Annotated in this window: 49 protein-coding genes, 1 pseudogene and 1 other annotated feature (1 of these 51 running past the window's edge); of the genes and pseudogenes, 17 read left to right on the top strand and 33 right to left on the bottom strand. The window is 67.3% G+C overall.

Translation table 11 applies throughout. The annotated features are described in order from the left end of the window. A protein-coding gene (locus tag JOE48_RS00250; protein ID WP_210025804.1) for an amidohydrolase family protein crosses the window boundary here: on the top strand, positions 1-948 show its 3' portion. 495 nt of this gene lie to the left of the window's left edge; 948 of the gene's 1443 nt are visible here — the last part of the coding sequence; its start codon lies beyond the left edge, outside the window; its stop codon occupies positions 946-948. A 111-nt stretch (positions 949-1059) separates the two neighbouring features. On the opposite strand, the gene JOE48_RS00245 is transcribed toward JOE48_RS00250, so the two are convergent. The 3 genes from JOE48_RS00245 to JOE48_RS00235 are packed head-to-tail and all read right to left on the bottom strand — an operon-like array spanning position 1060 to position 5517. Beyond that, positions 1060-2448, bottom strand: a complete 1389-nt coding sequence (locus JOE48_RS00245) for an amidase (protein WP_210025801.1) — start codon at positions 2446-2448, stop codon at positions 1060-1062. Between the two features lie 14 nt (positions 2449-2462). Beyond that, positions 2463-3911, bottom strand: coding sequence for an amidase (locus JOE48_RS00240; protein ID WP_210025799.1), 1449 nt, complete (start codon positions 3909-3911; stop codon positions 2463-2465). Positions 3912-3924: 13 nt separating this feature from the next. Next, positions 3925-5517 carry an ABC transporter substrate-binding protein gene (locus JOE48_RS00235; RefSeq protein ID WP_210025797.1) on the bottom strand — a complete coding sequence of 531 codons (1593 nt, stop codon included), beginning with the start codon at positions 5515-5517 and terminating at the stop codon, positions 3925-3927. A gap of 214 nt (positions 5518-5731) precedes the next feature. Between JOE48_RS00235 and JOE48_RS00230 the strand changes: the two genes are divergently transcribed. The 3 genes from JOE48_RS00230 (at position 5732) to JOE48_RS00220 (ending at position 9101) form a co-directional block, all read left to right on the top strand. Further along, positions 5732-6577 carry an aspartate dehydrogenase gene (locus JOE48_RS00230; RefSeq protein ID WP_210025795.1) on the top strand — a complete coding sequence of 282 codons (846 nt, stop codon included), beginning with the start codon at positions 5732-5734 and terminating at the stop codon, positions 6575-6577. A 94-nt stretch (positions 6578-6671) separates the two neighbouring features. Beyond that, positions 6672-7991, top strand: a complete 1320-nt coding sequence (locus JOE48_RS00225) for an MFS transporter (RefSeq protein WP_210025793.1) — start codon at positions 6672-6674, stop codon at positions 7989-7991. Between the two features lie 339 nt (positions 7992-8330). Then, positions 8331-9101: a molybdate ABC transporter substrate-binding protein gene (locus JOE48_RS00220; protein ID WP_210025790.1), complete on the top strand. Its 771-nt coding sequence runs from the start codon at positions 8331-8333 to the stop codon at positions 9099-9101. 48 nt (positions 9102-9149) lie between these two features. On the opposite strand, the gene JOE48_RS00215 is transcribed toward JOE48_RS00220, so the two are convergent. From JOE48_RS00215 to JOE48_RS00195, 5 genes are all read right to left on the bottom strand, one after another. Continuing rightward, positions 9150-9947, bottom strand: a complete 798-nt coding sequence (locus JOE48_RS00215; RefSeq protein WP_210025788.1) for an alpha/beta fold hydrolase — start codon at positions 9945-9947, stop codon at positions 9150-9152. A gap of 4 nt (positions 9948-9951) precedes the next feature. Continuing rightward, the gene (locus JOE48_RS00210) at positions 9952-11310 is read right to left on the bottom strand and encodes an MFS transporter (RefSeq protein ID WP_210025786.1); all 1359 of its coding nucleotides are present in this window, start codon (positions 11308-11310) and stop codon (positions 9952-9954) included. 319 nt (positions 11311-11629) lie between these two features. Then, positions 11630-12685, bottom strand: coding sequence for an Ldh family oxidoreductase (locus JOE48_RS00205; RefSeq protein WP_210025784.1), 1056 nt, complete (start codon positions 12683-12685; stop codon positions 11630-11632). A gap of 139 nt (positions 12686-12824) precedes the next feature. Beyond that, positions 12825-13880: a lactonase family protein gene (locus tag JOE48_RS00200; protein WP_210025782.1), complete on the bottom strand. Its 1056-nt coding sequence runs from the start codon at positions 13878-13880 to the stop codon at positions 12825-12827. Between the two features lie 7 nt (positions 13881-13887). Continuing rightward, a complete protein-coding gene (locus tag JOE48_RS00195) occupies positions 13888-15183 on the bottom strand; it encodes an MFS transporter (RefSeq protein WP_210025780.1) in 1296 nt (431 codons plus the stop codon). A 278-nt stretch (positions 15184-15461) separates the two neighbouring features. Here JOE48_RS00195 and JOE48_RS00190 point away from each other — a divergent pair, with 278 nt between their 5' ends. Further along, positions 15462-16154 (top strand): GntR family transcriptional regulator, encoded by a 693-nt coding sequence (locus JOE48_RS00190; protein ID WP_210025778.1) that lies wholly within the window; start codon positions 15462-15464, stop codon positions 16152-16154. Between the two features lie 198 nt (positions 16155-16352). Here the strand turns inward: JOE48_RS00190 and JOE48_RS00185 are convergent, their stop codons facing one another. The 18 genes from JOE48_RS00185 to JOE48_RS00100 all read right to left on the bottom strand — a co-directional run bounded on the left by JOE48_RS00185 (position 16353) and on the right by JOE48_RS00100 (position 35916). After that, on the bottom strand, positions 16353-17216 hold the full coding sequence (locus tag JOE48_RS00185) for an amidohydrolase family protein (RefSeq protein ID WP_210025776.1): 864 nt from the start codon (positions 17214-17216) through the stop codon (positions 16353-16355). Between the two features lie 5 nt (positions 17217-17221). Then, positions 17222-19150 (bottom strand): TRAP transporter large permease subunit, encoded by a 1929-nt coding sequence (locus JOE48_RS00180; RefSeq protein WP_210025774.1) that lies wholly within the window; start codon positions 19148-19150, stop codon positions 17222-17224. A gap of 5 nt (positions 19151-19155) precedes the next feature. Continuing rightward, on the bottom strand, positions 19156-20157 hold the full coding sequence (locus JOE48_RS00175; protein ID WP_210025772.1) for a TRAP transporter substrate-binding protein: 1002 nt from the start codon (positions 20155-20157) through the stop codon (positions 19156-19158). A 564-nt stretch (positions 20158-20721) separates the two neighbouring features. Then, on the bottom strand, positions 20722-21306 hold the full coding sequence (locus tag JOE48_RS00170; protein WP_245252663.1) for a c-type cytochrome: 585 nt from the start codon (positions 21304-21306) through the stop codon (positions 20722-20724). Beyond that, positions 21293-22564, bottom strand: a complete 1272-nt coding sequence (soxC, locus tag JOE48_RS00165; RefSeq protein ID WP_210025769.1) for a sulfite dehydrogenase — start codon at positions 22562-22564, stop codon at positions 21293-21295. Before soxC ends, JOE48_RS00170 begins: the two co-directional genes overlap by 14 nt. Positions 22565-22645: 81 nt before the next feature. Continuing rightward, a complete protein-coding gene (locus JOE48_RS00160) occupies positions 22646-24094 on the bottom strand; it encodes a class I adenylate-forming enzyme family protein (protein ID WP_245252662.1) in 1449 nt (482 codons plus the stop codon). Next, a complete protein-coding gene (locus JOE48_RS00155; protein ID WP_210025767.1) occupies positions 24091-24912 on the bottom strand; it encodes an enoyl-CoA hydratase-related protein in 822 nt (273 codons plus the stop codon). Before JOE48_RS00155 ends, JOE48_RS00160 begins: the two co-directional genes overlap by 4 nt. Positions 24913-24932: 20 nt before the next feature. Then, a complete protein-coding gene (locus JOE48_RS00150) occupies positions 24933-26174 on the bottom strand; it encodes an MFS transporter (protein WP_210025765.1) in 1242 nt (413 codons plus the stop codon). A 6-nt stretch (positions 26175-26180) separates the two neighbouring features. Further along, positions 26181-27401, bottom strand: a complete 1221-nt coding sequence (locus JOE48_RS00145; RefSeq protein WP_210025763.1) for an ABC transporter substrate-binding protein — start codon at positions 27399-27401, stop codon at positions 26181-26183. A 153-nt stretch (positions 27402-27554) separates the two neighbouring features. Further along, positions 27555-28538: an MDR family oxidoreductase gene (locus tag JOE48_RS00140; RefSeq protein WP_210025760.1), complete on the bottom strand. Its 984-nt coding sequence runs from the start codon at positions 28536-28538 to the stop codon at positions 27555-27557. Between the two features lie 21 nt (positions 28539-28559). Next, positions 28560-29105, bottom strand: coding sequence for a TetR/AcrR family transcriptional regulator (locus tag JOE48_RS00135; protein WP_312893401.1), 546 nt, complete (start codon positions 29103-29105; stop codon positions 28560-28562). Between the two features lie 259 nt (positions 29106-29364). After that, on the bottom strand, positions 29365-29829 hold the full coding sequence (locus JOE48_RS00130; RefSeq protein ID WP_210025756.1) for a flavin reductase family protein: 465 nt from the start codon (positions 29827-29829) through the stop codon (positions 29365-29367). A 44-nt stretch (positions 29830-29873) separates the two neighbouring features. Next, a complete protein-coding gene (locus tag JOE48_RS00125) occupies positions 29874-31199 on the bottom strand; it encodes an LLM class flavin-dependent oxidoreductase (protein WP_210025754.1) in 1326 nt (441 codons plus the stop codon). Between the two features lie 108 nt (positions 31200-31307). Further along, positions 31308-32531 (bottom strand): ABC transporter substrate-binding protein, encoded by a 1224-nt coding sequence (locus tag JOE48_RS00120; protein ID WP_210025752.1) that lies wholly within the window; start codon positions 32529-32531, stop codon positions 31308-31310. A 4-nt stretch (positions 32532-32535) separates the two neighbouring features. Next, on the bottom strand, positions 32536-33498 hold the full coding sequence (locus tag JOE48_RS00115) for a branched-chain amino acid ABC transporter permease (protein WP_210025750.1): 963 nt from the start codon (positions 33496-33498) through the stop codon (positions 32536-32538). Then, complete coding sequence (locus JOE48_RS00110; RefSeq protein ID WP_210025748.1) at positions 33495-34358, bottom strand: branched-chain amino acid ABC transporter permease; 864 nt, start codon at positions 34356-34358, stop codon at positions 33495-33497. Before JOE48_RS00110 ends, JOE48_RS00115 begins: the two co-directional genes overlap by 4 nt. After that, positions 34355-35092, bottom strand: a complete 738-nt coding sequence (locus tag JOE48_RS00105) for an ABC transporter ATP-binding protein (protein WP_210025746.1) — start codon at positions 35090-35092, stop codon at positions 34355-34357. The genes JOE48_RS00110 and JOE48_RS00105 overlap by 4 nt, the downstream gene beginning before the upstream one ends. Continuing rightward, the gene (locus JOE48_RS00100; RefSeq protein WP_210035480.1) at positions 35089-35916 is read right to left on the bottom strand and encodes an ABC transporter ATP-binding protein; all 828 of its coding nucleotides are present in this window, start codon (positions 35914-35916) and stop codon (positions 35089-35091) included. Before JOE48_RS00100 ends, JOE48_RS00105 begins: the two co-directional genes overlap by 4 nt. 144 nt (positions 35917-36060) lie before the next feature. On the opposite strand from JOE48_RS00100, the gene JOE48_RS00095 reads away from it, so the two are divergent. Continuing rightward, positions 36061-36969: a LysR substrate-binding domain-containing protein gene (locus tag JOE48_RS00095; RefSeq protein WP_210025744.1), complete on the top strand. Its 909-nt coding sequence runs from the start codon at positions 36061-36063 to the stop codon at positions 36967-36969. Positions 36970-37052: 83 nt separating this feature from the next. Further along, entirely contained in the window at positions 37053-37940 is an 888-nt protein-coding gene (locus tag JOE48_RS00090; protein WP_210025742.1) for an MBL fold metallo-hydrolase, read from the top strand. 205 nt (positions 37941-38145) lie between these two features. Here JOE48_RS00090 and JOE48_RS00085 read toward each other — a convergent pair whose 3' ends face one another. Continuing rightward, a complete protein-coding gene (locus tag JOE48_RS00085) occupies positions 38146-39492 on the bottom strand; it encodes a peptidoglycan-binding protein (RefSeq protein WP_210025740.1) in 1347 nt (448 codons plus the stop codon). 829 nt (positions 39493-40321) lie between these two features. On the opposite strand from JOE48_RS00085, the gene JOE48_RS00080 reads away from it, so the two are divergent. After that, complete coding sequence (locus JOE48_RS00080; RefSeq protein WP_210025738.1) at positions 40322-43090, top strand: hypothetical protein; 2769 nt, start codon at positions 40322-40324, stop codon at positions 43088-43090. A 713-nt stretch (positions 43091-43803) separates the two neighbouring features. Here JOE48_RS00080 and JOE48_RS00075 read toward each other — a convergent pair. Together JOE48_RS00075 and JOE48_RS00070 are read right to left on the bottom strand one after the other, a co-directional pair. Further along, a protein-coding gene (locus JOE48_RS00075) for an IS3 family transposase (RefSeq protein WP_210025736.1) occupies positions 43804-45032 on the bottom strand; the annotation gives its coding sequence in 2 pieces (ribosomal slippage) (positions 43804-44744 and positions 44744-45032; 1230 coding nt in all). Next, positions 44635-44751 (bottom strand) — a sequence feature (AL1L pseudoknot). Its footprint overlaps the gene before it by 117 nt. A gap of 201 nt (positions 45033-45233) precedes the next feature. After that, the gene (locus JOE48_RS00070) at positions 45234-45977 is read right to left on the bottom strand and encodes a Crp/Fnr family transcriptional regulator (RefSeq protein ID WP_210025733.1); all 744 of its coding nucleotides are present in this window, start codon (positions 45975-45977) and stop codon (positions 45234-45236) included. Between the two features lie 166 nt (positions 45978-46143). Between JOE48_RS00070 and istA the strand changes: the two genes are divergently transcribed. From istA to JOE48_RS00050, 4 genes are all read left to right on the top strand, one after another. After that, entirely contained in the window at positions 46144-47643 is a 1500-nt protein-coding gene (gene istA / locus JOE48_RS00065; protein WP_210025731.1) for an IS21 family transposase, read from the top strand. Further along, positions 47640-48482, top strand: coding sequence for an IS21-like element helper ATPase IstB (gene istB, locus JOE48_RS00060; RefSeq protein ID WP_210025729.1), 843 nt, complete (start codon positions 47640-47642; stop codon positions 48480-48482). The genes istA and istB overlap by 4 nt, the downstream gene beginning before the upstream one ends. A gap of 381 nt (positions 48483-48863) precedes the next feature. Next, entirely contained in the window at positions 48864-49577 is a 714-nt protein-coding gene (locus JOE48_RS00055) for a Crp/Fnr family transcriptional regulator (RefSeq protein WP_210025727.1), read from the top strand. Further along, on the top strand, positions 49577-49834 hold the full coding sequence (locus JOE48_RS00050) for a DUF6894 family protein (protein WP_210025724.1): 258 nt from the start codon (positions 49577-49579) through the stop codon (positions 49832-49834). Before JOE48_RS00055 ends, JOE48_RS00050 begins: the two co-directional genes overlap by 1 nt. 53 nt (positions 49835-49887) lie before the next feature. Here the strand turns inward: JOE48_RS00050 and JOE48_RS00045 are convergent, their stop codons facing one another. Both JOE48_RS00045 and JOE48_RS00040 read right to left on the bottom strand, forming a co-directional pair. Then, complete coding sequence (locus JOE48_RS00045; protein WP_210025723.1) at positions 49888-50163, bottom strand: DUF6894 family protein; 276 nt, start codon at positions 50161-50163, stop codon at positions 49888-49890. Positions 50164-50424: 261 nt separating this feature from the next. After that, positions 50425-51653, bottom strand: a protein-coding gene (locus tag JOE48_RS00040; RefSeq protein ID WP_245252660.1) for an IS3 family transposase whose coding sequence is annotated in 2 segments (ribosomal slippage) — positions 50425-51317 and positions 51317-51653 — 1230 coding nt in all. Because the reading frame shifts where the segments join, the coding sequence is not laid out codon by codon here. Between the two features lie 873 nt (positions 51654-52526). On the opposite strand from JOE48_RS00040, the gene JOE48_RS00035 reads away from it, so the two are divergent. The 4 genes and pseudogenes from JOE48_RS00035 to JOE48_RS00020 form a co-directional block, all read left to right on the top strand. Beyond that, a complete protein-coding gene (locus tag JOE48_RS00035) occupies positions 52527-53300 on the top strand; it encodes an alpha/beta fold hydrolase (protein WP_312893400.1) in 774 nt (257 codons plus the stop codon). Between the two features lie 111 nt (positions 53301-53411). Next, positions 53412-53669 carry a DUF6894 family protein gene (locus tag JOE48_RS00030; protein ID WP_210025721.1) on the top strand — a complete coding sequence of 86 codons (258 nt, stop codon included), beginning with the start codon at positions 53412-53414 and terminating at the stop codon, positions 53667-53669. Between the two features lie 194 nt (positions 53670-53863). Then, complete coding sequence (locus JOE48_RS00025) at positions 53864-54061, top strand: hypothetical protein (RefSeq protein WP_210025719.1); 198 nt, start codon at positions 53864-53866, stop codon at positions 54059-54061. Between the two features lie 848 nt (positions 54062-54909). Then, positions 54910-55008 (top strand): annotated as a pseudogene (locus JOE48_RS00020) (IS630 family transposase); the annotation flags it as partial. 57 nt (positions 55009-55065) lie between these two features. On the opposite strand, the gene JOE48_RS00015 reads toward JOE48_RS00020, so the two are convergent. Continuing rightward, positions 55066-56265 carry an IS256 family transposase gene (locus JOE48_RS00015; protein WP_210025717.1) on the bottom strand — a complete coding sequence of 400 codons (1200 nt, stop codon included), beginning with the start codon at positions 56263-56265 and terminating at the stop codon, positions 55066-55068. A gap of 59 nt (positions 56266-56324) precedes the next feature. Between JOE48_RS00015 and JOE48_RS00010 the strand changes: the two genes are divergently transcribed. Further along, a protein-coding gene (locus JOE48_RS00010) for an IS630 family transposase (protein WP_409518543.1) occupies positions 56325-57307 on the top strand; the annotation gives its coding sequence in 2 pieces (ribosomal slippage) (positions 56325-56682 and positions 56682-57307; 984 coding nt in all). A gap of 87 nt (positions 57308-57394) precedes the next feature. Here JOE48_RS00010 and JOE48_RS00005 read toward each other — a convergent pair. Then, the coding region (locus tag JOE48_RS00005) for a DUF6894 family protein (protein WP_245252658.1) at positions 57395-57671 on the bottom strand (277 nt) is incomplete at its 5' end.

Below are 57671 nucleotides of genomic sequence, written 5' to 3'. Positions count from 1 at the left end.
CACAGCCTCGGCTTCGCCTGGGACGAGGCAGGGGGCCGGCGCGGCCTCGACACGGCCCTCGCCCTCATCGACAGCCTGCCCGCGCACCCGTCAGGCCGGCTCTCCGGCGTGGTGTCGCCGATGCAGATCGAGAACTGTACCGACGATCTCCTGCGCGACAGCCGGGCCGCCGCGCTCGAGCGTGGCATCCCTTTTACCCTGCACCTCTCCCAGGGCGTGCTCGAACTGCAGGAGATGACGCGCCGACACGGGGTCACCTCGATCCGCCACGCGACCGATCTCGGGATCCTCGGGCCAGGGACCATCCTCGGCCACGCGATCTTCCTGGACACCCATTCCTGGATCCGAGGCTGGACCCGCGATGACCTGCGCCTCTTGGCCGAGAGCGGCTGCGCGGTCGCGCACTGCCCGACGCCGTTCGCCCGCTATGGCCAGATCCTCGAGAGCTTCGGCGCCTACATGCGCGCCGGTATCACGATGGCGCTCGGCACCGACACGAGCCCGCACAACATGCTGGAGGAGATCCGCAAGGCCGGCACCTTCAGCCGGATCGCCGCCCGCGACATCACCGATGTCTCGACCGGCATGCTGTTCCACGCCGCCACTGTGGGCGGCGCGAGCGCGCTGCTGCGCGACGATCTCGGCCGACTGGCTGTCGGTGCGCGTGCCGATATCGTGCTGGTGGATCTGAAGCAGCCCGACATGATGCCGGCCCGCGATCCGCTGCGCTCGCTCGTCTTCCATGCGGCCGACCGAGCCGTGCGGGATGTGTTCGTGGCGGGCCGTCAGGTGGTGGCAAACGGGCACGTGACAGATCTCGATCACCGTGCCGCGGCCGAGCGCCTTACCGAAGCCCAGGCGAGGATGATGGCCCTGTGCCCGAGCCGCGACTACCGCGGTCGGACTGTCGACGTGCTCACCCCGTTGAGTCTGCCTTTGCGCGGCTGAGGTCCGAGGGCCCGGCGTGAGCTGTCGTCCTAAACCCGCTGTCTAACCCCAAGAAGATGTCGTCTATCGCAAGACGAAGGATCGCATGACCGACGGGCGGCGCATCCTCGGTCAGACGACGACCGGCCGCAGCGCCTCGCCCATCCAGCGCGCGATCGCCGTCATCCGCGCGTCCGTGCCGGGCTGCCCCACGACCTGAATGCCCATCGGCAGGCCGCCCACGGCCGTGAGGGGGACCGTCACAACGGGCGCGCCGAGGAGCGAGCTCGGCGTGTTGAACACGGAATCCCCCGTCGGGCGCGGCGCGAGCGGCGCGCCGGGACGATCGCCTGACCAGGGCGGCGCCGGTCCGGGCGAGGCCGGCGCGATCAGCGCGTCGAGCGTGGGGGCGAGCGTCGCGTACACGGAGCGCACCGCCTCCCGCCGCCGCAGCAGATCTTGGTAGCCCTCGATCCCTAGGCGCTCCGCGGTCGCGACCGTGGCCTTGGCCCGCGCGCTGACGCCGTCCGGGTGCTGAGCCACGAGGTTGCGGATCGCCCAGTGGTTCTCCCAGGCGGTGATCGTGTTGGCCATCTCGCGCACGCCGACGAGGGCGCGCTCGAGGCGCTCGATCGCGGGGTCGTCCCGGCGGCGCAGCACCGTGACGCCGGCAGCGGCGATCTGCGCCACCACCGCCTCGAAGGCCGCCCGCGACGCATCGTCGAGCGCCTCCCACCCTTCCGTCTCCATCACCGACACGGTGAGCGGCCGATGCGAGGCGGGCGGGTCCGCGGGGCCGGCGAGCGGGGCGCGGCCCGGATCTCCGCCGGCCCGGCGGGCGATCTCGATCGACACGCGCCACATGTCGTTCGCGCAGGTCGCGTGCACGCCGTGCGTGCTCATGCTGGTCGCCTGTCGCTCGCCGCGGTTGATCGCGCCCTGGGACGGCTTCAGGGCCCAGTTGCCGCAGTAACTCGCCGGCCGGATGATCGAGCCGCCGACCTGACTGCCGATCGCGGCCGGCACCATCCCGGCCGCGACCGCGGCGGCTGAGCCCGAGGACGACCCCCCCGGCGTGCGCGCCGGATCGAACGGGTTCGTCGTCGCCGGCGGGTGCGTGCCGCCGAGTTCGGCCGTGGTGGTCTTGCCGAGGACCACCGCCCCGGCCTCGCGCAGCGCCCAGACCGCGGCGTTGTCGCGTCGGGGAAAGTTGCCCGCGTAGGCCGCGCAGCCCATCTGGGTCGGCATGTCGCGCGTCTCGAGGAGGTCCTTGATCCCCACCGGCATGCCGTCGATCGGCGAGAGCGGCTGCCCCGCCCGCCAGCGCGCGCCGCTGGCGTCCGCGGCTTCCCGCGCCCCGGCCTCGTTCACGACCACGAAGGCCCGCACCACGGGCTCGCGCTCGGCGATCACCGCGAGGCAGCGCTCCAGATAGGCTCGCGGGGAATCGGCGCCCGAGCGGAACGCCTCCGCGGCGGCGTCGAAGCCCGAGGTCCGGCGGCTCGGATCGTAGGGGGCCATCTCTGCTCCTCGGGTCAGTCGAATTCCGGCAGCGACGGATGCCGGTCCGCCCAGGGCATCGCCCGCTCAAAGGCGGCCGCGACCTGCAGCAGGCGGGCATCTTCGCCGACGGGTCCGACGAGCTGGATCGCGACCGGCAGTCCCGCTTCGTCGAACCCGCAGGGCAGGCTTACCGCCGGGTTGCCGGTGAGGTTGAACGGCATCGTGTACGGGTACCAAGCCGCGCGCAGGTTCGGCACGGCTCTCCCGTCGATCGTGATCGGCCCGAAGAAGTCCTGGTCGATCGGCAGGGCCGTGCGCGACAGGGTCGGCATCGCCAGGACGTCGATGTCGCTGAACCACGATTGCACCTGCCGGAAGAGGCCGGTGCGCGCGAAGATCGCCGCGTAGAGCTCGGCCGCCGAGACGTCGCACACCCGGTCCATCTGGCGCACGAAGGTCGGGCACAGGATCTCCCGGTGGTGCGCGAGGTGGTGGCCGAACTGCGCCCTGCGATAGGCGCCGTTGCTGACGAACCAGAGGGCCTCCGGGTTCTCGAACGGCGCCTCGTGGACGCGCGTCTCGGCGCCGAGATCCGCCAGGGCGGCGACCGCCCGCTCGCAGGCAGCCAGCACGTCGGCCGCCACGTGAGCATTGCCGAGCAGCGGCCGCCAGCCGACGCGCAGCCCGGCGAGGGGCTTCGTGCCCGGACGGAGCGTGTCCAGGGCCGCAACGAAGCCCGGCTGGGGCCGGCCCGCGCTGAGCGGGTCCCGAGGGTCGGGTCCGGCCATTGCGTCGAGCATCAGCGCCGTGTCGCGGACGGTGCGGGTCATCGGCGTCACGTAGGAGATGTTGCCGAACCCGTCCTGGGCGTATTCCTGCGGCACGACGCCGAGCCCCTGCTTGAAGCCGACGACGCCGTTGCAGGCGGCGGGGATCCGGGTCGAGCCGCCGCCGTCGGTGGCGACTGCGAGCGCTGTCAGTCCCGCAGCCGCGGCCACGGCCGCCCCGCCGCTGGAGCCGCCCGACGTGCGGCCCGCGTCCCAGGCGTTGCGCGTGCGTCCGAACAGGGGCGCTTGGGTCAGGCATTGCTGCCCGAATTCCGGCGTGGTGGTCTTACCCACGACGATCGCGCCGGAAGCCTTTAGGCGGGTCACGACCTCCGCGTCGGCCTCCGGCACGTGCTCGGCGAAGACGCGCGAGCCCCAGGTGGTGCGGATCCCGGCGGTCGGAACGAGATCCTTGATCGAGACCGGCAGACCGTGCAGCGGCTCCAGCGGCTCTCCGCGCATCACCGCGGCCTCCGCTGCCCGGGCGCCGGCGAGCGCCTGCTCCTCCGCGACGGTGATGAAGGCGTTCAGCACCGGTTGGGCCCTGACGATACGCGCGAGCGTCGCCGTCATGAGCTCCACCGGTGACAGCCGCCGCGTTCGGATCAGGGTCGCGAGTTCCGCCGCGGGCATGTAGGCGAGGTCATCCGCCATGATCCCGATCTCCTCAAGCCCGCCGCACGTTCCAGAAGGTGCTGAAGCCCTTCAGGATGCCGGTGAGGTCGCGCTTGGCCGCCGTGGCGTAGAAGGCTTGCCCCAGCGGCATGAAAGGCACCTCGGCCATCGCCCGTGCCTGAATATCCCTGCAGATCGCCCGCTGCTGCGCGGGATCGCCGCTCGCCAGCCACTGGGCGCGCAGATCCTCCACCCGCGCGTCGGTCGGCCAGCCGAACCACGCGCGCTCGCCGGTGCCGCGCAGTGCCAGGTAGCCCGCGGGGTCGAGGAGGTCCTGGCCGGAGAAGGTCGTGAAGAACGCGCTCCACCCGCCCTGCGCGACCGGCTCCTTCTTAGCGCGGCGCTGCACCACAGTGCCCCAGTCGGTGACCTGCGGGTCGACGTTCATGCCGATGCGACGCATCAGGTCGGCCGCCACCTCGCCGAGCGCCCGGAGCTTGGGGCTGTCGGTCGAGATCAGCACCACCGCGCGCTCGCCCCGATAGCCCGCCGCCTCCAGCGCGCGCTTGGCCTCCTCGACCGGCCGCGGGCTCGCCAGGACGTCGAGGCCGGCCTCGCTCGCCATCGGCGTGCCGGGCGGGAAGACGCCGACCCCGTCGCGCCACAGGGCGCGGTCCTCGCCCATCATCGCCAGCATGAAGTCCTCCTGGCGCACGGCCGAGAGGACGGCGCGGCGCACGCCCGGATTGTCGAAGGGCGGGTGCAGGTGATTCACCCGCATCAGGGCGACGTTGCCGAGGGGATCGCCCTGGAAGACCTGCAGGTCGCGGCTGCGGCGCAGGACCGGCAACAGGTCGGTGGGTGGATTGTAGAACATGTCGACCTCCCCCGCGACGAGGGCGTTGACGGCGGTGGCCGCGTCCGGCTGGACGAGCCACTCGACCCGATCGAAATGCACGATCTTCGGCCCAGCGGTGCCGCTCGGCGTCCCGGTCTCGCGCGGGCGATAGCCCTCGAACCGGGTGTACACGGCGCGCGCGCCGACGACGCGCTCGTCCGCTTTGAAGCGGAACGGGCCGCTCCCGACGATCTCGGTGAGCTGGGTGAAGGCGTCGGTCCGCGCCAGCCGCTCGGGCATGATCGCGGGGTAGGGGGCGCCGTTACGGGCCAGGGCGTAGGGCAAGAGCGGGAAGGGCCGCTTGAGGCGGAAGCGGATGGTGCCGTCGTCGGGAGCCGTGAGTTCGTCGGTCACGGCCATCAGCGCCCCGCCGAAGGCGTCACGGCGCGCCCAGCGCACGAGGCTCGCGACGCAATCCCGGGCGAGTACGGCCGAGCCGTCGTGGAAGTTCAGTCCCGGCCGCAGGGTAAGTTCCCAGGTGAGGCCATCGTCCGAGACCGAGTGGCCGGCCAGCATCTGGGGCTGGGGCATCAGCCGTTCGTCGAGGGCGAACAGCGTGTCGTAGACCATCGCCGCGTGGTCGCGGGTGACGTAGGCGGTGCTCCAGGTGGGGTCGAGGACCGTGACGTCGGTGTAGGGCACGTAGCGCAGGACGCGCGTGCCCTGCGCGGCGACGCGGCTCGGCCGTGCGATGCCCGCGGTGAGGGCCGGGGCCGCTGCGAGCTGGAGGAAACGACGGCGATCCATCCCGCACCTCATCGAGCACGCACGCGCCCGGCGCGCCGGTCAGGGTCCCATCCCCGGGGGAACATGGCAAGCCGCATGCCGGCGGCGCGCTCGGGCCTAGCCGCCGGTTGATCGGCGGTCCAGGATGGAAGCGATCCGCGTCATCCTTCGGCACAGCCGATGCAAAGGGTGGCGGTGGCCGGCCGTTCCGGCCTCGATAAAACGGGACCCCAGCATGCCGCCGCAGGAAGCATCCAGATCGCCGGTCCGCGGCGGACGCGTCGCGATCGCCGGCCTCGGCACCGTCGGGCGCGCCGTGGGGCGCGCTCTCGACGGGGGAGCCATCCCCGGACTGAGCCTGACCGCCGTCGCGGTCCGCGATGCCGGCAAAGCCCGCGCCGCGCTCGCGGCGCTCGCTGCGCCGCCCGAGGTCGTCACCGCGTTCGACGCTCTGGAGCCGCGGGCCGACATCGTGCTGGAATGCGCGCCGTCCCAGCACCTCCCCGCGATCGTGCGGCCGTTCGTGACGGCGGGCAAGACGGCCGTCGTGCTGAGCTGTGGGGCGCTGCTCGACCACGAGGACCTCGTGGCGACCGCCCGCGCCCACGGCGGGCAGATCGTCGTGCCGACCGGCGCCTTGCTCGGCCTCGACGCCGTGACGGCCGCCGCGGAGGGGACGATCCACACCGTGCGGATGATCACCCGCAAGCCCGTGCGCGGCCTCGTCGGCGCGCCCTACCTCTTGGAAAACGGGATCGAGATCGCCAGCATCACCGAGCCGATGCGGGTCTTCTCCGGCAGCCCGCGCGAGGCGGCCCGCGGGTTTCCGGCCAACCTCAATGTCGCGGTCGCGCTCTCACTCGCCGGCATCGGCCCGGACCGGACCGAGCTCGAGATCTGGGCCGATCCTGTCCTCGACCGCAACACCCACCGCATCGAGGTCGAGGCCGACGCGGCGCGGTTCTCCATGACGATCGAGAATGTGCCGACCGACGAGAACCCCCGGACGGGCCGCATCACGGCCCTGTCGGTCATCGCCTACCTGCGCAAGCTCGCCGCCCCCCTCCGGGTCGGCACCTGACGGGCCGGGCCGGGCTGGCACATACCGTGCTGCCGGTCGCCTGCGCCCGGGCCAGCATCCGCGCGCGGATGCCCCCTCAGACCCGGAGCGGCCCGTGACACCGACGAGCGACGAGACCCGGTCCGAGATCGAGCGGGCGACGATGCGGCGCGTCACGCTCCGGATCATGCCGCTGCTGATGCTGGGCTTCCTCGTCGCCTTCATCGACCGGGTGAACGTCGGCTTCGCGGCGTTGCAGATGAATGCCGATGCCGGACTCTCGGCCTCGGTCTTCGGCCTGGGCGCGGGCCTGTTCTTCGTCGCCTACTTCCTGTTCGAGGTGCCCTCGAACCTGATGCTCGAGCGGTTCGGCGCCCGGCTGTGGCTGGCCCGGATCATGATCACCTGGGGGGTGATCTCCGCGGCCACCGCGCTCGTCGTCGGACCGGTCTCATTCTGCGCGGTGCGCTTCCTGCTCGGTGCGGCGGAGGCCGGCTTCTATCCCGGCGTGATCTTCTACCTGACGCACTGGTTCCCGAAGGCCTATCGCGCCCGGGTGATCGCCCTCTTCGCGGTGGCCGTGCCCCTGTCGAACTTCGTCGGCTCGCCGCTCTCGGCGGCGCTGCTCGGGCTCGACGGCTGGCTCGGTCTGCGCGGCTGGCAGCTGATGTCGATCGTCGAGGCGATGCCGGCCGCGGTGCTGGGCTTGCTCGTCCTCCGGTTCCTCCCGGAGGGCCCGGACCGGGCGCCCTGGCTCGACGCGGCGCAGCGCGGCTGGCTCACCGGACGTTTGGACGCCGAGCGCGCGGAGCAGCCGCTGGTCCGGCCGTCCGTCTGGCGGGTGATCCTCGATCGGCGCGTGCTGGCGGCCGGCCTGATCTTCGCCGGCAGCGTCGGCGCGAGCGCGTGCCTGTCAATCTGGCAGCCGCAGATCTTCAAGTCCTACGGCCTTTCGACCATGCAGATCGGCCTGCTCAACTCGGTACCCTTTGGAGTCGCGGCCGGGCTGATGGTGCTCTGGGCCCGACGCTCGGACCGCACGGGGGAGCGGGCCTGGCACGTCGCCGGGCCGCAGGCGCTCACCGCGCTCTGCCTCGCGGCGGCGCTGGCCGCCCAGGGGTTCGGGCCGACGGTCGCGATCCTGTTCCTGGCGATCCTGGGGACCTACGCCGTCAAGGGCCCGTTCTGGGCCATGGTCACGGAATGGCTGCCGCCGGGTGCGTCTGCGGCGGGAATCGCGCAGATCAACGCCATCGGCAATCTCGGTGCCTTCGTCGGGACGTACCTGATGGGCGTGATCAAGGACGCGAGCGGCAGCTACGCGCTGGGCCTGCTGCCGCTCGCCCTGGTCACGGCCACGGGCGCCGCGCTCGCGCTGGGTTTGGGCCGCACGCGCGCGCCGCTGAGCCCCGTTCTACCGGGTGAGCGGGCGTAGACCGCGACGCTCGCCCCGCGGGCGAAGACCCGCGAGGCAGGATGAGGGGCAACTCCCAGCTTCGAGCACCGCCCGCTCCGCGCTCTATGGCCGACAGCCCGCCCTCGCTGTCCGGGATCACTTCCCCGGGCGACCGTGCGGCGATGCCGCGAAGCGACGCGTCCCGGTGCGGTCGTATCCGGCGTCTCCGGGGCCGCGCTCGGACGGGGAAGGGCGCGACAGGCGGGGCGGCGGACGGCGGCCGGACGCGGCCCATCGTGTGTAGAGTGCGGCGCTCCACAATCCGACGCATCCCGTCGGTTCGCGCGATCGCGGGCGTCGCGCCCGAGGAGAAATGCCATGTGCCGAGCTCAGCTGCTGTCGATCGCCTGCTGCATGGCTGCGCTAAGCCCGCCCGCGGCGGCGGCGGCCGACATCCGTGTGCTCGCAACGGGCGTCTACGCGTCCAGCCTGCGCGACCTCGCCGGGCCGTTCGAGGCAATGACCGGCGATCACCTCGTCCTGACGATCACCAATGCGGGCGGCGTCCTCGCCAAGCTTGCTGCGCACGAAGATGCCGACGTGGTCATGACCGCCTCGGCCGGCATCGACGCGCTGGTCGCGCGCGGCGACGTCCGGCCGGAGACCAAGTTCGATGTCGCACGCATGCGGCTCGGCGCCGCCGTCAAATCCGGGGCCGCGCTCCCCGACCTGACGGGCGAGGCGGGTTTCCGCACCGCGCTCCTCGCGGCGCCCACCGTGGCCTACATCGATCCCAAGGGCGGCGGCTCGGCGGGCGCCTTCTTCGACGGGATGCTGACCCGGCTCGGCCTCGCTGAGGCCGTGCAGGCCAAAGTGGTGCTCTGCGCCACCGGCGCCGAAGTGGCATCGGCCGTCGCCTCGGGCCGGGCAGCGATCGGGCTGACACAGGCCAGCGAGCTCATCGACGCACCGGGTGTGGCGTTCGCGGGGTTCCTGCCCGAGGCCGTCAACACGTGGACGCCCTACGCCGCCGCCGTCACGACGACGACGCAGGACCCGAGCGCGGCACGCGCCTTCATCGCCTTCGTGACCGGACCGAACGGGAGCGCCCGGCTGAAGCAGGCGGGTTGGGACGTCCCGCCACGCTGAGGGAAGGACCCGTACCAGCGGGACATCCGAGGGGTTCAGCGGTCTCGATCAACCGGCGAGGAAGGCGAGCAGGCGCGCGTTGAACGCCTCCGCGCTATCCAGAGACGAGATGTGCGCGGCCCCAGGGATGATCGTGAATTGTGCATCGGCCATGCCGTCGCTGACCTCGCGCGCGACGGCGGGCGGGAACAGCCTGTCCTCTTCGCCGGCGATCACCAGGGTGGGATGCCCGATACCCTGGAGGCGGCCCGCGACGTCGAACGCGCGCATGCCGAGGGCGACGTTCGCGAGCGAGGACCCGCTGTGTCGCTCGGCCAAGCGGCACCACGTCGCGTAAGTCGCGCGTCCGGCCGAGCTCTCCCGGTACTGCGCGTTGAGCATCACGGGCCACGTCGCTTGGAAGCGTTGGAGCGGCCCGCCCGGCTGATGAAACATCTCGACCCAGCCGGCGACGAGATCCGCGGTCGCCGGGTCGTTGAACACGGCCCGCGAATTGGCCACGACCAGCCGGTCGACCCGCTGCGGCTGCGCGAGCGCAAGCGTCAGCGCGACCATGCCGCCGAGGGACAAGCCGCAGACCGAGATGCGCGCGATCGCGAGATGGTCGAGCAACCCGATCACATCCCGGGTCAGATCGTCCACGGTGGTGACGTCGGTGGCGGGATCCGACAGCCCGTGCCCGCGAAGATCGGGCAGGATCACGCTGTAGCCGGCGAACACCAGGGCGGCGACCTGGTTCATCCAGGACCAGCCGGCGTTCGTGAACCCGTGAATCAGCATCACGGGATCGCCCCGGCCGAGCAGCTCATAGTGCAGCCGGCGTCCGTCGCGTTCGAAATGCGGCATCGTCTCAGACCTGACCTGTCGTCCCGGCGAGTTCCGCCGTGACCGCTTCCAACGATTTGCCGCGCGTCTCGTAGCCGAGGAGGTAGCCCCCGACACCCCCGATCAGCAGCAGCACGCTCAAGGCGGTGAAGAAGGCGTAGTTGGGGGCGCCGCTGCCCAGCATCCATCCGAGCATCGGCGCCGCGACGATCCCGCCGATCCGCTGCCAGGCCGCAGCCCAGCCCGTCCCGACCGCGCGGTACCGCGTCGGGTAGACCTCGCTCGTGTAGGCGAAGAGCGGACCGCCCGCACCGCCCGAAGCGAAGAATGCCGTCAGCGCGCCGAGCCCGAGGATGGACCAGGACTCGGTGGCCTGCCCCCACGCGAACATGAGGAGACCCCCGACGCAGAGGAACACCGGGACGGTTGTGCGCCGCCCCCAGCGATCCAGCAGCAGGCCGCCCGCGACGTTGCCCAGCGCGCCCGTCCCGGCGATCAGTCCGGTGAACGCGAAGCTTTTGACGACCGGAAAGCCCATCCGCGCGAAGATCGACGGCAGCCAGATCGCCACGGCGAAGAACACCGCCCCGCCGGTGAGCTGCATCAGCCAGATGCTCGCGGTCGGCCGCAGATAGCCGCCGCGCAGAATTGCACTCAGGTGCGCCGGCTCGGCCGGCGGTCGATGTCGGGGCGGCGGCAGCGTCCGTGGGTCGATGGTGCTGAGACCATCGACGATGCGGCCGGCCTGTTCGAGACGGCCGCGGGCGATGAGGAAGCGGACCGACTCGGGTAGCATCACCCAGAGCACGATCAGAACGAGGCCTGGAACGGCTCCCGCGATGAACATCCCCCGCCACGTGAACGCCGGGATGATGAAGAGGGCGACCATCGCCGCGAGGAAGCTCGAGCCTTGCCAGAACGCCACGGTCGAGGCGAGCATGAGGCCGCGCCGGCGCGTCGGGATGAACTCGGAGAGGTACGTGAAGACGAGCGGCACCTCCGCCCCCAAACCGATACCCTGGAGGATCCGCAGCACCAGGAGTGCGTCGTGGCTCCAGGCGAAGGCGACGGCGCAGCTGAGGGCGCAATAGGCGGTGATCGCGCCGACCATCGTCCACTTGCGTCCGAACCGGTCGGCGAGGAAGCCGACACAGGTCGAGCCGATCAGCATGCCGATGAAGACGCTCGAGGCGAGGATGCCGGCCTGAGCCGGGCTGAGCGCGAAGGCCGCGACGATGCCGGGCAGCGCGAAGCCCATCATGTTGATGTCGAAGCCGTCGAACAGATGGCCGAGCGCGGCCGTCACGTACATGCGCCAGTGTTTGGGTGTGAGCGCTGATCGATCGAGGCTTTCGAGCAGCTGACCCGGGTTTATCTGTGGCATCGTATTCAGCAACTCGACTGTCTTAATTGTTTCATCTCTTCGCTCGAATATCGCTGCAAATTCGGGTCCATCACCCATCGACTTGTCGCCCCGGTGATTCAGGCCGCTCGGCGCTGAGCGTTCGGCAGAGTGCGCCGCGCGCGTTATCGGGCGCGCGGGTGACGAGCGGCGCAGGAGGCTCCCCGCGCCGCTTCGCGGACTGATCGGGCAGAATCCGGGGCCGTGTCGTCGCGCCAGCAGACTTTGCCCGATCCCGAGACGTCGCGACGCTCCACGCGGGCCTGAGCGCTCCCGTGCCAGGCCCCGGACGCCGCGCCGCTCAGGAGAACGGAAGCCGGTCCGCGAGCCCGATCTCGCCCGCGAGTGTTCGCAAGTCGTCCAACGTGTCGTCAGGCAGCAGCAACCCGGCGCGCCGATGATCGGCGTCGTTTCGAGCCTCGATCTCGCCGGGATAGAAGACCTCGTCGTATCCCTGTGCCAGCGGGACGGCCTTCAGGCCCGCGATCATCTCTTCCATGCGCGCGCCGAAGTTCTCGATCGGCTGGAAGGCCGCGATATCGAGGGCGATCATCAGGTGACCGGCGCCGCTGCGTTCCCGGGCCTGATACGGCCCGTGCACCCCGGGTCCGAAGGCGCTGCCGGTAAGAACCCCCGAGAGCATGTCCATCGCGACCGAGATGGCATAGCCCTTGTGCTGCGCCATGGGCAGGATGATGCCGTCGATCGCCTCCTGCGGATCGATGGTCGGCGCGCCCTCAGCGTTGATCGCCCAGCCTTCCGGGATCGTTTGCCCCCTCTGGCGCGCGAGGTAGATCTTGCCGCGGGCCACGCCCGTGTTGGCGATGTCGAGCACCAGAGGCGCGTGGGTGCCGGCGGGTGCGGCCCAGGACCACGGATTGTTGCCGACGACCTTCCGCCGCCCGCCCCAGGGCGCCATGGCGGGGCTGGCGTTCGTCGAGAGAAAACCGACGCAGTGCGCGCGCGCCGCCATCAGCGTGAAGTACATCGCGGTGCCGAAGTGGTTCGAGTTGCGGACCGCCACGGCGCCGATGCCGTGCCGCGTTGCTCGATCGACCGCTTCCTGCGCCGCGCGGGCAGCCGAGATCTGTCCCATGGCCTCGCGGCCGTCGAGGACCGCGATCGCACCGCCGTCGACCACGAGTTCGGGTTCGGCGAGCGGATCGCAGACGCCGGCCCGCAACCGCGCCATGTACCAGGGCAACCGCATGACGCCGTGCGACTGGTGCCCCCAGAGATCGGCCTGCACGAGCGTGTCGGCGCACAGGGCTGCCCGATCCTCCAGCATGCCGGTGGTCGCGTAGGCGGCCGTCGCGAAGGCGCGCAGCCGGTCTGGGGAAATTCGCTCGTCGGTCATGGGCGCGGATCCGAGGTCGGACGGGGATTCGATCTGTGAGGAGGAAGGCCACCATCCACCGCCGGGTTCGGCAGGCGGAGGCGCTGCGCGGCCCTGCGCCGACATGCAGCGAACGGCTCTGGCGCGGAGCGCTGATCCATCATGCCGCCGGGCTGCCGAACACGACGCAGACGGGCGATCCGGTCTCGACCGCCTGCCCGGTTCGGGCGAGAGCGCCGGTGACCTGATCCACGGCGAAGGATACGATCGTATCGCTGTCCTCGTTCGCGACCAGCAGCGTCTGTCCGGTGGGGTCCAGCGTGATGAAACGCGGCTTCGCGCCCCCGGTCGGGACCCAGACCGTGGGCCTCAGGCCCGCGGCCTCCACCGCGATGACCGCGATGCTGTCGTCGCCACGGTTCGACACGTAGAGCCAGCGCCCGCACGGGGTCAGCGCGATGCCGGCGGCGTGGCTGGTCTTGAGGCAGCTGGCCGGCAGCGTGGAGACGATCTCGAGCGGCGAGAGGCGGCCGCTGCCCGCCTCATAGGCGAAGCGGGTGACCGTCGAGTCGAGCTCGTTCGCCACGAAGAGGATGGTGCCGGAACGATCGAAGACGGCATGCCGCGGCCCGGCGCCCTCGCGGCCGGGTGGCGGTCCGTCCGGAGTGAGTGCGAGGCGGCCGTCATCGCGTCCGACGGCGACGATGAACACACGGTCCAGGCCCTTGTCCGGCACGATGACCCGGTCGCCGGTCGGGTCCAGCACGACCTGGTGGGGATGAGACCCCGTCTGCTGGGTTCGATGCGGGCCCGTCTGACCCGGCAGTTCGAGACGCTGGACCACGCAGCCGAGCGTGCCGTCCGCGTGGATCGGCAGGCGCGCGAGGCTCCCGCTGGCATAATTCGCGACGAGAAGCGAGCGCGCGCGTTCGTGGATCAGGAGGTGGACGGGGTTTCGCCCCTCGGTCGCTCGTGTGCCGAGGAGCGAAACGGCACCGTCCCGCGCGACCGCGAAGGCGCTGACGCTCTCTCCGTCGCCGTGCACGGCGTAGAGCCGATCCGCCGCTCGGCTCAGGGCGAGATAGGACGGGTTGGTCAGACCACGCAGCACATGGCGCAGCTCCCAGGTGCCGCCGGGCAGGACCGCGTAGACCGACAGACCCTCGCCGCGCGCCTTGCGCTCGACCGTCGTGCGTGATCCGACGAAAGCGAACATGACGGCCTCAGATCCGCTGCGACAGGGGAGCGACCTCGGACTCGGCTTCGGATCGCCGCGCGCCGATCGGCGTGTGGGTGAGCGTCAGGACCGAGGCCGCGCCGCAGATGAGGAGGGCACCGGCGACGTAGAAGGCGCCGTCGTAGCTGCCCGTCGCCCGGATGACGTACCCGGTCACGATCGGCGCCATCAGCCCGAAGACGTTGCCGCCGACCACGACGAAGGCCATGGCGACGCCGATATCGCGTGGGTTCGGCAGCAGGTCGTTGACCAGGGAGAACGTCAGCGACGTCGTCGAGGCGATGCCGGTCAGGGATACCGCGATCAGCGCCAGGATCAGCCACACGCCGTCGACGAAGGGCGCGAAGAGGACGGTGGCCGCGAGCATCATCGTGGACGCGATGACGTACCGGCGCCGACCGCCGCCGACCTCGCCCCGCATCATGCGATCGCTGAGAAACCCGATCCCGATGCAGAGCACCACGGCCACCGTGTACGGGATCGCGGCGTAGAGACCGGTCTTGGCGATCGTGAGCCCCTTGGTGGTCTGCAGATAGCTCGGCAGCCATGTCAGGAAGAGGTACTGCGAGTAGACGTTGCAGCCCATCGTCAGCGCCAGCCCCCACAGCGTCGGCCCGGATGACAGCATACCGACCAGGCCCGTGCGGTCGCCCGCGGCCGCCGTGTTGCCGGTCCGCTCGGCCAGGATCTTGGCCCGCTCAGGCTCGCTCAGCCAGCGCGCGTCCTCCGGGCGGGAGAAGAGGCTGAGCCAGCAGATCAGCCAGAGCAACCCGATCGCCCCGGCGGCGAAGAAGAGCGCCCGCCAGCCGAAGTGCTCGATGATGGGACCGGCCACGAGGGCGCACAGGGCAGGCCCCGCGTAGGACCCGCTGTTGAAGGCCGCGTTCATGGCCCCACGTTCGCCGGCCGGCATCCATTCGCGAATGACGCGCGCGCCCGCGGGATTGCTCGTCGCCTCCCCCGTCCCCATCGCGAGACGTGTCGCGAGAAGCGAGGCGAAGCCGGTCGACAGGCCGGTCGCCGCCGTCGCCAGCGACCAGAGCGTGAGCCCGAAACCCGCGACGCGCTTGGCACCGAACCGGTCGACCAGCAGGCCCATCGGGATCAGAAACAGCGCGTATGTCCACAGGAACGACGAGAAGAGATACCCCAAAGAAACCGGATCCAGCCCGTATTCCTTCGCGATCGGCCCCGCAGCAAAAGACAACGTGACGCGATCAATGTAATTGATCATTGCGAGCGCGAACAGGAGCAGCGCGATCCAACCTCGCCTGAACGGCATGTCTACTCCCGAGTGATGTTTCACTGACTCCAGGCCCGCGCGTTACGGACCGGATCATGCAGGGCGGCGACCTTCTGTGTGTCGCTCTCGTTTGGCGCGCTGGGTCGAACGGCCAGGAATGGAGGCCCGCAAATCCCGAAATGGCAGGACCACACTCGGAAGGCCTCACGGGCCGTTGCACGCGAATCCGACCTGTGCCCGTCAATCCATATACAATTGTATACGGTTGAGTCCAGCGTGAGGCGACGGTAGGGTTCGAGGCTGGAAGCGGGAGCGTGATGGAGGGGCAACTGCGGTCGGAGGCTGAGAAATCCTGGCTGCCCGGAAGTCCAGGGGGTGACCGGCCGCTGAGCCGCCGCGCCTACGACGCGATCTTCACGGCGATTCAGGACGGTCAGCTGGCGCCGGGATCGCTCGTGCGCGAGGCAGATCTGACCACGTGGCTCGAGATGAGCCGCACGCCGCTCCGGGATGCCCTGCAGCGCCTGGAGGCGGAGGGACTGCTGAGCATGCAGTCGCATCGCGGCATCCGGATCGCGGCCCTGGATCAGCAACAGGTCTCGGAGCTGTACACGGCGCGCGAATGGGCCGAGGGCGCCGCGGCGTCACTGGCTGCTCGATATGCGACGCCGGTCGACATCGCGCGGATGCGGCACATCCTCGAACAGGAGCGCGCCTCTGCGGCCGATCCCGTGGCCGGCGCTCGGCACAACCGCGATCTTCATCTGACGATCCACACCTGTGCCCGGAACCGGTACCTCGCCGAGCATCTCAGCTCCATGGCGGCCCTGTTGGCGCTCGTCGGCAACACGCGGCGGCGCAATGCGAACCGCGTGGTCGAAGCCGAACAGGAGCACACCGCGCTGGTGGCGGCCATCGCGGACGGCGACAGTCAACGTGCGGAGGCCAGCGCCCGTCAGCACATCCAGGCCGCGCAGCGAAACGTGCTGACCCATTGGGTCGGCGCCTGAGTTCGGGGCGTTCCCCGGAGAGGATGGCGTTCGCGTCCCTGCCCGAGCCGCGCGCCTGAAGCTCTGTAAGGCGACGGTCGCCCCCACTCCCGCCTTTCCGTCCCGGGGGACGGGGAGGGAAGACCGTTCCTCACCCCGGAGGCCGATGGTGCGGCGGACCAATCCATCGCGACCGACGATGCCGCCCTGTCAACGCGCTCAAAATTCGAAGAGCGCATCCGGGTTGTCGACGAGAATGCGCCGACGGTCAGCCTCATCGGAAACCCAGGAACCAAACAGCTCTAAGAGGTCGCTGGTGTTGGGCATCCCGCTTCTCAACCCGACATGCGGCCAGTCACTCCCCCACAGGAGACGATCGGGCCTGAGCGCGAGGAGGGCCTCCACAAAGGGGCGAAGCTCCAGATAGTGCGGGGCTCCCTGAGACAGGCGATAGGCGCCCGTCAGCTTGACCCACCCCGTCCCGGCTTCGATGAGGCGACGCAGGGCCTGGAACCCCGGCTGCTCAAGCCCTTGCTCGGGCGCGAGAAACCCCATGTGGTCGATGACCACCGGACAAGGAAGCCGCCGCAGGCGCGGCTCCAGCTCCACGAGGTGTGCGGGCTTCAGGAGGAACTGGAGGTGCCAGCCCATCTCGCAGGCCCGGGCCGCGGCCCGCTCGATCCCGGACGATTCGAGACCGCCCGGATGGGCCATGATGAAGCGAATGCCACGCGCGCCTCGCTCGTGCAGGGCACGCATCTCCGCCTCGGAGGCGTCCGGACCGACCACCACGACCGCGCGCATCGGTAGCCCGATTGCGGCGCCCTCCTCGAGCTGGTCACGGTTGTCGAGGCCGAAGATGCTCGCCTGGACGACGACGATCCGCTCGATGCCGAGTGTGTCGAACAGCCGGCGCGCGCTCGCGGCAGCGGCTTCAGGCGGCGTGTAGTCGCGCTGCGGCACGAGCCGCTCGAGGCGGTCCGGACCGAAGACGTGGAAATGCGTGTCGGTCGCGCCAGGCGGCATCCGGAAGGTCGGGGGACGCACGTCCGGATCGGGGGCGAGGCAGGTATCGTCCGTCATGGGGCTCAGCGCGATCCGACGAGGTTGGGCAGGGCGTGGGTGAACCAGGGTATGAACGCCACGGCGAGCACGCCGAGGACGAGCACGATGAGGTAGGGGATCATCGCCCGGCTGGCCGCCTCGATGCGGCTCTCGGCGACGGCGCACGCGATGTAGAAGCCGATGCCAATCGGTGGGATGAAGATGCCGATCCCCATCGCGAGGATGATGACCATCGCGTAGTGGATGCTGTCGATCCCGTACTGGCCCGCGATGGGGATCAGCAGTGGCCCGAGGATGATCAGCGCCGGCAGCCCTTCGAGCAGCGATCCGACCACGACGAGCAGCGCGAGCGAGCCGATCAGGAACGCCGCCCGGCTGTCGCCCAGCGCGTGCAGGAGCGAGATCAGGGCGACCGGCAGGTTCGCCGCGGTGAGCGTCCACGCGAACGAGCCGGCTGCAGCGATGATGAAGAGCACCATCCCGGACAGCACCCCGCATTCCACGACGATCCGCACGAGATCGCGCAGTCTGAAGGCGCGGTACACGCCGCAGGCCAGAATGAGGCCGTAGAGCACGGCGACCGCCGAGATTTCCGTCGGGGTGGCGAAACCGAAGCGGATGCCGACGACCATCAGGACCGGCATGACCAGCGGCAGCGCGGCCGCTACGGCCGCCAGGGCGAGTTCGGGTCCGGTCGCGCGCGGCATGCGCGGTGCGCCTTCGCGCACGGCCAGGACCCAGTTCAGGATCATCAACAGAACGGCGATCACGGCCGCGGGCAGGAGGCCGGCGATGAACAGCGTCCCGATGGAGATCGGCGCGACGGAGCCGAGGACCAGCATCGCCAGGCTCGGCGGGATCGTCTCCGACATCGCAGCCGAGGCTGCGAGAACCGCCGCGCTCCGCTCGGGCCCGTAGCCCTGTTTCTTCAGCTCGCCCCGCAGCACAGAGCCGACCGCGACGACGTCGGCGACCTTCGATCCGGAGATGCCGGACACGAGGTAGATCGTCAGGACGACGACCTGGAGCAGGCCGCCGCGCAGATGGCCGACGAGCGCCATCGCGAAGCGAACCAGCCGGAGGCTGATCCCGCCGCGTTCCATGATGAGGCCCGTCCAGATGAAGAACGGCAGGGTCAGCAGGATGAAGTTGCCCGTCCCGTCGACGGTGTTTTGCGCTGCCGCGATCAGCGGCGCCGTTCCGGTCAGCTGGAGGAAGAACAGCGAGCCGAGCAGCATCGCGAAGCTGACCGGCAGGCCGAGGAGGACGGCGGCGAAGAACAGGACCAGCATCAGGCCGAGCGCCGCCTGTGGACCGGGGCGCGGGATGGCCGGCAGCGCGGTGACAGCGAGCACGATCGAAACGGTGACGGCGACGCCGGCCAGCGTGCGCCAGGCGAGGGCAGGGCGGTAATCCGTCGCGAACCGCTCGATCGCAAACAGGACGACGAGCGCCATACCGACGCTGAGCGGAACGACGAACCAAGCGGCGCTGATCTGCAGAATCGGCGTCGTGGATAGCGCAGAGATCGATAGAAGGTCGAGGGAGACGTAGCCGACGGTGGCTGCAGTCACGAGGACGAGACCGTCGATCGCGATCGCGACGGGCTCGCGCCAACCGGCCGGCAGCAGCTGGCGCACGAACTCGACGGTGGTGTGATGCTTGGCCCGGTAAGCTAAGGCGCCCCCGATGAAGGCCAGCGTCGTCAGGCAGAGCTTGGCGGCCTCGTCCGCCCACAACAGCGACAGATCGATCGTCGAGCGGGCGGTGATGTCCCAGAGGATGATCCCGAGTTCGCCGACGAGCGCCACGACGAGGAGGGCGCGGCAGAGCCACTCGACGAGGTCGAGCCCGCGGCCGTACAGGCGGAGCGCGGCGTAGGGCGACAGGGCGAGCGTGGTCGATGTCCGCTCAATCGTACCGTGGGCCAGCGTGGGCTCTCCCGCGGACACGGGGACTAACCCTTCCCGACCTCCTTCATCACGGTATCGACCAGGTCCGACCCGATGATGTCGCGAAACTGCTTGTACACGGGCTCGACCTGCTTGCGGTACGCATCTTGGTCTACCGGCAGGATCGCCAAGCCCTTCGCCTTGAAACGCGTGGCGGTCTCGTCGGTCGCCGCCGCGATCGTGGTGCGCCAATCGCCCGTCATATCTTGCGCCGCCGCCCTAATCGCGCTCCGCGCCTGCTCGGGCAACGCGTCGAGCTTGGCCTTGCTCGCCATGAGGACCCCGACGTTGTAGACGTGATTGGTCGTGTTGATCGTTCGCACGACTTCATCGTGCTTGCCGGCCGCGACCGAGATCATCGGCGTCTCGATGGCTTCGATCGTGCGCTGGGACAGCGCGAGATAGACTTCCGTCAGGTCGATCGCGATCGGGTTCGCGCTGAGCGTGCGGAACATCGCCGCGAAGATGGCGCCGGGCTGGACGCGGATCTTGAGTCCCTTGATGTCGGTCGGCTCCGGCACCTTTCGCTCGACGGTCGATACGACACGCCAGCCCCAATGGCCGTAGGATAGCCCGTAGATGCCCTTGGCGGGCATGAGGTCGAGGAGCTGACCGCCGATCGGCCCGTCCAGAACCCGTTCGGCGGTCTTAGCATCGGGAAAGAGGAAGGGCAGGTCCACCACCTGAAACCGTGGGAAGAGCGGGCCGATGAAGCCGGAGGTGTGCGCGCACAGATCGATGATGCCGGTCTGCATGCCGGTCATGATGTTGGTGCCGCTGCCGAGCTGGCCGATGCTGAACACCTGGATTTCGACGGCGCCGTCCGTCCGTTTGTTCACGTTCTCGGCAAAGCGCTTCAGCACGGCGTAGAGCGGATGCGCCTGTGTATCGGCGAAGGTGAGTTTTAGCGTATGCGTCGGTGTGGCGGCGAAGCCCGATCGCGCGAGGAACGGCAGGGCTACCGGCGCGCCGAGGACGGCACCGGCGAACGTGCGGCGACTGATCAAAGGCGTTCCCTCATTCCCTAGGCAGGCCTATTGGCTGGCCAACCACTTATTCGGCGGCTCGCTTTTTCTCGGCCGCGGATTGACCGAGAGGATGTCCGCCGCCACGGCACCCGTCAATCATGCCTCACAGGCATCGTTATACATCGGGTGACAGTTGCCTCTTGGATTCCGGACGCTTATTCGGCGGCGCACCGTTCGCTCTATCGGTTGCTCAATTGCGTGATCTGCTCCAACGTTTTGACCTGCCCCCACGAGGCGGTCCGAGTTCAAAGTTAGTGCAGGGTCAAAGTTTGCTGGGTAAGGGTCAAGTTCGGCAACCTCGATAAACAGAGGCGCCGTCCACTGAATTTCAGTGTCTCGCCCGCGACTGTTTCGTGAACGGCATCAGAGACTGAAGCCAACGACGCTCATTCGCATGCAACCGGCGAGCACCTGCACGCGTGGAAAAGTTCGCTTTCGAAGAGCATGGAAGTCACCCACAGGGCGACGTCCATAGCGGCTGGACCAGCGCGAGTTTTCCGCCCGAAGTCGGGCAACCGGCGCCGGTGAGTGAGCCAGGTTGCGCTAACGGTAGAGGCTCAGTTCAGGCCGAGGATCGGGGATGAACCCGTCGCGGTTGGGCATCTGCACCTTCGGGAGGCTGGCCGCGTCCAGCGTCTCGTCGGGCTTGATGACGTGACCTTCCGACAGGATGTAGGCGACGACTGCGTAGACTTGGTCATCGGTGAGCGAGCCCGGCGCGTCGAACGGCATCGCCCGCTTGACGTAGTCGAACAGCGTCGTGGCGTACGGCCAGTAGCTCTCGGTCGTCTTGATCGGGTTGTCCGTTGCAAGACTGCCTCGTCCCCCGATCAGCCGATCCGCGCCGATGCCCGGCGCCATGTTGCCCTGGAGCTTCTCGCCGTGACAGGCGGCGCATCGCTCCTGGAAGATCGCGGCACCGACCTGCGCGCTGCCGTGACCCGGCGGCAGACCTGTCCCGCTCGGCGGAATCGAGAAATACGCTCCGAGGTCGGCCTCGGTGACCGGCTTGCCGACATCGAGCCGGGTGTCGGCCGCTGTCTGGGAGGCCGCTTCCGTCGCAAACAGGGCGAGGACCGAGAGAGCGGCCGCCCGCGCGGGGCAGCGTGCGCGTTTACGCATGGACATTGCTCACCTCCCCGGTGTTTGCGACGGCCCAACTCTGGATCGCGTTGAGATGGTAGATCGACGCCGATGCGCCGTGATCGCCGCGGATGGCGAGCAGTTGCTGGCGCGTCGGCTGGACGTAGCCGGTCTCGTCCACGCATCGACTCTGCAGCACGGCGGGCGTGCCATCCCAGGTCCATGGGAAGGCGAAGCGCACCGTGCACATTGGCTCCGGAGTGGATCCGAGATGGGCCGGATACCAAGTCTTGCCTGCATCGAGCGAGACGTCGACGGACTGCACGCGCCCGCGTCCTGACCAAGCGAAGCCGGTGATATTGTAGATGCCAGGACCCGGCAGGCGCATGTCTCCGGATGGGAATGTGATGACCGACTTCGCATCCATGTCGAGTGTGAACTGCCGCGCGCGGCCGTCCGCCATCAGGTCCGTGTACTTGGAGGTTTCCTCCCGCGTCATGAACGGCTTGTCGCTGACCTCAAGCCGCCGCAGCCATTTGATGTGAGTGTTGCCTTCGTAGCCGGGCAGCAGCAGGCGCACGGGATAGCCCTGCTCGGGCCGGATCGCCTCACCGTTCTGGCCGTAGGCGATGATCCCGTCCCTGAGGAGCTTCTCCAACGGGATGGAGCGGGTCATCATGGCGGCATCCGCGCCCTCGGCGAGGACCCAGGTGCCTCCCTCCCTCAGCCCGACTTCGCGGGCCAGCGTCGAGAACAGCACCCCAGTCCACTCCGAGGTGCTGAGCAGCCCGTGCGTGCCCTGGACAGTCTTGAGCGTCTGCTTCTTCCACTCGGTCAGGCCGTTGCCGGAGCACTCGATGAAGTGCTTGCGCGTCACCGATGGCAGCCGCCGGAGGTCGTCCATGCCGAACCGTTTCGGGGTGCCGACCAAGCCGTGGACGACGAGGCTGTGGCGCCCGGGATCTATGGTCGGGATGCCGCCATGGTGCCGCTCGAAATGCAGGCCGGACGGCGTGAGGTTGCCGACAAGTCCGGCGAGCGGCGTCAAGGACCAGGACGTGTTCTCGTTGGGCGTCGGGTAGCGAACCCGCTTGGTCGTCTCGAACTGCGAGCATGAACCGTAGCCGCCGTCCGCACCCACGGCCCGCCCCTGCTCCTTAGTCGGGTCCTCGGGCACGTCGAAGTGGCGGGCGCCGGCAGGAGCGCCATCTTCTGCCAGCGCCCGACCTGCCGACAGGGCGGCGACGCCGGAACCCGCGGCGAAGAGGAATCGGCGTCGGTCGGCGCCGCGGGTGGCGAACATGCCGTCTCGGCAGGGACAGGTCTCGTCCTCAGTCGGGCGCGGGGGAGCAGGCTGGATCGGCATCGTTTCCTCCGCTTCGTCTCAGGATCCCATCGGCGGGCTATGCAGGCCGGTCGACGACGGATCGGTACGGAACAGCGTGAGCGAACTGACCATCGCCCGGCTCGCCTTGCCGGTCGCGCCCGACGGCAGCGTGTCGCTGAAGACGATCACGTCCGGCACCTTGTAGCGTTCGAGATGGGCCGACGCCCAGCATCTGAGTTCGTCCGCCGACAGAGCGAGGCCGGGCTTCAGCACGACGACAGCGTGGATCGCCTCGCCGAGGCGCGCGTCGGGCACGCCGGCGCACAGGGCCGCCGCGATGTCCGGATGCGCGCACAGGGCGTTTTCGATCTCCAGGGGCGCAATCTTGTTACCGCCCCGCGCGATGATCTCCTTCGAGCGCCCGACGAGCTCGACCTGACCGTCCGGGCGCAGGCGCGCGAGATCCCCTGTCCGGAAGTGGTCCGCTTCCAGGGCGGAACGAGTCAGCTCGGCGCCGTCGAGGTAGCCGAGCATGCCGCAGGCAGTTCGGATGCGCAGCTCGCCGGTCTCGCCCGGAGCGGCGAGCGCGCCGTCGTCCCGGGCGATGCGGAACGACACGCCCTCGGTCGGCATGCCGATCGACCCAGCCTTCGTGGCATCCCGCGGTCGGTGGCAGAAGTCGCAGGAGCCAGTCTCGGTCGAGCCATAGAGGTCGATAAGCTCGGCCTCCGGCCATCCGTCGCAGACCGCACGGGCCAGCGACGGGCTGAGTGCCTCGCCGCCGGTCAGCACCGCCCGCAGACGAGGGGCCGGCGGGGCACCGTCGGCCAGCAGGGCCCGCAGCATAGTGGGCACCGCGGCCAACACCGTCGCCTCCGTGGCGAGCAGACCCGCGAGCGTCGCGGAGGTGAATTTCGGGACGAGGATGAGTTTCGCCCCGGAGCGGATCGCCAGGAGACTCGCCCAGATCCCGAAGATGAAGGTCAGCTGGAGCGGCACCGCGACGACGTCGTCCGGGCGGAAGTCCAGCAGCCGGTCGAGGATCGCGAGCTTGCGCGCCAGGGCGTCGTGCCCGAGCACCACGCCCTTCGGCGCGCCGGTGCTGCCCGAGGTGAAGACTACGAGGGCGGCCCCCTCCACGAGAGGACGCTCCGGCGGCAGCGCCTCGGCGATCCTGTCCAGGGCGAGCCCGTCGACCCAGAAGCGGGCGCGCGTCGCCCGCTCGATCGCCCCGCGGGTGAGCGGTGCGGCGGACCGGTGCACGGGCACCGCAACCGCCCCCGCCCGCCAGAGGCCGAGCAGCGTACCGAGATCGAGGGCGCGGTTGCCGATAGCCACGAGCACGGGCTCGTGTGGGCGCACCCCTGCCGCACGCAGCTGGCCCTCGATAAGGTCCGCGTGTGCGCCGAGTTCGTAGCCCGACATTCCAGGGCCGGAACTCTCGTCCACCCGGCTGCCCGGGCGCGCGAACCCCGCGCCCAGGATCTCCGACAGCGCCCCGGTCATGATCCGGCTCCCGGGAAGCGGCTGTCGCGCCACGCCAGCGCCGCCTTCAGGCCCTGCGACCGGGCGATGTCCATGAAGGCCCGCTTGTCCGGCGAGCCTTCGCCCTCGATCAGAAGGTCGATGTCGAGCGCCGTCTCCAGGGCCTCCAGCATGCCGCGCGCCTCGATCGACCGGTTGATCGCCCGCTTGGTCTCCTTGACGAGATTCGGGTCGATCGCCGCGATGTGCCGGGCAAGGTGCAGCGCGCTCGCATCGAGGTCGGCAATCGGCACGACCCGGTTGACCATTCCGATTTCGTAAGCGCGCCGCGCCGGAATGCGGTCCTCGCCCGTGAGGATGATCTCCTTGGCGATCTTCGGGCCGACGATCCAGGGTAGGATCATCACCACGATGCCAGCCCCGAACTTCAGCTCCGGCTCGCCGAAGAAGGCGTCCTCGGCCGCCACGGTCACGTCGCAGGCCAGCGCCAGCTCGCAGGCACCGGCGAGGCAGGGGCCGCGCACCGCTGCGATGGTCGGCTTCGGGCAGTGCCAGAAGCGCATCGGCACGTCGAAATCTTTGCGCAGGATCGGGCGCCACTGGCTCACGCCTTCGGGGCGGAGTGCCATCTGATCCTTGAGGTCGAAGCCCGACGAGAAGGCCGTACCGGCCCCGCGCACGATCACGGCGCGCACCGCGGCGTCAGCCTCGGCCGCGTCCATCGCCTGCGCGAGTTCGTCGAGCATAGCCGCGCTGATTGCGTTGGTGCGCTCCGGGCGGTTGAGGGTGATCCGCGCCACGGGCGTGAGCGTCTCGTAGGTGATCGTCGTGAAGGCCACAGGCGACTTTCTCCTCACTGTCACTTACGGCCTCCCGCTAGTCGCTTGGCCTCGGGCAGGCGCCGCAGCCGCAGCATCGAGGCGAGGCCGAGGAACGGCCCGATGGCGAGGAGCGCGAAGGCGAAGCGCCAGCCGAGATACGTCCCCGCGAAGGCGATAAGTTGGATACTTACGAGCGTCAGCAGGAAACCCACGCAAGTCTGCACGGTCAGCATCGTGCCGATCAGCCGGCGATCGCTCAGCTCGCTCACCGCCGCCGAGAACTGCGCCGAATCCGCGATCACCGCCACGCCCCAGAGGACACCCACCGCCAGCACCGCCCAGGCAGGTCCCCCGAACAGGAAGCCCACCGCGATGGCACAGCAGCCGCTTGCGAGCATCGAGGCGCCGGTGACCAGCGTGCGGCCGAGCCGATCGGCCGCCCAGCCGCCCAGCATGGCGCCGAACGCCCCGGCCGCCACCACCGCGAAGGCGGCCAGTTCCGGCGGGAACGGCGGGGCGTTGCCGTAGCGCTCCCGGAAGCTCGCCGCCATGAAGGCGCCGATCCAGGCCCACATCGCGTAGAGTTCCCACATGTGGCCGAGATAGCCGAGATTGGCCAAGCGCACGCCGCGGTTGCGCCACGCCTCCAGGGCGTTCTCCAGGCGCAAGGGTGGGGCCTCCGACCGGATCGGCCCGAGTTGCACGAAGCGGATCAGGGCCGCCGAAAGAAGCGCGCCCAGCGCCGCACCGAGCACCGGCAGGTGCCAATCGAGCTGGCCGAAGGCCGCGACGAGGTGGGGCAGGGCCGAGCCAAGGGTGAGTGCCCCCACCAGCAGGCCGATCAGCAGCCCCAGATCTCCCACCGCCCAGGTGGCGGCGATCTTCATGCCGACCGGATAGACGCCTGCCATGCAGGCCCCCGTGATGAAGCGTAGCAGCGGCACCGCCGGCGATGTCGGCTCGAAGGCCAGCATCAGGAGGTTGGCGAGACCCGCCGCGACGGCGCAGCCGCAGAACAACCGGCGCAGATCGAACCGATCGGCCAGCCCGAGCAACGCGCTGACCAGGGTGCCGGCGACGAAGCCGGCCTGCACGCTGTTGGTGAGCAGGGCCTCCTGGAACGGGCTCAGCGGCCAGTGCGTGCGGATCGCGCCGATGGAGGCGGTGGTGGCGAACCACGTCGCCATAGCCGCCACCTCGCTCAGGAGCAGCAGCGCGATCGCGGTGCGCTTGGCGGTGACGGTCGCGCTGTCGGCCGCGTCAGGGGGCGACTTGGCCATGCCGCCTTACTTCGCGGCCGTGTGGGCCACGAGGGGGCAACCGCCGTCGGCCATGGGCCGGAACGCCTGGTCGCCCGGGATGGTGTCGAGGAGCTTGTAGTAATCGTACGGCCCCTTCGACTCCGAAGGTTCCTTGACCTGGAGCAGGTAGAGGTCGTGGATGGTGCGCCCGTCCGCGCGGATCGAGCCGTGGCCGAACAGCGGATCGTCCGTCGGCATCTCCTTCATCTGAGCGACGACGTCGGTGCCGCGATGCGCTTTGTCCTTGTCGAGGGCGGCGATCGCCTTCATCCAGTGTAGCATCGCCGCGTAGGTGCCCGCCTGGTTCATCGTTGGGTAGCGGCCTCCGTTGCGCGCGGCGAACCGCTTCGCCCAGGCTCGGGTGCCGTCGTTGAGGTCCCAGTAGAACGCCTCGGTCAGGGTGAGGCCGTGGGCGACCTTCAGGCCGACCGAGTGGATGTCCGAGATGAAGGCGAGGAGCGCGACGAGCTGCTGGCCGCCGTCGGTGAGGCCGAACTCCGAGGCCTGCTTGATGGCGTTGATCGTGTCGCCGCCGGAATTGGCGAGCGCGACGACCTGCGCCCGGCTGCCCTGGGCCTGGAGTAGGTAGGAGGAGAAGTCGGTGCTCTGGAACGGGGCAAGGACGTGCCCGAGGGACTTGCCGCCTGCCTTCGTCACGGCCTCGGTTGCGTCACGCTCCAGAGCGTGGCCGAACGCGTAATCCGTCGTGAGAAAAAACCAGGACTTCCCGCCCTGCTTGATCACCGCGCGCGCCGTGCTGTTGCCGAGAGCCCAGGTGTCGTAGGTCCAGTGGACGTTCGTGCGGGTGCAGTTCTTTCCGGTTAGATCCGAGGAACCGGCGCTTGCGATCAGGAACGCCTTGTCCTTCTCGCTCGCGATGTTCGATACGGCCAAGGCGACCGACGATGTCGGCACGTCGACGATCGCGTCGACATGGTCGACGTCGAACCAGCGTCGCACGATGGCAGCGCCGATATCGGGCTTGTTCTGGTGGTCGGCCGAGAGAACCTCGACGCGAAAGCCTCTCGCGTCCGGCTTGAAGTCTTCGACGGCCATGCGCGCGGCCTCGACGGAACCCGGCCCAGCGATGTCGGCGTAGAGGCCGGACTGGTCATTCAGCACGCCGATGCGGAAGGTCGGCAGCGGGTCGGCCTGCGCGGCGGACAGGCCGCCAAACAGCATCGCCAGCGCGAATACACCCTTCATGGTCGTTCCTCCATTGGCATAAACGGACTGTGTTTGTTTTTTTCAGTCCGGCGGCGGTGCCGCGCTCAGTCTTACGTCATCGCACTCAAGTCTTCCTTGCACGTTTACGGTCTTAATCGCTGCTCAAACGGCGGCGAAGAGTGTCGAAAACGCCTAGCGATTTACGTCCACGACGACGCGGCCGCGCACCCGGCCCGCCATCAGGCGCTCCGCAGTGGCCACGGCCTCCGTCAGGCCGATCTCGTCCGTGATCGCCTCGAGCTTGGCCGGATCGAGGTCACGGACCAGCCTGTTCCAGGCCTCGAGCCGCTCAGGCCGTGGGCACATTACGCTGTCGATCCCGATCAGACTGACACCGCGCAGGATGAAGGGGGCCACGCTCGCAGGCAGGTCCATGCCCTGCGCCAGACCGCAGGCCGCGACGACGCCCCGGTACCTCATGGCGGCGCAGACGTTCGCCAGCGTGTGGCTACCAACCACATCGACGGCCCCGGCCCAGCGCTCCCGGGCGAGCGGCTTGCCCGGATCCGAAAATGTCGCCCGGTCCAGCACCTCAGCAGCGCCGAGGCTACGCAGGTAGTCGGCCTCCTCAGGACGGCCGCTCACCGCCACGACAGTGTAGCCGAGGCGCGACAGGAGGGCGACCGCTGTACTGCCGACGCCACCGGCCGCGCCAGTGACGACGACCTCGCCCTTATCGGTGGTAACGCCGTGGCGCTCGAGGGCGATCACACACAGCATCGCTGTGTAACCGGCAGTGCCGATCGCCATCGCCTGGCGTGGCGTGAGCGCCTCGGGCAGCGGCACCAGCCAGTCGCCCTGGAGGCGCGCGACTTGCGCCAGCCCACCCCAATGGGTCTCGCCGACGCCCCAGCCATTGAGGACGACACAGTCGCCGGCCTTGTACTCGTGATGCCGGGACTCGCGGACGGTTCCGGCGATGTCGATACCCGGCACCATCGGAAACTTGCGCACGACCGGGCCTTTGCCGGTGATCGCAAGTCCGTCCTTGTAGTTCAACGTCGAGTAGGCGACGTCCACGGTAACGTCGCCCTCGGGGAGCTGCGCCTCGTCGATCTCACGTAGGCCAGCGCGGTAGCCCGCTTCATCCTTTTCTATCAGGATCGCCTTGAACATCTGGGGCACTCCGTGGGGCGCTCAGCGCGTCAGACAGGTCAGGAATAGGGTTGCAAAGAGGTCGAGAGGCTCGGGGCTGCGCTCGAGCTTGGCGCGCAGGACCGCACCTTCCCAGCCGATCCAGAAAAACGCCGCCAGCGCCGCGCAATCGGCATCCGCGGCAATCTCGCCGGCTGCCTGGGCATCCCGGAGACAGCGCTCCGTCCGCGCCTGCCAGTCGAGGAGCACGCCGTGCAGACGGTCCCGGAAGAGCTCCGGCAAGGCGCTCATTTCCTGCCCGAGATTGCCGACGACGCAGCCGCGACGGAACTCGTAGCGTGCCATGCCGGCCTTCGCGTCGGCAGCGAAGTTCCTTATGCGCTGGAGTGGGGTCGTACTCTCATCGAGCAACCAGCGGTCGAGCTTGCGCGCGAAATAGGCTGCGTACGCCTCGATCAGTTCGGCGCCGAAGACGTCCTTGCTCGCGAAGTAGTGGTAGAATGAACCTTTCGGCACACCGGCATTGCGCAGGACCTCTTCAAGGCCGGTTGCCGAGTAGCCCTTCTCCGATAGTAGCGCGACGCCCACCCGGATCAAGGCCGCCCGCGACGTGCCGTAGGCCGGCTCAGGCCTGGGTGGCCGACCTCTTTTGCGCGTGGTGACAACCGAGACCGAATCGGACTGCATGATTTAGAAATAGACCGGTTGCTTATTAAATGCAACGAGCCTCGGAGACGCTCCTCGGTCGCGTTCCGTGCGCCGCTCTTCGGAGGACAAGCAGCAAAGCGCCGAGTGTTTTATCACTCTGGTCCGGAGGCGAAGAATATCCCTGCCGCTTCGGTTGACATTAGCGGACCGTGCCGAACTGACCGTCCCAATAGAGGAGCGGCGATCCGCCGGACCCGCGGGATGCCACGACGCGGCCGATGAAAATCGTGTGCGTCGCCACGTCAAAGGACGATGTGAGCACGCATTCAAGCACCGTCCCGCAGCCGTCAATGAGGGGACATCCGGTCACGCCTTCGCTGAAGGCGACGGTGGCGAAAGGCTGCGGTGCCCGGGTCGCGAACTGCATGGCGAGCTCGTCTTGGTCGGCACACAGAACATTCAGAGCGAAGCAGGCCCCGTCGCGAATTAGAGCGTGCGAACGGTTGTCGCGGTTGACGGCCACCAGGACCGTCGGGGGGTCGGCCGCCACGCTGGACACAGCCGTCGCCGTCATGCCGTTCGCCTCGCCGCTATGGCAGCTCGTAATGACGCACACAGTTGAGGCCAGCGCTCGCATCGCTGTCTTGAACGCGGTTTCGCTCACACTCGGGAGGTCGTGCGATGCAGGGCCGGCATCGGCCGTGGCCCTCATGATACGACTTGCTCGGCGAGATGATCGCGCAGGGTGGCGCCGGCGTAATCGCGCCGGAGCAGCCCCCTTTCCTGCAACAGGGGGACGACTTGCCCCACGAAATCGGCGAACGTGTCGGGAAGGAAGGCCGGGGAGATCACGAAACCGTCGGCAGCTCCGCTGTGCAGAACGTCGGCGAGTTCATCGGCGATGTCCCGCGCAGTCCCGACGAGACGCGGGCACATGACGCCGCGGCCGTAAATGCGCCCCGCGTCGGCGATGGTGATCGGTTCGCCCTCTGCGATGCTCTTCAAGGCCGCCAGGTTCCCTTGGCTCCCCGACGCCTGGATCGATTCGACGTTCGCATCGAGCGGCAGGGTCGAAAGGTCGGTATTGGCATGGCCGGCCAGCGTTGACAGGCCAACTAGGGGATTGACCAGGGAATCATGGAGGTCGCGAAGATCTTCCGCCTCGGCGCGGCTGTTTGCAATGAATGGCATCACCGCCATCATCACCTTTGCCGAGTTCGGCGAGCGCCCCTGCGCGGCAAGGCTCGCCTCAACATCAGCCTTGAAGACACGCATCCGCTCGAGGTTCGGCTGAAGCGCGAAGATGACCTCGGACCAGCGTGCAGCGAAGGCCTTGCCGCGCCCCGACGAGCCAGCCTGGATGATCACCGGCCGCCCCTGCGGCGAGCGCGGTATGTTCAGTGGGCCGCGTGAACGGAACCACGCACCCTCGTGGTTGATGTGGTGGACCTTATCCGGGTCGGCGTAGATGCCGCGGGCCCGATCGAGGACGAGGGCGTCCGGCTCCCAACTGTCCCAGAGCTTGAAGGCAACCTCCATAAACTCATCGGCGCGATCGTAGCGCTCGTCGTGGCCGAGATGCTGGACGTTGCCGAAGTTGAGCGCCTCGCCATCGTTCATCGATGTGACGACGTTCCACGCGGCTCGGCCGTTAGAGATATGGTCGAGGGTCGCGAATTCCCGCGCGACGCTGTAGGGCGACTCGTAGGTCGTAGAACGTGTCGCGCCGAGCCCGATATGGTGCGTCACCGCGGACGCCGCCCCGAGGATCGGTAGCGGGTCTAGTCGCGTCGCGTCTTGGTCGCCATACCGAATGCCGACCTCGTGGCTGTCGCCATAACGGTCGGCGATGGCGAGCCGATCCGCGAAGAACATCAGGTCGAACCGACCGCGCTCAAGGATCTGTGCGATCTCGACATAATGTTGGAGACTGAGAAAACTCGTCTCGTGACGCGGGTTGCGCCAAATCGCGTGGCTATGAACGACCGGCCCGGCATTCATGAAGCCGCACAGATGCATGGTCTTGTTGAGCATGGTTCCTCCGCATCTCAACTGTCGGGCATGGGTAGACCGCGCATGGACGGGAACAACCGTCCAAGCCGTCGACCGATCGACTTGATCTTTGTCGTCTAACGTCCGGAATTAGCTGACGACGTCGATGATCCGATTCTTCCCGCCCTCGATCACTTGATGGAGGAACGAGCGGTTGAGCTGGTCGCCTTGATCGTTAAAATCGCAGGTCGCCCCAGCACCGATGTAATTGATGTCGTGGCCGAGGCGGACGCGTTCGAGCGCCACGGCTATATCGTCGGCTTCATCGCCCGGCGGATTGCAGACCGCCCGGATCGACTTCGCCCAGACCAGTGCCTCAGTGCTCTTGGCGTGCTCCATAGCGAGAGCGGTCACGCAGACTTGGTCGTACATGTTGCCCGCGAACAGGAAGACGGTGCCGTCGGGAGCGCCCATCGACTTGACGAACTTCTTGTAGGAGATGGAATTCAGCGGCGGGGCGGGCTGCAGGTGATGGATGCCCTCGGCCACCTCCGGGCTCACACTCTTCAGGAAGGCACCATCAGCATCGGCTCCGGTGCCGAGAGCTAGTACTTTGGAGCGAAAGCCGCCGCGATAAATCTCCTTGGCGATTGCCACCATATCGGTGAGGAGCGCGAGGACGAACACTGCCTCGGGCTCCGGCCCGAACGCCTTCTGAACCTCGGCGCGGTAGGAAGCCTGATCCGGGTTGTACATCACGACATCGGTAACGGTGCCGTCGCGTTTGGCCATCTCCGCCTTGAACGGCTCGACCATCGCCACGATGAACGGGTTCTGCTGAGCGAGGACGGCGACCTTCTTCACGCCGAGATCCTTGAGGATCTTGGCGCCGGCCGGGCCCCATTGCGTGCTCTTCGCCTGGAAGCGGTAGACGAGGTTTTTGGTGTCGCCCTCGGTGATCGCGGGGGCGGCGGCCGAGACCATCTGCACCTTATTGGCGCCGACGATCAGCGGCTTGGCAGCGAGTGCTGGCGGGCTGCCCCAGAATCCGCCGACCATCTCCACCCGGTCGACCTCGAGCAGCTTGCGCGTGGCTGTGACGCTCGCAGTCGCACTGGTCTCCTCGTCCTCGATGAACAGCTTGAGCTTCCGGCCACCGAGGATGCCGCCGGCATCATTGATGGTCTTCGTCGCGAGGTCGGCCGCCTTCTTCATGTCGGGGCCGTAGGGGCCGGTGGCGCCCGTGAAGGGGATGACGAAGCCGAGCGGGATCTCCGCCCCCTGCGCCGCAGCGCCTTCGACGGACCGGATCGCGAAGGGGGCGAGACCCAGCCCAGCGACGAGATGGCGACGGTTGAGGATAGGAAGAGCCACGGTCTCAGATCTCCTGGGGGTGGGAGGCGGGCAGGCTCGGATCGGCCGCATCGGCGCGCTCGGGATCAGCGAGCAGAGACGCAGCCTTGCGCTGCGGCTCGCGCAGGAGGCCCTGCGGCCGCAGCAGCAGGAGCAGCACGATGCCGACTCCGACACCGCCCAGACGCAGGGCTGCAATCTGCGCTCCGTCGAGCGCCGGGATGAGATCCTTGAGGAAACGCGTCCCTTCGAGGAGCAGCATGATTGTCCCGGCACCAATCATTAGGCCGGTATTGGAGCCACGCCCGCCCGCGATCACCGCCATGAAGGCGTACGAGGTCGTGATCGCCGTAAATTGCGAGGGATCGATGTAGGTCATGTAAAAGGCGTGCATGGCGCCTGCGAGACCCATCACCGCGCCGCCGACCGCAAAAGCCTTGATCCGCAGGATCAGGACGGGCTTGGCGAGGGAGGCCGCCACTACCGGGTCGTCGCGCAGGGCCCGCAGCACCCGACCGAAGGGCGAGCGTACCAGGGCCTCGAGAATGATGTAGACGATCCCTACGAGTGCCACGGCGAAGCCGAGGAGAGCGAAGTCCGCGTGCTCCGGAGCGATCAGGCTGGCGAAGGGCCGCGGTATGCCGGCGATGCCGAGCGCCCCCCCGGTCAGCCAGCCCTCGTTGAGCAGGACGAGGCGCACCGCCTCGCCGAAGCCCAAAGTGACGATGGCGAGATAGTCGTCGGCAAGGCGAATCGACAATAAGGCGAGAAAGACGCTGAGCAACGCGCTCAAAGCCGCCGCCGCCAGCATCGCTGCAAACCAGCCAACCACCGGCGTCAGCAGCGCAGTCGCGTATGCCCCCAGGGCGACAAAGCCAGCGACGCCAAAATTGACTAGTCCGGCGCAGCCCCACTGGAAATTCAAGGCAAGCCCGACGAGAGTCGCGATTGCGACAATCACGAGAATGGTGACGAGATAGGCCGTCATTTGCGTACCGCCCGCGCACCGAGAAGGCCCTGGCTGCGCACGAGGAGAAGCAGGAGAATCACCGCGAAGCTGACTGCCTGGCGATAGCTCGTCGGAACCACGAGGGTCGCCAGTTCCTCGGACAGCCCTACCGCGAGAGCACCGAGGACAGCTCCGAGTGGGCTGCCGAGCCCCCCAAGGATCGCGGCGGCGAAAACCGGGATCTGGTAGCTCCAGCCGACCAGCGGCTCGACGGCGCGGTCGATGGCGGCGAGGACGCCGGCGAGCCCCGTTAGGAGACCGATGATCGCCCATGTGAGCCGCACGATCACCTCGCGCTCGATGCCGCGCGCCGCGGCGAGCGTCGGGTTGTCGGCCACCGCGCGCATCGCGCGGCCCAAAGGCGTCGTACGCAGCACGAGGTGAAGCAGGACGAGGCAGCCAAGCACCGCCGCCGCGGTGACGATCTGCTCGTGGCTGATGCGCAGGCCCGCCCAACGCAGGGGCCGCGCCACGTCGACGTCGAGGCTGCGCGTCGCGTTGCCGAAGCCGAACCGACAAAGGTTCTCCAGGATGAGGGAGACGCCCATCGACGCGACCATCAGAGCGATCGAGCCCTGCTCGCGCAGCCGACCGAACACGGCCACGTCAAGTAGGACGCTGACTAGGGCGACGGTGGCCGCTGCCAGGAGCGAGGCACCCACGATCTGGAAGCCCAACTGCGTATTGAAGACCCATCCAGCGTAAGCACCGAGAGTCAGGCTGCCGCCAACTGCGAAATTTGGGAACTTGAGGATGCCGAAGGTCAGGCTGACCGCAAGCGCCGGCAGAGCCAGGAGGAGTCCGCTCACCGTTCCATTGAGCAGGAGTTGGCCGATCATGCCGCCCTCGCGAAGAACAGGTCGGCGAGGTCGGCCTGCCGGATTTGCCCGGCTGGCGCCTCCAGACTCTTGCGCCCGGCGACCAGCACCATCACCGCGTCGGCGATGCACAGGGCCGCCTGCACGTTCTGCTCGACCAGGACGATCGTCGTGCCGGCTGACCGAACCCGGACAATGGCTTCCATCGTCTCGGAGACGAAGCGCGGCGACAGACCCGCGGAGGGCTCATCGAGGAGCAGGACCTCGGGATTCGCGAGTAGAGCGCAGGCGAAAGCGACCATCTGCCGTTGGCCGCCGGAGAGATTGCCGGCTAGCGTGCGGCCGCGGTCGGCCAGCTCGGGGAACAGCGTGAGGACACGCTCCTCCTGCTCGCGCCCAGTTCCGGCCCGGCGGCGGAGGAACTCGGTGGCAAGTTGCATGTTCTCGCGTACGGTGAGCGTGGCGAAGACGTTCTTCTCCTGCGGCACATAGGCGACGCCGGCCACCACGCGGCGCGCCGCCGACAATCCCGTCACGTCGCGCCCGGTGATACTGATCGAGCCCTCGCGCGGCCGCAGGAGTCCGGCGAGAGTCTTCACGAAGGTCGATTTGCCGGAGCCGTTGGGACCGATCACCGCCAGGATCGTCTCGGGTAGCTGATCGAGGTCGATGCCGCGCACGATGTCGCCGCCGCGCCCGTATCCAGCGCGCAGGCCGCGAACCGCGAGGGCCGGAATGGCCGGTGCACCACTCACGCCGCCAGCCCGAGATAGGCGTCGACGACGCGCGCATTCGCGGTCACTTCTGCAAAGGTCCCAGATACTAGAGGGCGCCCCTCCGCCAGGACGTGGATATGATCGCAGACCTCGCGGATGAGGTGCATGTCGTGCTCCACGACGATGATGGTCAGGCCCGCCATGCGCAGCTCGCGGATCAGGCGGATGATCGCGTTGAGTAACGGCGGCGAGACGCCGGCGGCTGGCTCGTCGAGGCAGAGGACCGCTGGATCGAGCATCAATGCGCGCGCCAGTTCCAGGAGCTTCTTCTGTCCGCCGGACAGGGAGCCGGCCGGGGCGTCGGCGAGGCGCCACAGTCCAATTCGTTCGAGCAGGCCGCGTGCGCGGACCGCTTGAGCACGCTCCTGGGTTTCGACGGCGCCTCGGCGGAACAACGCGCCGATGATGGTCTCGCCGATCTGGGCCCCGGGGGCGAGGAGCAGGGTCTCAAGGACGGTAAGGCCCGCCAGATCGCGCACGATTTGGAAGGTGCGCACGACTCCGCGCGCCGCGACGATGTGCGACGGCAGCCCGGTGATCGGGACGCCGCGGAACCGGATCTGCCCAGAATCCGGAGGCACGAGGCCGCAGAGCACGTTGAGCAGCGTCGTCTTGCCGGCACCGTTCGGGCCGATAATCCCAGTCACACAGCCCGCTGCGATGTCTAGAGAGCAGCCGTCGAGCGCCGCGGCGCCGCCGAACGCTTTCCTGATCTCCCGGATCTCGACCACCGTCGTCACGTCTGATGCGCCCCCGTGCAAATGGAACGGATGTGCGTCGGCAAGCGGATCACCGAGCCACATGCCCACTCATCGCGCATATCTGCGCACGATCAGATCAAATTGTGCACATTATCTATGCTAATTTAATCTGCGCTTCACGAAATCTACGCTTCACCACGGCAACATTCAAATTTATAATGTTTTGCCTGAAGCAAAGTCCGGCTTATGACACAGCGGCACATCCTAGACCTCTCGTTGCTACAGACCTTCGTTCTGTTGGTGGAGGAGCGCAGCGTCACTCGGGTCGCACAGCGCCTGCACAGAACCCAGCCGGCGATCAGCCTCCAACTGAACCGGCTTGAGCAAATCGTTGGGCGTCCCATCTTCGAGTCCGGTTTGCGGCACCCCAAGCTCACCGTGCAGGGCGAGACCTTGCTGACCTACGCGCGCCGCCTCCTTGACCTGCACGACGAGGCTCGCGCGCACCTTCTGTCCGATGCGGTCTCGGGCCGGGTCGTGCTCGGATGCCCAGACCTATACGCCGCCTTCCTGCTGCCCCGGACCCTAGCGCGGTTTCAGGCCGCCTATCCGGCGGTCGAGGTGACAGTGCGCTGTACTCTCAGCCGGCAGGTGGCGCAGGCGATGGAGGAGGGGAGCATCGACGTGGCGCTCGCCACGCGGATGCCGGACGTGCATCCCCGCATCCCCAGCATCACCCTACTGCGTCGGGAGCATTTGGTCTGGCTTGGAGCGGACGGGGGCACGGCCCACAGGCGCGATCCCATGCCGATCGCCATGCTTCCCGAAGGCAACCTCTACCGGGACCACGCGCTCGCCGCGCTCGATCGGAAGGGGATCGCATGGCGGATCGCCTGCGTTTCGGAGAGCATCGCCGGTCTCCAGGCCATGGCGCTCGCTGACGCGGCCGTGATCGTCTTGGCGAAGAGCGTCGACGTTGCCGGGCTACGCCAACTCGGCCGTGCTGACGGGCTGCCGCAGATGCCGGTTGTGGACCTGATGCTGTGGCAGCGCCGGCCCGGCCGCTCCTCGGCGGCCGATCACCTCGCCTCGCACATCGCCCGCGATCTCGGGGAACGCGTCGGTTCAGGTCCCAATGCGCCGGACGCCGCCTGACCCTGCGCGCTGGTGAGCCCCGCACGCGCTCGGCACGAGAGAGCTGGGCATCGGGCGGAGCGCCGAGACGACGGAGTATAGTGATGCAAGACAGGACGAAAGAGGGGCTTTGGGCTTGGCGCCAGCCCGAAAATCACAACCACATGATTGCCTTGCAGGAGCGCGCTGGCGACGCCTCGCCGCACCACAACCATGTCGAACTCGGCTATTTTGGCGGCTCTGCCTTCAGGATCACCGCTCCGTCCGGCCTCACCCTGTTAATCGATCCGTGGCGCAATCCACCATGGGGGAAATTGAACTGGTATCTCTACGATTTCCCGCACATCTCCGTGGACGTCGCCCTCTCCACGCACGCACATTTCGACCACGACGGTGTCCATCAGGTGAGCGCGCACACGATTCTGGACCGTTTGATCGGCTCCTACACATTCGCTGATGTACGAGTCACTGGGATCGCCGACAAGCACGTCTCTGACAGCACACACAACGCCTACGACTGGGCGGAGATGACGCGGCGGCTCACCGCGGTGAAAACCACGCCGCCGGACAACTGGCGGTCATTCGACAACTGCCTCCTAATCATCCAAGTGGCGGGCCTGCGCATCCTGCACTGGGGTGACAACCGCCCGGATCCGCCGGATCATATATGGAAGCAGCTCGGAGCAATCGACGTCCTACTCCTTCCAGTAGACGGCTCGCAGCATGTCCTAAGCTACGCGCAGGCCGACGCCGTCGCCGCGAAACTTAACGCGCGGATCATCGTCCCGCATCACTACGGCATCTGGGACGTGACGACCATCGGCTCGACGCTCTTGCCACCTGACGAATGGGTAAATGGCCGGGCGGGTTCGATCTGGACTGAGAGTGGCTCGTTCCGGCTGGATCCTACCTTCGTCAAACAGCAGCAGAATCGTGTCGTATGCTTCGGAGGCCACGTCGCATTCGACAAGGCAGGTATCCAGAATAAATGAAGGGCGTCTGACACGTTTTGAGCATTGTGCAGTCGTTTTTCTGGTTGTCATCAGCGTCAGTTTTGCCGCGACACCAAATCGAAAGCTGCCGTTCTGCTTTCGGCCAGATCTGGTCGGTCGCTGCGTGCCCATGGCCAGCCGTCCGCCATGCCGCCTCGCCCGCGAACGCGACACGCGTCGTCCTGACGTCTCAGAACAGCGCATGCTACGCAGCCGGCTTGGCGGCGACGCTGGCCCATTTCTCAAGCTTGCCGAGCAGGCCCCAGGCGGTGAGGCCGAGGAAGATTGGCATCGTGTAGGGGCTGAGCCCGAAAGCCGGGGTGATCTGCGTGAGAACCTGGCCGAGGCCCGTCGTCGGCGGCACCTGCGCTAAGATCTGCGTCACCACAGCTCCGATGATGCCGAGGGCAGACTTCTTACCGTCGAGCAGTTGCCCGATCGTCTGCCCAAGCGCGCCATTGACCTGCCCGAGGGGCGCCCCCGGGATCGGGTTCGGCGCTGTCCCCGGAACCGGTGGCCCCGCTGCGATCCGCGCCCCGTCAATCTGCCGGCGCAGGTCGTGGAACAGCTCTTCGACCCGTGCCGCCAGGTCGACGGACGGCGCGACGGTCGCGGGCGTCAGGATCATCGGCTGCGCCGGCATGGCTTGCGGTGTCACAGCGGCGCTCACGGCGACGTGCCGCTCCAGCGCGTCGAGGCGCGTCAACACTTCGGTGTCCGGCGCCGACGGCCGCAGGGCCTCCTGAAGGGCAGCGACGGTGCGGACGTCCGCGACGCCGGTGTCGTCGAGGCCGCGCTGGGCCTGAAACTGTGCCACGGCAGCCATGGTCCGACGACCGTTCCGCCCATCCTCGACGAGGCGGGGCGTCACGCCGAGACGGTTGAGGGTCTGCTGGATCCACAGCGTGCTTTCGGCGAGTTCATCGTCCGGCTGACGCGGCGGATCAACGTCGGCGGTGAGCGGCGCGGCGATCTCAATGCTCGGGTCGAGCTCGAGGAGCGCCTTCAGGATCACGGCGGTGCCGATCTGGGTATCGACCGCGTTCGGGTCGAAGACATGATCGCGCACGAACTTGCCGCTGCGCGCGTTCGGCGGCCCATAGGCGGTCGAGCCGCCCCACAGATAGGGGGAATTCACGCCTTTGGCGTGGTAGCCGTAGCCGTTGAAGCCCTCGAGTCGATACAGGACCCGCGCGACACTCCAGTCACTCACGCCGACCAAGCCCTCAAGACGCAGCGCGTCGATGGCCCCGTCCGTGAAGGCACCCGGACCGGTGAAGGGGCCGCGCCCCTTCGGGACGATGGTAGTCCGCCGGTCGAGCGGCTGCCCATTGCCGAGATAGGTATCGAAGTTGAACGACGATTCCCGATAGTGGCAGAGCCCGATGAACCACCAGGGCACGCCGACGCGCGTTTCAACCTCCTGGTAGCGTGCCTTACCGGCGGCGAGCCGCTGCGCCACCTTGCGCACCGCTTCCGCCCTTTCCGGGCGGACTTGGAGTGATCCCCAGATCCGCTCGTACTCGTCCCGGTAATCCTTGAACGACGCCATGTCGGTGCTCCAGGCATTGCTGTGAGAGGACGGGGCCGAGTCTTGGTGAGGCGGTGCCTGCGCAGGGAAACCATGCGCGCGGTGGACAGCGGAGTACCGTCGTACTCGACGGCGCCGCCGGCTGCGCAGAAAGAGGATGTAGCGAACGATCTTTGCGAGCTTGGTGGCGGCCGCGTATTTCCCGAGGCGCTCGCGGCGCCTCGAGCCGAAGCATCAGCAGGCCCGGATTGCAGGTTGTGAGTCCGCCGAGACTCGAACTGCGCCAAAAGCGCGATCGCCACTGTGAGTGACGACCCCTGCGATCTTGAAACGCATCGCGGTGGTGTCATGGGTTTCATGCCATCCGCTTGGCCGGAAACGGACGCCGACCACATCTCTGCGCGACTCAAGTAAGCGCCGGCTCAGCCGGACGCGTCCTTCAAATGGATGATGATCCAAATCTGGAATTTTGGAACAACGTCGGCATTATCGATTCCCGTAATATAATCTGTGATGCCCATTGATCTGAATTTATGATTTAATATAACAAAATATTGATTCAATTAAAACCTAGCTTGCCTACAATATTGTTTTCAATAACTCATGATATTACTGAATGCCGAAGCAAAAATAATACAAACATGCTAATATCTGAACTTATTGAGGATCAAATTAGTCTGCACTGTCTTGGAAATTCTGTAGCTGGGCGCAAGGCGCGACGAGACCGCCGGGCATGATCGGGGGCACGATGGACGCGGATCTCGGAACGACCGGCGATGCCAGCGCACTCTCCGCGGAAGTGGGGGCGGGTTCGGCGCAAGACAGCGCGTCACGACAAGGACCGGGAGCCGTGCCTGGTCTGCCGGCCGTGACGACGCGCAACGCGGCCTGGGTTCTGGACACGGAGCAAATGCTCCAGGAGGAACTCGATCACTTCTGTGGAGCGCGTCCGCCCGGCGATGTGAGGCCTTGGGAGGCGCGGGCAGACCAAGCCCGGCTCTCCGCGCTCTGCCTCTCTGGCGGCGGAATCCGGAGCGCCACCTTCTGCCTCGGTGCGGTGCAGGCTCTGGCCGCCCGGCGCATGCTCGGCGAGTTCCACTACCTATCGACGGTCTCCGGAGGCGGCTTCGCCGGCGGCTGGTTGCAGACGTTCATCCTAGAATGCGGCGGGATTGCGGAGGCGGAACGTCGCCTCGCCAGATCAGGCAAGGAGGTTTTTGCCAAGCTGAGGCGGTACACGAACTATCTGACTCCGGAGGTCGGACTTCTGTCGCGGGACACCTGGGCCGGCATCGTCCTCTACGTCAGGAACACGATCCTGAACTGGCTCATCATCTTCCCGCTGCTGCTGTTCATCCCTCTGGCGCTGCTCACCTACCGGACGGCGCTCGAGGCTGCAAGCCGGAGCACGCTCTGGCTTCCCTTGAGTGTGGGCAGCGCGGCCCTCCTTGTGGCGACCTTCAATGCCTGCCGCATGCTGCCGAGCCACCGGCCGCGCCTCGCCGGCGTGACGGCGTACGCTTCGCCGGCCTTCATCGCGGGCTGGATCCTCACACCGACCTGCCTGTGGAGTTTGGCCCTGCCCTTCACCTTCCGCGCGCTCTTCGAGCACGGGCTGCCGGTCTCGACCCTGCGTCTCTACAGCCTCGGCTTCTGGTACTTCGTCGTGCAGGCCGTCGGGTATCTCTGTGGGATGGCGTGGCAGAAGGCGCAGGGTCATCCAGGCCAGTGGCTGTACGAGAAGAACATGGGAGCGTGGCTCGTCAGCAGCCTCGTCTCGGCTGCGATCATCGTTACATGCACCGCATTGACCGTCACTTGGCTCGTGGGCGACGACATCGCGGCCTTCGATGCCGGGCAGGCTCAGGTCTCGCAGGCTCTGACCGTCCTCGGGCCGCCGATCCTGATCGTCGCTCACCTCCTCCAGGGTGTCGTCTTCATGGGCTTCCGCAGGAGCGCCGAGCGAGCCGACCTCGATCGGGAGTGGGTGGCGCGGATCGATGGGCAATTGCTGCTCGCCGCCGTGGGCTGGACATCCCTGTGCCTGTGCTGCCTGATCGTGTCGGCGGTCGCCCTCGGCCGCGATGACGCGCAGATCCCGGCCCTTTTCAGCGCACTGAGTGCCCTCGGCACCGGTCCGGCCGCAGCCGTCCTGGGCAAGCAGGTGTTCGCCCGGACACAGACGCTGGCCGCAAAAGGGCGAATGGACGACCTCCTGATGGTCGGCCTGAGCGCGATGGCAGCTATCTTCGGGATCAGCCTGTTCGCGCTGCTGGGATGGTGCTTGGGACGCCTTCTCGGCTCCGCCCACGATTGGTGGGGTGACTGCCTTCTGCCCCGCGCGGCGTATGACCACTCGGACCCGGCTGGCCGTTGCGCGATCAATCCCTATGGGATGATCCTAATCCTCAATCTCATGGTGGCGGGCGTCCTTGCCGGCGCTATCCGGTTGTTCGGCGGCGTCAACGTCAACCGGTTCTCGATGCACGGAGTCTATCGGAACCGCCTGACCCGCGGATTTCTGGGCTCCGCACGCACGCGCCGCGATGCCGATCCCTTCACGGATTTCGACGAGGACGACAGCCCGCGCATCGCCGAACTCGGGACGGAGCGACGGCTTCTGCCCGTCGTCAACATGACCCTGAACCTGACCGACATCCTGCGTACCGAATGGGCGGAGCGAAAGGCTGCCTCGTTCACCGCGACCCCGTTCGCCTGCGGCTCGGCGATCCTTGATCGCGCGCATGGCGGGCGCGACGCTCAGCGGCCGGATGGCCCGCGCGGGGCCTACATCCGGACCACGGATTTTGCCGGCATGGAGACCGGCAGCGACAGGGTGAGCGCCGGCAAGGGGCCGCTGCTCGGCGGGCTGCTGACAATCTCGGGCGCGGCGGTCAGCCCGAACTGGGGCTACCATTCCTCGCGCCTAATCGCATTCCTGATGACGCTGTTCAACGTCCGCCTCGGCGCCTGGCTCCCCAATCCCGCCGTCGCGCGGCGGGAGGACCTCAGACTGGCCAAGCCCAGGAACTCCGTGCTCGCGCTTCTGAGCGAGCTCGGCGGCCGCAGCACGGATGTCCGGCAGGCGATTTACCTGTCGGATGGCGGCCACTTCGACAATCTTGGCTTGTACGAGATGCTGCGAAGGCGGTGCGCCCGCATCGTGGTGATCGATGCCGGCCAAGACGAGAAATGCACGTTCTTCGACCTCGGCAACGTCATTCGGAAGGCGGAGGTCGATGGCCTCGCGAAGATCCAAATGGGCGACATGCGCATTGTCTCCCGCGCGGCCATCGAGCGCGAGGGGAAGCGAGCCGGGGCTCTCGGCTACGCCCAGGGCACGATCACATATCCGGGCGCGCTTGACCCGGCCTCGCTGATCTACATCAAGCCAAGCTTCCTTGAAGACATACCCGCCGAAGTTCGCGCTTATGGGGCGACCAGCCCCGCTTTCCCGCACGAAAGCACCGCCAACCAATGGTTTTCCGAGAGCCAGTTCGAGAGCTACCGCGCCCTCGGCTTTCACCAAGTCAGCCGGATGTTCGGCTCGCAGCTCACGACACTCTCGGAATGGGCGACTTATCTCGATCGCGAGATCAATCGCCACGCTTACGAATAGTAGCCTGCTGTGAGGCATGTCGATGAAGTCGCACCGCCAGCTTCGTACACTCAACGTCTCGATCCGTCCGGCCGGATGAAGCCGAAAACGCCGCGGATTGTGAGGCGCCCCAGGCGCGCCATCGCCGCCCCACTGGTTTGAGGGCGCAGGATGATGACGGGTCTCGTGAGCGCATAGGCGGCGATCACCCCGATTTGCGCCGGTCCCAGGACTGAACGCAGTGGCAGGGTAGCTGCCATGAAGGGTGATTGTCGAACGCTCAAGCGGCCGCCAAGACGCGCGGCCAAGCGAACGCGGGACACTGGAGGCGCGGATCAGACACCCCGCTCAGTGCGATTGAAATGCCGCTTGGCCAGCCGCGCCAAGCGAAGCTTCGCACCGCGCCAAGAAGCGGACCTTCGGCTTCGCGCCCATTCCAGCCATTCAGCTCGGCATCGGTCATCCCCAGAAGCGGACCTGGCCGCAAACGCCAAGCACAACCGCGAGAATTTGCTCGGGATGGCCGAGGCCAGCAACGACAGACACCCCCGGGTACTGGTGATGGCTGCCTTGTACATCGCCCGGAAGACTTGGCGGGACGGCTTTCGCTATTCGAAGGCCGGCGTGGTCACGACGGACCTCTTGCCGCTCCAAGCCTCGCAGCGGGCGATGCCGAGGCTCGGTCAGCTCGATCGTGAACCGCTCCGGATTTCCCGGAGGCTGTTCGGTTTGGGTCAGGCGGCCAAGGCTTGTACCTCGGCCCGAGCAAAGTAGCGCGCCTCAGCCTCGGCGGGAGGCACGTTGCCGATAGGTTCGAGCAAGCGGCGGGTGTTGAACCAATCGACCCATTCGAGAGTGGCGAACTCGACGGCCTCGAGGGATCGCCACGGCCCACGGCGATGGATCACCTCGGCTTTGAACAGACCGTTGATCGTCTCGGCCAGGGCGTTGTCGTAGCTGTCCCCGACGCTGCCAACCGAGGGCTCGACCCCCGCCTCCGCCAGCCGCTCCGTGTAGCGCAGGGCGAGGTATTGCGAGCCCCTGTCGCTATGGTGCACGAGCCCGCCGCCCCAGGGGGGACGACGTTCGTGCAGAGCCTGCTCAAGAGCATCGAGCACGAAGGCGGCGTGAGCCGTGCGGGAGACCCGCCAACCGACGATGCGCCGGGCATAGGCGTCGATCACGAACGCGACGTAGATGAAGCCGGCCCAGGTCGCGACGTAGGTGAAGTCGCTGACCCACAAGGCGTTGGGACGCGGCGCCTTGAACTGGCGGTTCACCCGGTCGAGCGGGCAGGCCGCGGCCGGGTCCGGGATAGTGGTGCGAACCTTCTTGCCCCGCACGATGCCCTGCAGCCCCATGACCCGCATCAGCCGGGCGACCGTACAGCGGGCAACCGCGATCCCTTCTCGACCGAGTTGCCGCCAGACCTTCCGCACCCCGTAGACGTGGAAGTTCTCCTCGAACACGCGCCGGATCTCGACCATTAGCGCCGCGTCCGAACGAGCCCGAGCCGGCAGCTTGCCGGGATCGGCCCGCCGCGCGGCATGGGCGTGATAGGTTGACGGGGCGATCGGCAGCACGCGGCAGATCGGCTCGACCCCGTAGGCCTCCCGGTGATCGTCGACGAAGGCGATCATGTCCGCGACCGGCGGTCGAGCTCCGCCATCGCAAAATAGGCCGACGCCTTCCTCAGGATCTCGTTGGCCTGCCGAAGCTCGCGGTTCTCGCGCTCCAGTGCTTTGATCCGCTCGCGCTCGTCCGTCGTTGGTCCGGGTCGCTGGCCCTGGTCCCGCTCGGCTTGCCGGACCCAGTTCCGCAGCGTCTCGCCCGAGCAGCCGATCTTGGCTGCGATCGAGCGGATCGCCCCATATTGCGAGCCGTGCTCGCCCTGGTGGTCGAACACCATCCGGACCGCGCGTTCGCGGACCTCAGGCGAAAAGGGTGTGCTGCGCTTCGTCATGGCTCCATCCTCTCAAGAGTTGGAGCCTCCGAAAATCCCGGGGCAGTTCACCGGACGGCGTGCAAGCAGGCTTTGCCTCGGGTACCAGGCGTCAGCTTCTGACCATCAGCCCCGCCACGAGGAAGCTGTCCGCGAAAGTGAGCTGGCCTGCGGTATCGGGGCTGCCGGTGGCGACATGGACCGGCTGTCAGCGAAGGCTCATCAAGCCGCTCGCGCCTCCAACTGCAGGTACCCGGGGTCGAACTCAGCGGCCGCCGAAAGCTCGTCCCAGGCTTCGATCTGCAGCGTGCGGCTGCGCAGCGTGAGCAGCGTCTGGCGACGCATCTCCTGAAGCACGCGGTTGACGTGCACGGGCGTGAGGCCCAGCGCGTCGGCGAGATCGACTTGGGTGAGCGGCAGCGGGCAGCGGTGATCACCGGCCAGCCCCACCGCTTCGAGCTTCACGTACATCTCGCAGAACAGGTGACCGATCCGCTCGAAGGCGGAGCGCCGCCCCATGCCGGTCATCCACTCGCGGAAGATCGCCGCGTCGATCAGCGTGTCGCGCCACAGCAGCGATGCGAGACGGGGATGGTGCGCGACGAGGGCCCGTAGGCTCTCGTGCGGGATGAACGCCACCGTCGCGTTCGTCACCGTGGCGAGGGTGTGGTCCATGGTGGGGACGTGCAGGCTCAGCAGATCCGGGATGTCGCCCGCGATGTGGAACGACAGGATCTGCCGCTTGCCCTGGTTGAGCAGCTTGTAGCGGCAGGCCCAGCCGTCGAGGACGAGGCAGCAGTGCGTGGGCTTGTCGCCGTCGCGCACGATGTCCTGCCGGGTATTGAGGACGTGGGTCCTCACCGGCAGGCTCTCGAGGGCCTGCCGCTGCTCATCCGTGAGGGTGGCGATGTTCTCCAGCTTGCGGATGAGCAGGGTCGTGGCGTGCAGATCGGGAGCGAGGGACATGGCGTTTGCGCCTTGCGATGCAGGCGGAAGCGCACGTCTCTCCCAGCCATCGGCGCCTGTGTGTAGGGCGGTGACAAAACCATCCACTGGAGCGTCGGCGTCGTGCTGATGCGGGCGGCGTAAAAGCCGGCCAGTGGAGAAGCTTCTCTTTCGAGAGGAGCTGGGGATGTTTGCCGTGGAAGTCTACGCGGCCGTTCGGCAGTTCGTGTTTATCGAGGGCAACTCTCGGCGTGAGGCGGCTCGAGTGTTCGGGCTGAGCCGAGAGACGATCGCCAAGATGTGCCGGTTCTCCCTGCCGCCGGGCTATACGCGCTCGAAGCCGGTCGAGAAGCCGAAGCTTGGGCCTCTTCTGCCGGTGATCACGGCCATCCTGGAAACGGACCGAAGCGCGCCGATCAAGCAGCGGCACACGGCCAAGCGGATCTTCGAGCGTTTACGCGACGAGCACGGCTATGCCGGCGGCTACACGGTGGTGAAGGACCACGTGCGGATCTGCCGATCGCAGGGGCGGGAGACCTTCGTGCCGCTGGCCCACCCGCCTGGCCATGCCCAGGTTGACTTCGGCGAGGCGGTGGCCACGATCGGCGGCGTGCGTCGCAAGATCCATTTCTTCTGCATGGACCTGCCGCACTCCGACGCCTGCTTCGTGAAGGCATATCCGCGGGAGACCACCGAGGCGTTCCTCGACGGGCACGTCGCCGCCTTCGCCTTCTTCACGGGCGTGCCGCTGTCGATCCTGTACGACAACACGAAGATCGCGGTCGCCAAGATCTGCGGTGACGGGCAGCGCGAGCGCACGCGCGCCTTCACCGAGTTGGTGAGCCACTACCTGTTCCGCGACCGCTTCGGCCGTCCGGGCAGGGGCAACGACAAGGGCAAAGTCGAAGGGCTGGTCAAGTTCGCCCGGTCCAACTTCATGACCCCGGCTCCGGAGGCAGCTTCGTTCGAGGCGCTGAACGCTGATCTGGAGCGACGCTGCCGAGTCCGGCAGGATGAGTGTGCCGGTCGGTCTGCCGAGCTCATCGGTACGCGGCTCGTGGCCGACCGTGCGGTCCTGCGCGCCCTGCCGGCGGTCCCGCTGGAGCCGTGCGAGAAGCGGGCTGGTCGTGTCTCCTCGACCGCGCTGGTGCGCTATCACGGCAACGACTACTCGGTGCCCACCGCCTACGGCTTCCGGGACGTGCTGGTGAAGGGCTTCGTCGACGAGGTCGTGATCCTGTGCGGCGGGATCGAGATCGCCCGGCACGAACGCAGCTACGGCACCGGCGTGTTCGTCTCCGAGCCGCTGCACTACCTCGCGCTGATCGAGACCAAGCCGAACGCCCTCGACCAAGCGGCGGCCCTCCAGGACTGGGATCTGCCCGAGGCGTTCCAGCACCTGCGCCATCTCCTGGAGGCGCGCATGGGCAACCGGGGCAAGCGCGAGTTCATCCAGGTGCTGCGCCTGATGGAGGCGATGCCCAAGGACGTGGTGGCCGCAGCCGTCGCGGAGGCGATCCGGCTCGGGGCGATCGGCTTCGATGCGGTCAAGCTGATTGCGCTGGCCCGACTCGAGCACCGACCGCCCCGGCTCGACCTGGCAGCCTATCCGCACCTGCCCAGAACCACGGTGCGGACCACCGTGGCTGCCGACTATGCCGTGCTGGTGCCGGAGGTGGCCGCATGAGCCTGGCGCGCGACGAGACCACGCCGGGCGTCCTGCTGGCTCACCACCTCAAGCAGCTCAAGCTGCCCACGGTGCTGCGCGAGTACGACAAGGTTGCCCGCGAGTGCGCTCAGAGCGGCCTGGACCACTCGCGCTACCTGTTGCGGCTGGTTGAACTGGAGCTGATCGACCGTGAGCGGCGCATGGTCGAGCGCCGCATCCGGGCGGCGCGCTTCCCGGCGGTGAAGAGCCTCGACACGTTCGACTTTGCCGCGATCCCGAGCCTGAACAAGATGCTCGTGCTGGAACTGGCCCGCTGTGGCTACATCCTCGGCCGGGAGAACGTCATCGCACTTGGCAACTCGGGCACTGGCAAGACCCACATCGCCTTGGCTCTCGGCTTGGCGGCTTGCCAGAAGGGCTTCTCGGTCACGTTCACCACCGCGGCCTCGCTGGTCAACCAACTCCTGGAGGCGCGCGACGAGCGTCGTCTGCTCCGGCTTCAGCGCGAACTAGCCGCGGTCAAGCTCCTGATCGTCGACGAACTCGGCTACGTGCCGCTGTCGTCGACGGGGGCGGAGTTGCTGTTTGAGGTCTTCTCGCAGCGCTACGAGCGTGGCTCGACCGTGGTGACCTCGAACCTCCCGTTTGAGGACTGGACGTCAGTTCTGGGCTCGGAACGGCTCACGGGCGCGCTGCTCGACCGGCTGACCCACCACGTCAGCATCCTGAGCCTGAACGGCAACAGCTACCGCCTCAAAACTTCCCGCAGCCGGCGCGGCCGGGCCGAAGGGGCGGAGCAAAACCAGGCCACCGCCGATCCTCACGACCCCGAGACGGGCGAGATCCCGCCGGCCTGACCCTTACGATCGGCGACGAACGAAGAAGGGGCCCGATCGGGCCCCTTCTTCGTTCGAGCTGCACGTTGCCAGTGGCCTGATTTTGCTCCGACACGGCGGCCTGGAATTGGTCCGCCCTTTACACGCCTGGATCGGATTAGCCGATGATGGAGCCCGAAGATAAACCGGTGTAGCCGATTGACGTAGACACAGATCAACTTTCTGGAAGGCCGAGGCGTTCGGTAATGGATCGAACCTTCCAAGGAACCAGAGTCTTTCGCGAACGATTTTCTTTGCTATCGCTCGGTCGAGCGCAGATACTTAGCTGATCGCCTGCACCGTTTTCGGGTCGTTGGCGCTTGAGAGACCGCGTGTGCTCTTGCCCTGACCGGGAGCGGAGCCGTGTCTCAGCCTCAGCAATCCGCCATCCGCAATCGCCTGCTGAAGGCGATGTCGCCCAACGACTTCTCGCTGATCCAGCCGCACCTGGAGCTGGTCTCGACCGAACTGCGGCAGTCGCTGATCAAGCCGCACGAGCCGGTGCAGCAGCTGTACTTCCCCGAATCCGGGTTCGGCTCGATCACCACCTCGGGCACTGGCATCCAAGTCGAGGTCGGCATCGTCGGGCGTGAAGGGCTGGTTGGCGCGATACCCGTGCTGCTGGGCTCGGATCGCACGCCCCACGCGTGCTTCGTCCAGAGCCCCGGCGAGATGCTGCGGATCGAGCCCGTTGCCCTATGTGACGCTGCCAGTGAAAGCGTCAGCCTGAACAGGTTGCTGCTGCGCTATATCCAGGTGCAGTTCGTTCAGGCGGCCCAGACTGCCTTGGCGAACGCCTCCTACACCCTCGACGTGCGCCTCGCCCGCTGGCTGGTGATGTGCCAGGACCGGCTGGACGGCGACGACCTGCAGATCACCCACGAGTTCATCTCGATCATGCTCGGCGTGCGCCGACCCAGCACCACCCTGGCGGTACAGGCGCTGGAGGGGCAACAGTTGATCCGGGCCCGGCGTGGCCGCATCACGATCCTGGACCGGGAGGCGCTGACGGCACTGGCCGACGACAGCTACGGCCTGCCCGAGGCCGAGTACGCCCGCCTGATCGAGGGCGCGTGATGCCGCGCTACTTCTTTAACATCCGGCATCGTCCCGGACCCATGGGTCTCGCCGTGGACTCGGAAGGCGATGACCTCGCCGACGTGAACGCGGCGCGTGAGCATGCCTTGTTCGAGGCACGAGCCATGATCGTGCAAGATCGCCTGCCGCTGATCCGCGATTGGATGGACTGCTCGTTCGAGATCATGGATGAGACTGGCGAACCCGTGCTCACGGTGCCGTTCAGCGATACCGTGCCCGAAGACGAACTGGGCTGAGCGGGGATCGCTAGGTCCGCCCCGGTGCTCGCCATGCCCGCTGTGGCTGAGCCTCAGTCGTCGAGGTCCGGCTCAGGGATCGGGACATCGCCCACCCACAGCCCGGCAAACGTCAGGGACGCTGTGTAGACGGTCGTGTTGGTCTCGTCGCGGACCAGCACCGTGAAGGCTTGCGTGTCGCTCGCCGTGCGGGGGATCGCCTCCTTGGCGAGAAAGGACAAGGCGTACATGGCCTCATGCCGGACGGCTTCAGGACTGTCGCACACATCGCCCTCCGGGTCTCGGCGAAGCGCCTCGCCATCGTAGATGTCGAAGTAGTACCGAGCCACATCTGCCTCACGTACACCAATTCGGAGAGGTAAAGCGGCTGAAGGCACAATGTGTTGCTGTCTGAAAGCGCACGCCTGTACCGCGTCGAGGCGTGAACCGACGTTCGGAGGTTCTCGTGGGACGATCTGACTTCCACCTGACGCGGACCTTCCCCGGGGGCGAGACAGATAAGCCCGCAGGCTCTCCCCGCAGGAGGTTCACGATCTGTGGAGAACTCGGCTGTACGCACATCCGCTTCTGCCAGCCTGGAGTTGCCCCCATCAAACCGGACACGGGGCTGGTTGCATCTGAGCACGGATGAACTCGCGCGGCGAGCGCATGCCGAGCCCACGGTGGGGATGGTGTTCGTTGTAGTCGGTGATCCAGGCGCCGATCCGCGCCAGGACCGTGTTGGCGTCGGGCCGGGGCTGGACGCGGGCATAGTCGCGCTTGAGCGTTTTGACGAACGCCTCGCTCACTCCGTTGCTCTCGGGCGAGCGCACCGGCGTGAGGCAGGGCACGAGGTTTAGGGCTGCCGCGAAGGACAGGGTCTCGGCGGCCGTAAAGGCAGAGCCGTTATCGGCCAGCCACTGCACGGGATGGGTCGCGCAAAGGCTGCCGAAGCGCGCCTCCACGCAGGTCAGCATGAGATCCCGCACCATCTGGCCGGTGACCCCGCCCGTCGAGGCCACCCAGGCGATCACCTCGCGATCATGGGTGTCGATGGCGAAGGCTACCCGCACCGCCTCGCCGTTCCAGCAGCCGATCTCCAGCCCATCCGAGGACCAGCGCTGGTTCGAGGCCGCGGCGATCACACGGCCCTCGTGGGCGCGCACGGGTCGCCCGCCCGTGTGGCGCTGGAGGAGCAGGCTGTCCCGCTTCATCAGGCGGAACACCCGCTTGTGGTTCAGGGCGGGCTCGCCAGTAGCGCGCCGCGTCCGGTTCAGGATCGCCGTCACTCGCCGATAGCCGTAGGTCGGCCGCACGTCCGTGATGGCGCGGATGGCGATCAGGACGGCCTCGTCGTCGGCACGACGATAGGGACCGCGCGACCGCGACCCACTCCGTATCTGCTCGACGAGGTTGGAGCGGGCCACGCCGAGCACGTCCGCCACGACCTTCATCGGGAAGAGCCCGCGGGCGGCGACGGCAGCGGCCACGCGGCTTTTTTTACCCGTGCAGCGGCCAGCGCCTCCTTGAGCACCTCGACCTCCAGCGTCTTGCGTCCGAGCAGCCGCTCCAGATCGCGCACGCGAGCTTCCAACTCGCGCATCCGGCTAGCAGCGACTACCTCGTCGTCGGCTTGCACCGCCACCTGTCCGCCCTCGGCCATGCGACGCCTCCACCCGAATAGAAGGCTCGGTGAGAGGCCGTGGATCCGCGCCACCGCCGAGACGGTCATTCCGGGCTGCATCGTCTCCTCGACGAAGCGCACCTTCTCGTGGGCGGTGTAGCGCCTGCGGCGCTCGCGCCCGGTGATGATCTCGATCCGCTGCGTGTCGTTCGGCATGGGCGCACGCCTAGGCTTCCGCCTAGGCCCGCACGGCTACGCCCGGTGTCCGGTCGAATTGGGGGCCACTCCAAGCAGCCGAGCCGCGTCCAGTCGGGATCGGTCACAGAACTGGATCAGGAGGCCCGCAAGCGGACCTTCTGAACTTCAGAAAAGGGTCGGGAGCGGCGGTTCAGCGCCTATCGGCCCGAAGTCAGCTGTTGAAGCAACTGTGACCTACAAGCTGAGCTGCAGCGTCTGCTTCGGAGAAACCGCGAAAGTCGGCTGAGCGGCCGAGATGGGCGCATAGCCGAATGTCGGCTTATCGGCAGTGAGGCAACCACGGTTTCCGGCGTGTGCTTGGCCCGCCAGATCACGATGGGTCGCAATTTCGGTCCAACCGCGAGCCCTGCACGTTCGACATCATCTCGGCTCTGCACCCGAGACCGGTTCGCGTATTTGACGGGTGCCCCGAGACACTGCTACGAAGCTCCGCATTGGAGCATCCAAAAGCTCAATATCTGCAATGGCTTCGGGTTTGCGGCGGCGAATCCCTCCGTCTCCGCCACTTAAGTGGCACAAATCACTGAAATCATTTCATAAATCAATACGGCCGCGCCCGCGGCCGCACATTTTGGCCCACATTGTTTAGCGGCTTGTACCGGCTCGTTTCGGACGTGGACGGACAATGGCCTCGCGCGCGCAAGGGCTGACGCCCGACCTCGATAGGGGGAGACGGCGTGCAGTAGGTTGGAAATGAACGCACCGAACCTGCCGCCCCTCGACGACGCCGTTCTCCCCACGGGCATTCGTCCGAGTTTCATTGAGGGTGTGAACGGCCTGCGAATGCACCTGCTGGAAGCCGGGCACGAGGACCCGGACTGACCTTGCCTCCTGCTGCTTCACGGCTTCCCAGAGCTGGCCTACTCCTGGCGAAAGGTGATGCCCGCCCTCGCGCATGCTGGCTACCACGTCGTCGCCCCGGATCTGCGCGGCTACGGGCGCACTGCCGCGGAGCCGGTCGCCTACGAAGCCGACCTCGCGCCCTTCCGCATGCACAACCTCCTCCTCGACTTGCTCTGCTTACTCGGGGCACTGGAGCGCGAACGGGTCGCGGCGGTGATCGGGCACGACTTCGGTTCGTGGGTCGCGGGCTTCTGTGCCCTGGCTCGGCCCGACGTGTTCGGGTCGATCGTCCTGATGAGCGCACCGTTCGCCGGGGCGCCCAACCTTGAGACCCTAGCGGAGAGCCTGCGGCCGCCCGCGCAGGATCCGATCCACGCTGCTTTAACTGGGCTGCCGCGCCCGCGCGAGCACTACCACCGCTACTTCGCCTCCCCGGCTGCGGCGCCCGACATGGATGGCAGCCCGACCCAGGTTGCCGCGTTCCTGCGCGCCTACTTCCATCATAAGAGCGCAGACTCGCCGGGCAATCAGCCGCATCCGCTGGCCGGCTGGATGGCCGAGGCGCTCTCGGAGATGCCGACCTACTACATCATGGATCTCGGCCGAAGCATGCCCGCGACGGTGGCGCCCGAAGCGCCGGAGGACGGCGGTGCCGGCTGTGCATGGCTCACCGACCGGGAACTCGCCTTCTACGCGACTGAGTACGCGCGTACTGGCTTTCAGGGGCCTTTGCACTCCCACACACGAGGCCCTGGGACTTAGTTTGTGCGCTAGTGCCTCGTCTGGTAAGGTAGTTCATTGCCGGCCACGATATCGGGGCGCCGGTGACTGAGAGAGACGCGTGCTCCCGCCTTGCAACGGCTGGGAACACACATGCCTCGCTATCACTTCAACGTCTATGATGGCGTCGTCCTACTCGACAAAAAGGGTGTCGAGTTGCCGGACACGATGTTCGCGCGACGAGAGGCGATCCGGTATGCAGGCGTGCTTCTTGAGGAAGGCGCAAGGTTAGAGAGCCTTGGTCAGGAATGGCGAATGGAAGTCACGGACGGGACTGAGCTGATACTATTCAGGCTTGATTTCTTTGTGACACCGTCGCCAGCCATTGAGTCACTCAACAGGTCAAAATAATCAATTTCGATCTGTCGAAGCTTTCGGGCTAGCAATTGCTAAGATGCGGTCCGGATCCGGCTTGCTTGCTCCTTATTTCTCGGATCTGGAAAGGCCCGCCCGGTCCGCCGGTGAGGCTTCTTTGTGGGGACCATTAACGATCTGGTAACCATGATCTCGGAGGCTCGGATTTCGGCCGCAACCGAGCCAACGCCATGCCGCAGCATCACCCGACCGTAGCCTCGGCCATCGCTGCAGAAACCGCTGCAACGGCAGCGGTGATCCTATCGGAAAAGATGCTTGCGATGGAGGCGACCGGCGCAGCCCGGGCGTTCGCCGAACTAGCCGCGGCGCAGAAGGCCCGGGCAGCCTGGGCCAGAGCGCAGATCATCGTGCGGGACGTGGCAAAATGAAGCCGCAAACCCAATCCTGCGAAGTGGTAGTGGAAGGCGCTTGGCTCACCCTTGGCCTCGACGAGGCGAGGGTCCTCCACCGGGACGCTCTTAAGCGTTGTCCAGCCTGCCATGGCCGTGTGACGATCCAAGGCGTCTATAGCGGGCAGGGATCTGTGACTCTGTCGCACCGGCGCATCCATGACGGCTGCCCGCTGATCCCAAGGCACTACAAGGGAGTGTCGTCGCGGCATCCGCAAGCTCTTAAGTAGGCGTAGCGCATCCCCGCAGGAAACCGCCGGCGCGCGGGTCACGACCTCAGCCACCGGCAACCTGTTCCGCGCCGTCGTGCAGAACCACGGGCGGCAGATGGCGAAGGCGGATCCAGGATAGGCGCTCGCTAACCCTCGTGCTCTCTGATAGATTGGCACATCACTGATCGTGACCCTCGGGCATCGGTGGCTGAGAGAGAAGTGTGCTCCCGCCTTATATCGGCAGGAGGATCGCATGTCCTATTTCCAATTCAATGGCTCTGATAGCGTAACGCTGCTGGATACGCAGCACGCTGAACGTCACAGCACCAAACTCGTCCGACACCTCCAACCTTGCTGGCGTGTGGAGGCCGAGCTTTGTGGAAGGGGCTCAAAGCCCTGGTCGTGGGCGATCTACTCTTCAGATACCTGGCTTGCGGCTGATCGGTCGGAGGCCATGTTCCGTACTTCGGAAGCAGCTAAGCGAGTCGGTACGTTGATAATCGCGCAGCTTGATCCGGGATCAAAGCCTCGGCGCTCTGAACTGCACTAGAGCCGGTCCCGGGCTGATGGCGACGGGTTAGCGGGTGGCGCGTTGAGAGGTGGGGGAGCCTGCCGATGCCTTCACCTCTGTCCGTCGACTTACGCGAGCGTGTCGTGGCTGCCGTGGCGTCAGGTGCCTCGTGCCACCGAGCGGCAGCTCGTTTGGTTGTGTCCCCTGGCGTGGTGTAGCTTCGGCGTGGCCACCACGATCACCGGTTTGGGCCGGATTGATCAGGCTGCCAGGGTGGGCAGGCTGACGAGGGGATCATCGCCGATCGGGGCGATGCTTTCCAGGGTGATGTAGCGGGAGCGCTGGACGGCCCACTCGTCGTTCTGTTCCAGCAGGATCGCGCCCACGAGGCGGGTGATGGCCGCCTCGTTGGGGAAGATGCCGACCACCTCGGTCCGGCGTTTGATCTCACCGTTGAGGCGTTCCAGCGGGTTCGTGGAGTGCAGCTTGACCCGATGCTGAGTGGGGAAGCCCATGTAGGCCAGCACGTCCGGCTCGGCCTCGTCCATCAGGGCGGCGAGCTTGGGGACCTTCGGCCGGAGCTGATCAGCCACGCGCCGCCACTGCTGACGGGCCGCCTCGGCGTCATCCTGGGCAAATGCCGTGGCGATGAAGGCGGACACGACACGCCGCCCGCTGCGTCCGGCATGGGCGAGAACGTTGCGCATGAAGTGGACGCGGCAACGCTGCCAGGTCGCGTTCATCACCTTGGCCACCGACGCCTTGATGCCCTCGTGGGCGTCCGAGATCACCAGTTTGACCCCGCGCAGCCCCCGGCGCGCCAGCTTGCGGAGAAAGTCCGTCCAGAACGTCTCGGCCTCGGAGGGACCGACATCCATGCCCAGCACCTCGCGCCGGCCGTCGGTGTTCACGCCCACCGCCACGATCACGGCGACAGAGACGATGCGGCCGTCCTGGCGCACCTTCACGTAAGTCGCATCGATCCAGAGATACGGCCACTCGCCCTCGAGCGGCCGATCGAGGAACGCGCCGACCCGCTCGTCGATCTCCTGGCAGAGCCGGCTGACCTGGCTCTTCGACACGCCTGTGCCGCCCATCGCCTGGACGAGGTCATCGACCGAGCGGGTTGAGATGCCCTGGATGTAGGCCTCCTGGATCACAGCCGTGAGCGCCTTCTCGGCCATGCGGCGCGGCTCCAGGAAGCCCGGAAAGTAGCTGCCCTTGCGCAGCTTCGGAATGCGCAACTCCACCGTGCCGGCCCGCGTCTGCCAATCCCGGTCACGGTAGCCGTTGCGCTGGACCAACCGCTCTGCGCTCTTCTCGCCATGGGCGGCCCCGGTCAGGCCGCCCACCTCCAGTTCCATCAGGCGTTCGGCCGCAAAGCCGATCATCTCGCGCAGCAGATCGGTGTCGGCGCTCTTCTCCATCAGCCCGCGCAGGGCCATCATCTCGTCGGTCATCGGGGGTCTCTCGGGTTCGGGGTTGGCGCTCGCAACCCGACCCTACCCGGCAACCGCCGATGACCACCCCGCGAGGAGCCCCGCCCGCCACAGCCCTGTGGAAGGCGCGCGGACGGGCCTCTTCGCTACCGCCGAGCTACACCACCATCAGGGACACGACCGCTCGTTTCGGGGTCAGCGTGTCGAGCGCCAGCCGCTGGTCGCAGCGCTCGCACCAAGAGGGCCATGTCGCGCCCAAGCCGATGGGCGGCGATCACACCTCGAAGCGCATTGAGGCGCATGCCGCGCTGATCCTGGCAACCTCCAAGCAGGAGCCGCGTCTCTTCCTGCGCGAGTTGCGCGACCGACTGGCTGAGCAGGGCGTCCAGACCAGCACGAGCAGCTTGTCGCGCTTCTTCCAGCGGCACGCGATCACCTGGAAAAGGGGGCGACGTACGCAGCTGAGCAGGAGCGTGAAGACGTAAAAGCGGCGCGCGAGGCGTGGTTTGAGGCGCAGCCCGAGCTCGATCCGGACCGGCTGGTGTTCCTGGACGAGACGTCGGCTGCCACCAACATGGCGCGGCGCTCTGGCTGGGCCCCGCGCGGCGAGCGCTGCCGGCTCGCAACTCCGTTTGGCCACTACAAAACAACGACCATCACCGCCGCACTGCGCACGTGCGGGCTGTGCGCGACCGCGCTGTTGGACGGCCCCACGAACGGCAAGCGCTTTTGCAGCTATGTCACCGAGACTTTGGTCTCGGTGCTGCAGCCCGGCGACATCGTCGTCATGGATAACCTGCCAGCCCACAAGGTCGCCGGCGTGCGTGAGGCGATCGAGGCCGCAGGAGCGCGGCTGCTCTACCTCCCGTCCTACAGCCCTGATTTCAACCCGATCGAACAGGCTTTCGCAAAGTTGAAGGCGCTGTTGCGCAGCGCGGCCGCTCGCACGATCCCGGATCTCTGGGCAGCGATCCGTCAGGCATTCTCGTACTTCACCCCGCAGGAGTGCCGCAATTACCTCGCCGCAGCCGGCTACGAGAACGACTTGGCCGTCGCTACCTGACCGGGAACAGCTCTAATGCCGACAGCCCATCAAATGGCTGAGCCTTCGCGATGGGGGCCAACAGCGGGCAGGCGTGACGGCGTTCGCTCAGTCTTGGCGCGGCGGCACGTGCGAGCTGGAGAACACGCCGATTGGCACGTGCGCGACTGCCAATCCAGTCTCATCCCGCACCACCAGCGTCCAGGGATTGTCGATGTCGGTGGCATCTAGCTCATCCGCAATCTCGTTGATGACGCTTCGGGCATCAGCGAGTGCTTGTTCCAGGCTCTCGGCCTCGACGCCTTCGTCGTCCCGGATCGTCGTCTCTCCGTTATCGACGTCGAAAAAGAACCGCTTAAGCATTAATCCCCTTAGACTGCCAATC

The organism is Methylobacterium sp. PvR107 (assembly GCF_017833295.1).
In the GTDB taxonomy this organism is placed as follows: domain Bacteria; phylum Pseudomonadota; class Alphaproteobacteria; order Rhizobiales; family Beijerinckiaceae; genus Methylobacterium.
The sequence above is the reverse complement of the archived record's forward strand: the minus strand, read 5'-3'. Positions and strand labels throughout refer to the sequence as shown.

Bases quoted from the DNA above. Each gene is read 5' to 3' on its own strand.
- JOE48_RS00245 (WP_210025801.1), bottom strand. From the start codon at position 2,448: ATGGCCCCCTACGATCCGAGCCGCCGGACCTCGGGCTTCGACGCCGCC.
- JOE48_RS00240 (WP_210025799.1), bottom strand. From the start codon at position 3,911: ATGGCGGATGACCTCGCCTACATGCCCGCGGCGGAACTCGCGACCCTG.
- JOE48_RS00235 (WP_210025797.1), bottom strand. From the start codon at position 5,517: ATGGATCGCCGTCGTTTCCTCCAGCTCGCAGCGGCCCCGGCCCTCACC.
- JOE48_RS00230 (WP_210025795.1), top strand. From the start codon at position 5,732: ATGCCGCCGCAGGAAGCATCCAGATCGCCGGTCCGCGGCGGACGCGTC.
- JOE48_RS00220 (WP_210025790.1), top strand. From the start codon at position 8,331: ATGTGCCGAGCTCAGCTGCTGTCGATCGCCTGCTGCATGGCTGCGCTA.
- JOE48_RS00215 (WP_210025788.1), bottom strand. From the start codon at position 9,947: ATGCCGCATTTCGAACGCGACGGACGCCGGCTGCACTATGAGCTGCTC.
- JOE48_RS00210 (WP_210025786.1), bottom strand. From the start codon at position 11,310: ATGCCACAGATAAACCCGGGTCAGCTGCTCGAAAGCCTCGATCGATCA.
- JOE48_RS00205 (WP_210025784.1), bottom strand. From the start codon at position 12,685: ATGACCGACGAGCGAATTTCCCCAGACCGGCTGCGCGCCTTCGCGACG.
- JOE48_RS00200 (WP_210025782.1), bottom strand. From the start codon at position 13,880: ATGTTCGCTTTCGTCGGATCACGCACGACGGTCGAGCGCAAGGCGCGC.
- JOE48_RS00195 (WP_210025780.1), bottom strand. From the start codon at position 15,183: ATGCCGTTCAGGCGAGGTTGGATCGCGCTGCTCCTGTTCGCGCTCGCA.
- JOE48_RS00190 (WP_210025778.1), top strand. From the start codon at position 15,462: ATGGAGGGGCAACTGCGGTCGGAGGCTGAGAAATCCTGGCTGCCCGGA.
- JOE48_RS00185 (WP_210025776.1), bottom strand. From the start codon at position 17,216: ATGACGGACGATACCTGCCTCGCCCCCGATCCGGACGTGCGTCCCCCG.
- JOE48_RS00170 (WP_245252663.1), bottom strand. From the start codon at position 21,306: ATGTCCATGCGTAAACGCGCACGCTGCCCCGCGCGGGCGGCCGCTCTC.
- soxC (WP_210025769.1), bottom strand. From the start codon at position 22,564: ATGTTCGCCACCCGCGGCGCCGACCGACGCCGATTCCTCTTCGCCGCG.
- JOE48_RS00160 (WP_245252662.1), bottom strand. From the start codon at position 24,094: ATGACCGGGGCGCTGTCGGAGATCCTGGGCGCGGGGTTCGCGCGCCCG.
- JOE48_RS00150 (WP_210025765.1), bottom strand. From the start codon at position 26,174: ATGGCCAAGTCGCCCCCTGACGCGGCCGACAGCGCGACCGTCACCGCC.
- JOE48_RS00145 (WP_210025763.1), bottom strand. From the start codon at position 27,401: ATGAAGGGTGTATTCGCGCTGGCGATGCTGTTTGGCGGCCTGTCCGCC.
- JOE48_RS00140 (WP_210025760.1), bottom strand. From the start codon at position 28,538: ATGTTCAAGGCGATCCTGATAGAAAAGGATGAAGCGGGCTACCGCGCT.
- JOE48_RS00125 (WP_210025754.1), bottom strand. From the start codon at position 31,199: ATGCTCAACAAGACCATGCATCTGTGCGGCTTCATGAATGCCGGGCCG.
- JOE48_RS00115 (WP_210025750.1), bottom strand. From the start codon at position 33,498: ATGACGGCCTATCTCGTCACCATTCTCGTGATTGTCGCAATCGCGACT.
- JOE48_RS00110 (WP_210025748.1), bottom strand. From the start codon at position 34,358: ATGATCGGCCAACTCCTGCTCAATGGAACGGTGAGCGGACTCCTCCTG.
- JOE48_RS00100 (WP_210035480.1), bottom strand. From the start codon at position 35,916: ATGTGGCTCGGTGATCCGCTTGCCGACGCACATCCGTTCCATTTGCAC.
- JOE48_RS00095 (WP_210025744.1), top strand. From the start codon at position 36,061: ATGACACAGCGGCACATCCTAGACCTCTCGTTGCTACAGACCTTCGTT.
- JOE48_RS00090 (WP_210025742.1), top strand. From the start codon at position 37,053: ATGCAAGACAGGACGAAAGAGGGGCTTTGGGCTTGGCGCCAGCCCGAA.
- JOE48_RS00085 (WP_210025740.1), bottom strand. From the start codon at position 39,492: ATGGCGTCGTTCAAGGATTACCGGGACGAGTACGAGCGGATCTGGGGA.
- JOE48_RS00070 (WP_210025733.1), bottom strand. From the start codon at position 45,977: ATGTCCCTCGCTCCCGATCTGCACGCCACGACCCTGCTCATCCGCAAG.
- istA (WP_210025731.1), top strand. From the start codon at position 46,144: ATGTTTGCCGTGGAAGTCTACGCGGCCGTTCGGCAGTTCGTGTTTATC.
- istB (WP_210025729.1), top strand. From the start codon at position 47,640: ATGAGCCTGGCGCGCGACGAGACCACGCCGGGCGTCCTGCTGGCTCAC.
- JOE48_RS00050 (WP_210025724.1), top strand. From the start codon at position 49,577: ATGCCGCGCTACTTCTTTAACATCCGGCATCGTCCCGGACCCATGGGT.
- JOE48_RS00030 (WP_210025721.1), top strand. From the start codon at position 53,412: ATGCCTCGCTATCACTTCAACGTCTATGATGGCGTCGTCCTACTCGAC.
- JOE48_RS00025 (WP_210025719.1), top strand. From the start codon at position 53,864: ATGCCGCAGCATCACCCGACCGTAGCCTCGGCCATCGCTGCAGAAACC.
- JOE48_RS00015 (WP_210025717.1), bottom strand. From the start codon at position 56,265: ATGACCGACGAGATGATGGCCCTGCGCGGGCTGATGGAGAAGAGCGCC.